General features: G+C 73.3%; 40 protein-coding genes. 15 read left to right on the forward strand and 25 right to left on the reverse strand.

Annotated features, from left to right (window positions below; genetic code table 11):
- Positions 1-207 precede the first annotated feature (207 nt).
- The gene (locus tag VH969_RS05690; RefSeq protein ID WP_331971447.1) at positions 208-2,133 is read right to left on the reverse strand and encodes an NPCBM/NEW2 domain-containing protein; all 1,926 of its coding nucleotides are present in this window, start codon (positions 2,131-2,133) and stop codon (positions 208-210) included.
- A 310-nt stretch (positions 2,134-2,443) separates the two neighbouring features.
- Between VH969_RS05690 and VH969_RS05695 the strand changes: the two genes are divergently transcribed.
- The 4 genes from VH969_RS05695 (at position 2,444) to VH969_RS05710 (ending at position 6,868) form a co-directional block, all read left to right on the forward strand.
- On the forward strand, positions 2,444-3,229 hold the full coding sequence (locus VH969_RS05695; RefSeq protein ID WP_331971450.1) for a DeoR/GlpR family DNA-binding transcription regulator: 786 nt from the start codon (positions 2,444-2,446) through the stop codon (positions 3,227-3,229).
- Entirely contained in the window at positions 3,226-4,308 is a 1,083-nt protein-coding gene (gene galT / locus VH969_RS05700) for a galactose-1-phosphate uridylyltransferase (protein WP_331971453.1), read from the forward strand. The genes VH969_RS05695 and galT overlap by 4 nt, the downstream gene beginning before the upstream one ends.
- A 372-nt stretch (positions 4,309-4,680) precedes the next feature.
- A complete protein-coding gene (locus VH969_RS05705) occupies positions 4,681-6,378 on the forward strand; it encodes a formate--tetrahydrofolate ligase (RefSeq protein WP_331971456.1) in 1,698 nt (565 codons plus the stop codon).
- Between the two features lie 7 nt (positions 6,379-6,385).
- Positions 6,386-6,868, forward strand: coding sequence for a cyclodeaminase/cyclohydrolase family protein (locus VH969_RS05710; protein WP_331971459.1), 483 nt, complete (start codon positions 6,386-6,388; stop codon positions 6,866-6,868).
- Here VH969_RS05710 and VH969_RS05715 read toward each other — a convergent pair.
- Positions 6,843-7,340, reverse strand: coding sequence for a GyrI-like domain-containing protein (locus VH969_RS05715; RefSeq protein ID WP_331971462.1), 498 nt, complete (start codon positions 7,338-7,340; stop codon positions 6,843-6,845). The genes VH969_RS05710 and VH969_RS05715 overlap by 26 nt on opposite strands.
- The gene (locus VH969_RS05720) at positions 7,337-8,293 is read right to left on the reverse strand and encodes an RNA polymerase subunit sigma-70 (protein ID WP_331971465.1); all 957 of its coding nucleotides are present in this window, start codon (positions 8,291-8,293) and stop codon (positions 7,337-7,339) included. The genes VH969_RS05715 and VH969_RS05720 overlap by 4 nt, the downstream gene beginning before the upstream one ends.
- Positions 8,294-8,316: 23 nt before the next feature.
- Between VH969_RS05720 and VH969_RS05725 the strand changes: the two genes are divergently transcribed.
- Together VH969_RS05725 and VH969_RS05730 are read left to right on the forward strand one after the other, a co-directional pair.
- A complete protein-coding gene (locus VH969_RS05725) occupies positions 8,317-8,718 on the forward strand; it encodes a TIGR03668 family PPOX class F420-dependent oxidoreductase (protein ID WP_331971468.1) in 402 nt (133 codons plus the stop codon).
- A gap of 145 nt (positions 8,719-8,863) precedes the next feature.
- The gene (locus VH969_RS05730; protein WP_331971471.1) at positions 8,864-9,652 is read left to right on the forward strand and encodes a putative protein N(5)-glutamine methyltransferase; all 789 of its coding nucleotides are present in this window, start codon (positions 8,864-8,866) and stop codon (positions 9,650-9,652) included.
- A 97-nt stretch (positions 9,653-9,749) separates the two neighbouring features.
- Here VH969_RS05730 and VH969_RS05735 read toward each other — a convergent pair whose 3' ends face one another.
- Together VH969_RS05735 and VH969_RS05740 are read right to left on the reverse strand one after the other, a co-directional pair.
- On the reverse strand, positions 9,750-10,853 hold the full coding sequence (locus tag VH969_RS05735; RefSeq protein ID WP_331971474.1) for an alpha-amylase family protein: 1,104 nt from the start codon (positions 10,851-10,853) through the stop codon (positions 9,750-9,752).
- Positions 10,850-11,626 (reverse strand): NAD-dependent epimerase/dehydratase family protein, encoded by a 777-nt coding sequence (locus tag VH969_RS05740; protein WP_331971477.1) that lies wholly within the window; start codon positions 11,624-11,626, stop codon positions 10,850-10,852. Before VH969_RS05740 ends, VH969_RS05735 begins: the two co-directional genes overlap by 4 nt.
- Positions 11,627-11,773: 147 nt before the next feature.
- Here VH969_RS05740 and VH969_RS05745 point away from each other — a divergent pair, with 147 nt between their 5' ends.
- A complete protein-coding gene (locus VH969_RS05745; RefSeq protein WP_331971480.1) occupies positions 11,774-12,169 on the forward strand; it encodes a YciI family protein in 396 nt (131 codons plus the stop codon).
- A 30-nt stretch (positions 12,170-12,199) separates the two neighbouring features.
- Positions 12,200-13,453: an RNA polymerase sigma factor gene (locus VH969_RS05750; RefSeq protein WP_331971483.1), complete on the forward strand. Its 1,254-nt coding sequence runs from the start codon at positions 12,200-12,202 to the stop codon at positions 13,451-13,453.
- Here VH969_RS05750 and VH969_RS05755 read toward each other — a convergent pair.
- The 6 genes from VH969_RS05755 to VH969_RS05780 all read right to left on the reverse strand — a co-directional run bounded on the left by VH969_RS05755 (position 13,405) and on the right by VH969_RS05780 (position 18,264).
- Entirely contained in the window at positions 13,405-14,775 is a 1,371-nt protein-coding gene (locus VH969_RS05755; protein WP_331971486.1) for a sigma-70 family RNA polymerase sigma factor, read from the reverse strand. The genes VH969_RS05750 and VH969_RS05755 overlap by 49 nt on opposite strands.
- Positions 14,776-14,889: 114 nt before the next feature.
- The gene (locus VH969_RS05760; RefSeq protein WP_331971489.1) at positions 14,890-15,579 is read right to left on the reverse strand and encodes a FadR/GntR family transcriptional regulator; all 690 of its coding nucleotides are present in this window, start codon (positions 15,577-15,579) and stop codon (positions 14,890-14,892) included.
- A 291-nt stretch (positions 15,580-15,870) separates the two neighbouring features.
- Positions 15,871-16,740, reverse strand: coding sequence for an alpha/beta fold hydrolase (locus tag VH969_RS05765; RefSeq protein WP_331971492.1), 870 nt, complete (start codon positions 16,738-16,740; stop codon positions 15,871-15,873).
- On the reverse strand, positions 16,740-17,048 hold the full coding sequence (locus VH969_RS05770) for a DUF202 domain-containing protein (protein WP_331971495.1): 309 nt from the start codon (positions 17,046-17,048) through the stop codon (positions 16,740-16,742). The genes VH969_RS05765 and VH969_RS05770 overlap by 1 nt, the downstream gene beginning before the upstream one ends.
- On the reverse strand, positions 17,045-17,407 hold the full coding sequence (locus tag VH969_RS05775; RefSeq protein WP_331971499.1) for a YidH family protein: 363 nt from the start codon (positions 17,405-17,407) through the stop codon (positions 17,045-17,047). The genes VH969_RS05770 and VH969_RS05775 overlap by 4 nt, the downstream gene beginning before the upstream one ends.
- A complete protein-coding gene (locus tag VH969_RS05780; RefSeq protein WP_331971502.1) occupies positions 17,404-18,264 on the reverse strand; it encodes an SMP-30/gluconolactonase/LRE family protein in 861 nt (286 codons plus the stop codon). Before VH969_RS05780 ends, VH969_RS05775 begins: the two co-directional genes overlap by 4 nt.
- Before the next feature lie 111 nt (positions 18,265-18,375).
- Here VH969_RS05780 and VH969_RS05785 point away from each other — a divergent pair, with 111 nt between their 5' ends.
- On the forward strand, positions 18,376-20,025 hold the full coding sequence (locus tag VH969_RS05785) for an AfsR/SARP family transcriptional regulator (protein ID WP_331971505.1): 1,650 nt from the start codon (positions 18,376-18,378) through the stop codon (positions 20,023-20,025).
- A 90-nt stretch (positions 20,026-20,115) separates the two neighbouring features.
- Here VH969_RS05785 and VH969_RS05790 read toward each other — a convergent pair whose 3' ends face one another.
- Both VH969_RS05790 and VH969_RS05795 read right to left on the reverse strand, forming a co-directional pair.
- A complete protein-coding gene (locus VH969_RS05790; RefSeq protein ID WP_331971508.1) occupies positions 20,116-20,781 on the reverse strand; it encodes a TetR family transcriptional regulator in 666 nt (221 codons plus the stop codon).
- Positions 20,778-21,155 (reverse strand): winged helix-turn-helix transcriptional regulator, encoded by a 378-nt coding sequence (locus VH969_RS05795; RefSeq protein ID WP_331971511.1) that lies wholly within the window; start codon positions 21,153-21,155, stop codon positions 20,778-20,780. Before VH969_RS05795 ends, VH969_RS05790 begins: the two co-directional genes overlap by 4 nt.
- Positions 21,156-21,247: 92 nt before the next feature.
- Between VH969_RS05795 and VH969_RS05800 the strand changes: the two genes are divergently transcribed.
- From VH969_RS05800 to VH969_RS05810, 3 genes are all read left to right on the forward strand, one after another.
- Positions 21,248-22,192 carry an NADP-dependent oxidoreductase gene (locus VH969_RS05800; RefSeq protein ID WP_331971565.1) on the forward strand — a complete coding sequence of 315 codons (945 nt, stop codon included), beginning with the start codon at positions 21,248-21,250 and terminating at the stop codon, positions 22,190-22,192.
- 16 nt (positions 22,193-22,208) lie between these two features.
- Positions 22,209-23,204, forward strand: coding sequence for a LacI family DNA-binding transcriptional regulator (locus tag VH969_RS05805; RefSeq protein ID WP_331971514.1), 996 nt, complete (start codon positions 22,209-22,211; stop codon positions 23,202-23,204).
- Between the two features lie 120 nt (positions 23,205-23,324).
- Entirely contained in the window at positions 23,325-25,526 is a 2,202-nt protein-coding gene (locus VH969_RS05810; protein ID WP_331971517.1) for a pectate lyase-like domain-containing protein, read from the forward strand.
- A gap of 52 nt (positions 25,527-25,578) precedes the next feature.
- On the opposite strand, the gene VH969_RS05815 is transcribed toward VH969_RS05810, so the two are convergent.
- From VH969_RS05815 to VH969_RS05825, 3 genes are read right to left on the reverse strand one after another with little or no spacing between them, the layout of a single operon-like run.
- A complete protein-coding gene (locus tag VH969_RS05815; RefSeq protein ID WP_331971520.1) occupies positions 25,579-26,127 on the reverse strand; it encodes a sugar O-acetyltransferase in 549 nt (182 codons plus the stop codon).
- A gap of 20 nt (positions 26,128-26,147) precedes the next feature.
- Entirely contained in the window at positions 26,148-28,565 is a 2,418-nt protein-coding gene (locus VH969_RS05820) for a glycoside hydrolase family 3 C-terminal domain-containing protein (RefSeq protein ID WP_331971523.1), read from the reverse strand.
- A complete protein-coding gene (locus tag VH969_RS05825; protein ID WP_331971526.1) occupies positions 28,499-28,831 on the reverse strand; it encodes a hypothetical protein in 333 nt (110 codons plus the stop codon). The genes VH969_RS05820 and VH969_RS05825 overlap by 67 nt, the downstream gene beginning before the upstream one ends.
- A 93-nt stretch (positions 28,832-28,924) precedes the next feature.
- On the opposite strand from VH969_RS05825, the gene VH969_RS05830 reads away from it, so the two are divergent.
- Positions 28,925-29,680, forward strand: a complete 756-nt coding sequence (locus VH969_RS05830) for a nucleotidyltransferase domain-containing protein (RefSeq protein WP_331971529.1) — start codon at positions 28,925-28,927, stop codon at positions 29,678-29,680.
- A gap of 2 nt (positions 29,681-29,682) precedes the next feature.
- Here the strand turns inward: VH969_RS05830 and VH969_RS05835 are convergent, their stop codons facing one another.
- From VH969_RS05835 to VH969_RS05875, 9 genes are all read right to left on the reverse strand, one after another.
- Complete coding sequence (locus tag VH969_RS05835; RefSeq protein WP_331971532.1) at positions 29,683-32,520, reverse strand: discoidin domain-containing protein; 2,838 nt, start codon at positions 32,518-32,520, stop codon at positions 29,683-29,685.
- 189 nt (positions 32,521-32,709) lie between these two features.
- Positions 32,710-34,992 (reverse strand): heavy metal translocating P-type ATPase, encoded by a 2,283-nt coding sequence (locus tag VH969_RS05840; RefSeq protein ID WP_331971535.1) that lies wholly within the window; start codon positions 34,990-34,992, stop codon positions 32,710-32,712.
- The gene (locus VH969_RS05845; protein WP_331971538.1) at positions 34,992-35,915 is read right to left on the reverse strand and encodes a DUF8832 domain-containing protein; all 924 of its coding nucleotides are present in this window, start codon (positions 35,913-35,915) and stop codon (positions 34,992-34,994) included. Before VH969_RS05845 ends, VH969_RS05840 begins: the two co-directional genes overlap by 1 nt.
- 1 nt (position 35,916) lies before the next feature.
- Positions 35,917-36,123: a heavy-metal-associated domain-containing protein gene (locus VH969_RS05850; protein WP_331971541.1), complete on the reverse strand. Its 207-nt coding sequence runs from the start codon at positions 36,121-36,123 to the stop codon at positions 35,917-35,919.
- 109 nt (positions 36,124-36,232) lie between these two features.
- On the reverse strand, positions 36,233-37,054 hold the full coding sequence (locus VH969_RS05855) for an endonuclease/exonuclease/phosphatase family protein (RefSeq protein WP_331971544.1): 822 nt from the start codon (positions 37,052-37,054) through the stop codon (positions 36,233-36,235).
- Between the two features lie 100 nt (positions 37,055-37,154).
- On the reverse strand, positions 37,155-37,679 hold the full coding sequence (locus VH969_RS05860) for a DUF1697 domain-containing protein (protein ID WP_331971547.1): 525 nt from the start codon (positions 37,677-37,679) through the stop codon (positions 37,155-37,157).
- Positions 37,680-37,901: 222 nt separating this feature from the next.
- Complete coding sequence (locus tag VH969_RS05865) at positions 37,902-38,987, reverse strand: calcium:cation antiporter (RefSeq protein ID WP_331971550.1); 1,086 nt, start codon at positions 38,985-38,987, stop codon at positions 37,902-37,904.
- A gap of 93 nt (positions 38,988-39,080) precedes the next feature.
- A complete protein-coding gene (locus tag VH969_RS05870; protein ID WP_331971553.1) occupies positions 39,081-40,013 on the reverse strand; it encodes a glycosyltransferase in 933 nt (310 codons plus the stop codon).
- A gap of 108 nt (positions 40,014-40,121) precedes the next feature.
- Complete coding sequence (locus tag VH969_RS05875; protein WP_331971556.1) at positions 40,122-40,859, reverse strand: ANTAR domain-containing protein; 738 nt, start codon at positions 40,857-40,859, stop codon at positions 40,122-40,124.
- 136 nt (positions 40,860-40,995) lie between these two features.
- Between VH969_RS05875 and VH969_RS05880 the strand changes: the two genes are divergently transcribed.
- Positions 40,996-41,712: an anti-sigma factor antagonist gene (locus VH969_RS05880; RefSeq protein ID WP_331971559.1), complete on the forward strand. Its 717-nt coding sequence runs from the start codon at positions 40,996-40,998 to the stop codon at positions 41,710-41,712.
- A 37-nt stretch (positions 41,713-41,749) separates the two neighbouring features.
- A partial coding sequence (locus VH969_RS05885; protein ID WP_331971562.1) for a DUF2252 domain-containing protein occupies positions 41,750-42,722 on the forward strand: 973 nt, incomplete at its 3' end.

Consider the following 42,722-nt stretch of genomic DNA (forward strand, 5'->3'; position numbering starts at 1 on the left):
TTGTCTAACTCTAGGTAGGCCTGTCAAGGGGTCGGACCTCATCCCGTGTCCAGATCGTGACACGTGCCGGACACTTCCCCGTTACCTGCGGCGTTCGGATGTCACGCTGGGTAGAGATCTGATCAATGCCGCCGAGGTGGCGTGGTGTTGAGAGTTGGGGGCTTTGTGTCGGTGGGGTGCGCCAGCCGGCGCACCCCACCCGGCGTCCTACGCGTCGGCGCAGGTCAACTTCGCGTCGGCCCACTCGGAGTGGTCGTAGTTCTTGTCGTTGTCCGGGCCGGTCCCGGTCAGCAGGACCAGCTCGGTGACGCCCGAGACGTCGACGTCGACCGGCACCGCCGGCTGGTTGCCGGTGACCACATCGGTCTGCGCGAGGGTCTTGCCGTCGCCGACGACGGTGAACGTGACCGCGCCGCGGCCGCCGGTCTCGTCGTCCACCCCCGCCAGCGACGTGAAGCGCGTGCAGCCGGCCCCGAGGTAGTACTTCAGCTCCGACGCGGCATGCGGGGCGATCCCGTGCTCGTAGGTCACCCCGGCGACGGTCAGCGGGTTGCCGTCCACGCTGCGGTCGACGCCGAGCGAGCCCCAGCCGACCTGCGCGCTCACCGGGCTCACCGCCGACAGCCACGGCGAGCCGGCGGGCGCGGTCGCGACGGTCACCGCGCCGTACCCGGTCAGCGTGCCGCCCTGGTGCCGGACGTCCGCGGTCAGCGGGGCGGCGCCGGTCGGGGCGTCCGGCGTGGACCGCACGGTGAAGCCGATCGTCGCGGTGCGGCCGGGCGGCAGCGCGGGCACGGTCGTCGGACCGGTGGGCGTCACCTGCCAGCCGGCCGGTGCGGACAGGCCGACGTGCACGTCGCGGACCGCACGCAGGCCGTCGTTGGCCACCGTCACCCGCGCGGTGAAGGACTCGCCGGGCTCGACGTAGCCGTCGGTGCCGGTGTCGACGTTCGCGGACACCGCGGGCGCGCCGTCCGGCCGAGCCGGGTGCACGGTGAACATCTTCGCGGCGTGGGCGGGCACCGACGCGCGCACGGCGCCGGAGGTCACGGTCGTCGTGTCGGCCCACAGGTCACGCATCGCGTACGCCGGCGCGCCGGGCAGGCCGAGCTCGGCGGCCGTGGTGGCGAGCTGCGCGCCCGTCGTGCCGCGGTTGAACAGCACCACCGCGGCGCCGCCGTCGGAGGTCGGCTTCGCCCAGACCTCCGCGTCACCGGCGTCGGCGATCTTGTGGCCCTGGCTGCCGGCCCAGTCCTGGTCGACCGCGAGCACGTCGGGGTCGGTGAGCAGCCCGAGTGTCGTCGCGTCCATCGAGCGCAGGTCGTTGCCCGCGATCAGCGGCGCGTTGAGCAGGCTCCACATGCTCATGTGCGCGCGGTACTCCTCGGTGGTCATGCCGCCGTTGCCGACCTCGAGCATGTCCGGGTCGTTCCACGCGTTCGGGCCGGAGAACTCCGCCAGCCCGACCTGCTGGTCCACAATGGACACCATGCTGCCCCAGCTGTCGGAGATGTCGCCGGTCGTGCGCCAGTAGTGGCCACCGACCTGTGCGGCCCACTCCCACGGCCGGTTCGTGCCCCACTCGCAGATCGAGTAGACGATGTCGCGGCCGGACGCGGCGAGCGCGTCGGCCATCGCCGTGTAGCGCTCGACCGCCGGGCGGCCCTGGTTGTTGCAGTTGTCGTACTTGAGCAGGTCGACGCCCCACGAGGCGAACGTCGCCGCGTCGGTCGTCTCGTGGTCCAGGCTCGCGGGCAGGCCCTGGCAGGTCCTGGTGCCCGCGGAGGAGTAGATGCCGAGCTTGAGTCCCTTCGCGTGGACGTAGTCGGCGATCGCCTTGATGCCGGCAGGGAAGCGCACCGGGTCGGGCTGGAGCCGGCCCGCCGCGTCGCGCTCGGGTGCCATCCAGCAGTCGTCGATGTTGACGTAGGTGTAGCCCGCGGCGGCCATCCCGGAGGACACCATCGCGTCCGCGGTCTCGCGGATGAGGTCCTCGTCGATGTCGCAGCCGAACTTGTTCCAGCTGTTCCAGCCCATCGGCGGGGTGGGGGCGAGCGGCGGCTTGGCGGCCGGCTGCGGTGGATCGGCGAGCGGCGCACCGCTCGCGGGGACGCCGCCGGCCAGGAGCGACACGGCGCCGAGTACGGCGAGCAGGGCGCAGCGCGCGCGGGCGCGCCGGCGCCGAGCACGTGAGGAGGGAAGACGGCGAGTAGCGAAGGAGCGAAGCGAGCCGACGAGCGCTCTCCGGTTCATTGTGGACACTCCTCTGGTTCCGCGCAGGGATCCGCCGGCGACCGCGGTCGTGACCGTCCGTCAGAAGCAGCGGACATAGCGTCAACTCTGGGGCCGGAAGTGTGGGGTGTCAACATCTGGATGTTCGATTGAGTTGGTTTATGATTGAATGTCGACGATTCGGGGTGTCCTCCATGGGTTGGGAGAGGCGATGCTGGCAGCGGAGAGGCAGGCCCGGATCGTGGAGGAGATCCACAAACGGGGCGCCGTGCGAGTCATCGAGTTCGCCCAGATGCTGGGGGTCTCCGACATGACGATCCGGCGGGACCTGGACGCGCTCGCGCAGCAGGGCCTGCTGGACAAGGTGCACGGCGGGGCCACGCGCCGCTCGGCGTCGACCGAGGAGCCCGGGTTCGAGGCGAAGTCGTTGCGCCAGCAGCCGGAGAAGGAGGCGATCGCGAAGGCCGCCGCCGAGCTGGTCTCCCCCGGCACCGCGGTCGGCCTGTCCGCCGGCACCACGACCTGGGCGCTCGCGCACGCGCTGCGCGGGGTGGACGGCCTGACGATCGTCACGAACTCGATGCGCATCGCCGACGTGCTGCACGCCCGGCCGTCGACCGACCAGAACGTCGTCGTGGTCGGCGGGGTGCGCACGCCCTCGGACGCGCTGGTCGGCCCGATCGCGGTCTCCGCGCTCGCCCAGCTGCACCTGGACCTCGTGTTCCTCGGCGTGCACGGGATGGCCGAGACCGCCGGGTTCACCACGCCCAACCTGCTCGAGGCCGACACCGACCGCGCGCTCGTCAAGGCCGGCAGGCGCCTCGTCGTGCTCGCCGACCACACGAAGTGGGGCACGGTCGGGCTGTCCACGATCGCGCGCCTGGCGGACGCCGACATCGTGATCTCCGACGACGGGCTGCCCGAGGAGGCCCGGATGACGCTCACCGAGCACGTCGAAGAGGTCCGGCTCGTCCCGGTCGGCGAGGCGTCCCGGTGAAACGCACGACGGCGCGGCTCGCGGATGGCCGGGAGATCATCTACTTCGACCACGACGACGCCCCGCCGCGCGAGCCGCACGACCCGCGCGAGCTCGACGAGGTGTCCACGGCCTCGCAGGTGCGCCACGACCCGGTGCTCGACGAGTGGGTCATCCTCGCCTCGCACCGGCAGAACCGGACCTACCAGCCGCCCGCCGACGAGTGCCCGCTCTGCCCGTCCCGCGGCGGCCGGCACACCGAGATCCCGTCGCCGGACTACGACGTCGTGGTGTTCGAGAACCGCTTCCCCAGCCTGTCGATGCAAGCCTCCGGCGGCGCGACGCCGGACCTGCCGCCGCTCGTGGACCACGCGCCCGCGATCGGCCGGTGCGAGGTCGTCTGCTTCACGAGCGACCACGAGGCGGCGTTCGCCACGTTGAAGCCCGAACACGCCCGGCTCGTGGTCGACGCGTGGGCGGACCGGACGGCCGAGCTGTCCGCGCTGCCGGGCGTGGTCCAGGTGTTCCCCTTCGAGAACCGCGGGGCGGCGATCGGCGTGACGCTCGCGCACCCGCACGGGCAGATCTACGCCTACCCGTTCGTGACCCCGCGGACCCGCCAGATGCTGGGCAACGCGGCGGCGTACGCGCGGCGCTGCGGACGCAACCTGTTCGCCGACGTGCTCGCGGGCGAGCGCGCGTCGGGCACGCGGGTGGTGGCGGCGACGGCGATGTGGACCGCGTTCGTGCCGGCGGCCGCCCGCTGGCCGGTCGAGGTGCACGTGTACCCGCACCGGCAGGTCCCGGACATCGCCGCGCTGTCCGGCGAGGAGCGCGACGACTTCGTGCACCTGTACCTGAACGTGCTCGGCCGGCTCGACGCCCTCTACGACCAGCCGCTGCCGTTCGTCGCCGCGTGGCACCAGGCGCCGCACGGGCCGGGGCGTGAGCACGCGTACCTGCACCTGCAGATCACGTCGATCCAGCGGTCGGCCGACAAGCTCAAGTACCTGGCCGGTTCGGAGGCCGCGATGGGCGCGTTCATCACCGACGTGCTCCCCGAGGACGTCGCCCGGCGGCTGCGCGATCTCGGTCGATAGGCAGCTCTTCTCGGGCCATCAGCAACAGTGCTGAGCCAGTGCGGGACGGTTCGCCGGTGGTGTGCACGCAGAATCGCCGAAGCCGCCCCGATCCGGGTCGCGGGGAGCTAAGTTGACGAGCGTGACGACCCTGCCCAGGTGCGGATGGCGAACGATCGCGATCCGGTTCGCGCACCTGCCGGCGGAGCGGGCGGGCGGGGCGGACCTCGATCCGCGCGCCGGCCGCGGGCGGGCGGCTGCGCCGGCCGGCCTAGCCACTGTTGCGCCATAAGGAACTTGCCGCGCTTCGTGCAACCGTGGAGTACCGTCTGGCTCGTCTGCACCGGTACGCGGCTGCGGCCACCCCGCGCCGCCCCCAGAAGGAGCCTGACCATGGCTTTTCCGTCCGACCTGGAGATCGCCCGCGGAGCGAAGCTCAAGCCGATCGAGGACATCGCGGGTGACATGGGCTTGCCGGCCCGGATGCTGGAGCCCTACGGGCGGGACGTCATGAAGATCGGCCTCGGCGCGGTCGACGAGCTCGCCGACGCGCCGAAGGCCAAGTACGTACTGGTCAGCGCCATCACGCCGACCCCGCTCGGCGAGGGCAAGACGACCACGACCGTCGGCCTCGGCCAGGGCTTCAGGCACCTGGGCAAGCAGGCGACCGTGGCGATCCGGCAGCCCTCGATGGGCCCGACGCTGGGCATCAAGGGCGGCGCGGCCGGCGGCGGGTACAGCCAGGTCGTGCCGATGGAGCTGCTGAACCTGCACCTGACCGGCGACATGCACGCGGTGACCGCGGCGCACAACCTGCTCGCCGCGATGGTCGACAACCACCTGCACCAGGGCAACGCGCTCGGGCTGGACCTGTCCGAGATCACCTGGCGGCGGGTGATCGACATGAACGACCGCTCGCTGCGCAACATCGTGGTCGGGCTCGGCGCGAAGGCCGACGGCGTGACCCGCCAGACCGGCTTCGACATCACCGCCGCCTCCGAGGTGATGGCCGCGCTCGCGCTGACCACCGGCGTCGAGGACCTGCGCGCGCGGCTCGGCCGGATCGTCGTCGGCTACACGCCCGCGGGCGAGCCCGTGACGGCCGAGGAGATCGAGGCGGCCGGCGCGATGACCGTGCTGCTGCGCGAGGCCATCAAGCCGAACCTGATGCAGACGCTGGAGAACACACCCGTTCTGGTCCACTGTGGACCATTCGGCAACATCGCCACCGGCAACTCGTCGGTCGTCGCCGACCTGATCGGCATCCGCTGCGGTGACTACCTGATCACCGAGGCCGGCTTCGGCGCGGACATGGGCGCGGAGCGGTTCTTCAACATCAAGTGCCGGGTGTCCGGCCAGTCCCCCGACGCGGCCGTGCTCGTCGCGACCGTGCGCGCGCTCAAGGCGCACTCGGGCAAGTTCAGGATCGTGGCCGGCAAGCCGCTGCCCGACGACCTGCTCGCGGAGAACCCCGAAGACGTGCACGCCGGCGCGGCGAACCTGCGCAAGCAGATCGAGAACATCCGCATGCACGGCGTCTCGCCCGTGGTGTGCGTCAACGCGTTCCCGACCGACCACCCCTCCGAGCACGCCGCGATCCGCGAGATCGCCGAGTCGATGGGCGCGCGCGTCGCGGTCAGCACGCACTTCGCCGACGGCGGCGCGGGTGCGGCCGAGCTCGCGGAGGCGGTCGCGGAGGCGGCGAACGAGCCGACCGAGTTCCAGTTCCTGTACCCGTCGTCGGCCCCGCTGCGAGAGAAGATCGAGACGATCGCAACACGCGTGTACGGCGCGGACGGCGTCAGCTACACCCCGGCGGCCCGCAAGCAGCTCGACAAGTACGAGCGCAACGGCTTCGGCGAGCTGCCCGTGTGCATGGCGAAGACGCACCTGTCGATCTCGTCGGACCCGAAGCTGCTGGGCGCGCCGACGGGCTGGACGCTGCCGGTGCGCGAGGTCCGCGCGTCGGTCGGGGCCGGCTTCGTGTACCCGATCTGCGGCGACATGCGGACGATGCCGGGCCTCGGCTCCTCGCCCGCGGCTACCCGGATCGACCTGGGCTCCGACGGGGAGATCGTCGGCCTATCCTGACCGCTTTGTGAGCAACAGCTTCCTGCACCTGTCGGTCGGTGGGTTCACCGAGCGCGTGGCCGCCCGCACGCCCGCCCCGGGTGGTGGCGCGGTCGCGGCGGTGACGGCCGCGTCCGCCGCCGCGCTCGTCGCGATGGCGGCCCGCTTCGCCGATGCGCCGGCCGGGCCCGCGGAGGCGCTGCGGGCCCGGCTCGAACCGCTGGCCGACGCGGACGCGGCCGCCTACACCGAGGTGCTCGCCGCGTACCGGCTGCCGAAGGACGACCCGACGCGGCCCAGCCGGGTCGCGGCGGCGCTGGCGGTGGCGACCGAGGTGCCGCGCGAGGTCGCCGCGGCCGCCCGCGAGGTGGCGCTCCTGGCCGACGACCTGGTCGAGCGGGGTAACAAGAACCTCGTCGGCGACGCCCGGGTCGCGGCGCTGCTGGCCCGGGCCGCCGCCGACGCGGCGACCGCGCTGGTCGAGATCAACGAGGCGGCGGCGCGGCGCTGACGAGGTAGGCGAGCTCGGTCTCCCACTTGTCCGGGTCCGGCTCGACCTCCGGGTCGCTGCGGTAGGACTCGAACATCCCGCCCCACACGTCCCCGTCCTTGGCGAGCGGCACGCCGTTGCGGCCCGCCCACTCGACGAGCGCCAGGTGGGACTTCGCGATGCCGTCCGGGTGGCCGTGGTGGACGTCGACGACGTACCGGCCGGCGGGCTTGGCGCCCGCGACCACGCGGCCGTCCCCCTCTACCGGTTCGGCGACCGGGACGCCGACCTCGACGGAGAACTTCTCGTCGAAGCCGCCGATCACGCGGTGCCGGTAGAACAGGGCGCCCGCGGGGCGGATCCCGCGCTCGCCCAGCCAGGCGTAGACCTCTGGCACGAGGGCGTTGACCTCGCCCCACTCGCGCAGGGTGGCCTCGATCGGGATGGCGACGTACGGCTGTTCGGTGCGCTCCCGCACCGTCGGTTCACTCATACCCGCTGATACGACGCCGGCCCGCGAAACTCATCGGTGGGCTGGTCCGGCAGCCCGTAGCGGGCGAACTCGCCGGCCAGGTCGAGGTGCGTGGTCAGCTCGGTGATCCCGGCCCGGCTCACCTCGAGCGTCACCAGCGCCATCGGCTCGTGGCGCGTGCCGGTCCACCGGTACTGACCGAACGCGGGCGTCCCGTTGACCGAGGTCGGCAGCAGGCGGGCGTGCTCGCAGGTGCCGTCCGCGTGTACGAGCGCGGCGGCGATGTCGGCGCGGCCGCGCAGCCACCAGGTGAACGGCGGCATCGAGGTCGTGGCGTCCTCGTGCAGCAGGGCGGTGAGCGCGGCGACGTCGTAGCGCTCGAACGCGTCGACGTAGCGGGCGAGCAGGTCGCGGTGCCCGGCATCGAGCGGCTGCGCCGGCGCCGGCGTCCGGATGGTCACGCGGGCCCGCTGCAGGGCGCTGTTCGCCGCCGCGACCGTGGTGCCGAGCAGGCGGGCGACCTCGGCGGCCGAGAACGCGAGGACGTCGCGCAGGATCAGCACCGCCCGCTGCCGCGGCGGCAGCTGCTGGAGGGCGGCGACGAACGCGAGCCGGATCGTGTCGCGCTGCGCGGCCACGTCGGCGGGGTCGCCGAGCAGCGCGTCGGGCAGCGGCTGGACCCACGCGGTCGGCGGCAGCGGCGCGCCGAGGTCGGGCCCGGGGGTGGCGGCGGGGGCGAGGTCCATCGCGCGGGCCCGGCGCTGGGCGCTGCGGAGCATGTCGAGGCAGACGTTGGTGGCGATCGCGTGGAGCCAGGCCCGCACCGGCGCGCGGGCCGGGTCGTAGCCGGCCTGCCAGGCGCGCACGAACGTCTCCTGCACGGCGTCCTCGGCCTCGGCGGCGGCGCCGAGCATGCGGTAGCAGTACCCGGTCAGCTCGCCGCGGTAGGCCTCGAACGTCTCGACCGCCGTCATGGCTCCACGTTAACGTCGCATCGATGGACGAGGCGCAGGCGCGGAGCCGGTTCGCGGCCGCGCGGGTGGCACGGCTCGCCACCGTCGCCGGGGACGGGACGCCGCACCTGGTGCCGGTCACGTTCGCCGTGCGCGGGGACACGGTGGTGATCGCGGTCGACCACAAACCCAAGCGCGGCACCGACCTCAAGCGCTTGCGCAACATCGCGGCCGACCCGCGGGTGAGCCTGCTCGCCGACCACTACGACGAGGCCTGGGACCGGCTGTGGTGGGTGCGCGCCGACGGCCGCGCCCGGGTCGCGCAGACCGGGCCGGTGGACCTGCTCGTCGCGAAGTACCCGCAGTACGCGGCACGCCCGCCGGCGGGTCCGGTGATCGTCGTCGAGATCGACCGCTGGCGTGGCTGGGCGGCGGCCGGCGGGTAAGGTGGCGGTTGACCACGCAGGAACTGCTGTGTCGACCGCGGGAGGTGAGCCCCATTTCCGCCATGTCAGGCCGGGTGCTCTCCTCGAGCGGCCACACCGACTAGGTGGCTGGGAGCGCCCAAGGGGACCCCGAAAGGCGCGCTCCATGGTTGCTTCCACATCCGACATCGTCGCCACCCTCCGGGCCGCCGGCTGCGTCTTCGCCGAGGACGAGGCCCGGCTCCTCACCGACGCCGCCGGCGACGCCGACCAGCTCGCGGACATGGTCGCGCGGCGGGCCGCCGGCCTGCCGCTCGAACACGTGCTCGGCTGGGCGTCGTTCTGCGGGCTGCGGATCGCCGTCGACCCCGGCGTGTTCGTGCCGCGACGGCGTACCGAGCTCCTCGCCTGGCAGGCGCTGAAGCTGGCCGAGCCGGGCGCGGTCGTGGTGGACCTGTGCTGCGGCTCCGGCGCGGTGGCGGCCGCGGTGGCCGCCACCGTGCCGGACGCCGAGCTGTACGCGGCGGACGTCGACCCGGCCGCGGTGCGCTGCGCCCGCCGCAACGTCCCGAGTGGACACGTGTACGAGGGCGACCTGTACGCGCCGCTGCCCGCGGCGTTGCGCGGCCGGGTCGACGTGCTGATCGCGAACGCGCCCTACGTGCCGACGCGCGCGATCGACCTCATGCCGCCCGAGGCCCGCCTCCACGAGCCCCGGGTGGCACTCGACGGCGGCGCCGACGGTCTCGACGTGCTGCGCCGGGTGATCGACGGCGCGCGGGAGTGGCTCGCCCCCGGCGGCCACCTGCTGGTCGAGACCAGCGAGGCGCAGGCCCCGGTGCTGCTGGGCGCCGCCGGCTTCGCCGGCCTGCGCCCCCGCCTGGCCCGAGACACCGGCCTGACCGCGACGATCGTCATCGCCCGCGCTCCACAAACGACACGCACACCTTCGTGACACAGCCGGGCCCTCCGCGCCTCCGCACGGCCTCCCACCCGCCGCCCAGGGGCGGCAACGCGCGCACGGACGCTGGAACCCTCCCGCCACGCCAGGTTCAAGCCCCGAGCCGGGCCATTTCGCGCAGCAGCGGGTGCCGCCAGCGCGGGGCCAGGCCCAGGTGGTACAGGTTCACGCCCGTGGCGCCCGCCTCGTGGAGGCGGCGGGCGTGGTCGGGCAGGTCGGTGGCCTCGGCCGGCGGCAGAACCGTCACGTAGGCGTCCACCTGGCCGCCGGCCCGGGCGGCGTGCACCACCAGGTCCGCCGTCTCCGGGGCGGTCGACCAGGCGGGCACGGTCAGCGACGCGACCGAGTCGGCCGCCGACGGGGTCAGGCCGGGCGACGAGCCCGTCTCCCACGGGTCGGGGTGCGCGTGCAGCCGGACCGGAACGTCCAGTTCGGACAGCACAGCCTCCCGCAGCAGGTCGGTCGCCGCGTGGCGGGTGGCCAGCAGCGCGTCGGCGAACGGGACGACGCCGGCCAGACCGGACGCCTCCGACCGGATCGCGTCGCGCAGCGTCGACACCACCCACGGCGGGTCCAGGCCGCGCGCCGACCAGCCCGCCTGGCAGGCCGCGCAGCAGCACACCGACAGCCACTGCCGGGCCGCCGACGTCCACGCGCCGTCCGACTTCTCGTGGTGCGACCCGTGCGTCACGCCCAGCTGCCCGCACGCCTCCAGCGACACCTCGTCCGCGTCCCGGGCCGCCTCGGCCGCGAGCAGCGCCGCGTACTCCCGCACCTCCGGCCATGACGGGCACAACGCGTACGCGTACCGCTCGCCGAAGCAGTTGACCACCGCCACGTCCGGGCACTCCCTGCCCAGCCGCGAGTTGTGCGTCAGCACGACCCAGGCCGCCACCCGCAACCCGGCCGCCCGCAGCTCGTCCGCCGCCGCGCCGAACGAGTCCTCTGTGGACATCCAGTCCGGCTCGATGGGACACAGCCGCCGCGACGACCACACCGACGCGCGCACCGGCCGGTAAAGCGCGGCGTGCCGGGCGTCGACGAGCTGGCGGCCGGGGTGCAGCGGGGTCGCGGCGCGCGTCGCGTGGTACGCCGCGGCAAGGGCCACGGTGGACACACCGAGCGCCGCCACGCGCCGCGCGAACGACGCGTCGCCCAGCACGTCCCACGGGTAGGCATGCCCGGTGACCCTCATGACGCATCCAGCTCCGGCGAGGTGAAGTCCCCGCCCAGGTACACCTTCTCCAGCTCGCCGGCGGGCGGCACCGAGTCCGCGTACACCTCGGCATCGTCCCCCGGCTCGTAGCCGAGCGCCCGCGCCTCGGCGAGCGACCACCGCCCCCGCGTGTTCGCCGAGATCCCCCACACCACCCGGAAACCCGGCGACGGGGCCGACAGGGCCGCCTCCATCAGCCGTCCGCAGTCGTCCGGCGACAGCCAGGTGGCGAGCGCCCGCTCGTTGATCGGCCGCTCGGCGCACGAACCGATCCGCAGGCAGACCACGTCGAGGCCGTACCGGTCGTGGTAGAGGCTGCCGAGCGCCTCGCCGGCCGCCTTGCTCACCCCGTAGTACGTGTCCGGGCGCGGGTACAGGTACTCCCCCGCCTCCTCGGCCACCGGCCGGAACCCGACCGCGTGGTTGCTGCTCGCGAACACCACCCGCGGCACGCCGGCCCGCCGCGCGGCCTCGAGCGCGGTGTACGTGCCGTTGATGTTGTGCTCGAGGATCTGCGCCCACGGCGCCTCCCGGGACAGCCCGCCCAGATGCACGACGGCGGCGACGTCCGCGCACGCGGCGACCATCGTGTCCATGTCGGACACCGAGCCGGGCACGACCTCCTCGTCCGGGCCGGCGGTCAGGGGTGCGACGTCGAGCAGCCGCAGCGTCCGGCCGGCACGGGCGAGGCGCGGGCGGAGCATCGTGCCGATGGCTCCGGCGGCCCCGGTGAGCAGGATCCGTTCGGTCATACCGTCACTAGTACCAGGTCCGCCGCGGGAGGGCGGGCGGCGAAGATTCCGGCTACATTTCTTGGGCTCGGTTGTCCTCTCGGGGCGGACGACTCCGACGTCTCGGCGAGATGTGCCACCGGGGCACGCGCATTCGAGGAGTGAGAGATGAAGTACCTGATGCTCGCCTACACCAACGCGGACGCCTGGCAGGACGCGGTCGCCGGCTTCGACCCCGGCGCGCCGCTGCCGCCCGAGGTGCAGGCGGCGTGCGACTTCTACGAGCAGCTGGGCAAGGAGCTGAGCGAGTCCGGCGAGTTCGTCACCACCGAGGGCCTCGCCGACCCGTCGCACACGAAGACGATCCGCAAGCGCCCGGCCGGCTCGCCGGAGGTGACCGACGGTCCGTATGCCGAGGTCAAGGAGGTTCTGGCGAGCTACGCGATCGTCGACTGCGAGAGCTACGACCGGGCCGTGGAGATCGGCGCCCGCATCGCGGACGCGGTCGGCGACACGATCGAGATCCGCCCGATCATGGACGCGTTCGGCGCGCCCGACCTGTGACCTCGTGAGCGGGAGCTTCGCGGAGCGAACATGAGCACGGTGCCCGAGGGCTTGCTGCGCGACCTCGCGCCGCAGGTCCTCGGCGCGCTCGTGCGGCGCTTCGGCGACTTCGACGCCGCCGAGGACGCGGTCCAGGAGGCCCTGCTCGACGCCGCCCTGCAGTGGCCGAGGGAGGGGCTGCCGGACAACCCGCGCGGCTGGCTGATCCGGGTCGCGCACCGCCGGATGACCGACCACCTGCGCAGCGAGATCGCGCGGCGGCGCCGGGAGGAGAGCGAGGGCACCCGGATCCCGCGCGAGGCGTTCCTCGCGCCGGCCGCGGACGCGCCGCGCGGGCCGGCGTCCGACGACACGCTGACCCTGCTGTTCCTGTGCTGCCACCCCGCGCTCTCGCCGGGCGCGCAGGTCCCGCTCACGCTGCGCGCCGTCGGCGGCCTCACCACCGCGGAGATCGCCCGCGCGTACCTGGTCCCCGAGGCCACGATGACCAAGCGGATCACCCGGGCGAAGCAGCGGATCAAGGCGTCCGGCATCGGGTTCCGCACGCCGCCGGCGGCCGAGCTCGCCGGCCGGCTCGCCAGCGTCCTGCAGGTGCTGTACCTGATCTTCAACGAGGGTTACGCGAGCACCGCCGGGCCGGAGCTGCAGCGCGTCGACCTGACCACCGAGGCCATCCGGCTGACCCGGGCCGTGCGGCGGCTGCGGCCCGGCGACACCGAGGTGGCCGGCCTGCTCGCGCTGATGCTGCTGACCGACGCGCGCCGCCCGGCCCGCACGGCGCCGGACGGCTCGCTCGTGCCGATGGCCGAGCAGGACCGCACCCGGTGGGACCGGGCGTCGATCGAGGAGGGGGTGGCGCTGGTCAGCGAGGCGCTGGCGGGCACCGAGCGGTTCGGGCCCTACCAGTTGCAGGCCGCGATCGCCGCCGTGCACGACGAGGCGGCCGGCGACGAGGAGACCGACTGGCGGCAGATCCTCGGGCTGTACGGGCTGCTGCGCGCGGTCGCGGACGGCCCGGTGGTCATGCTCAACCAGGCCGTGGCCGAGGCGAAGGTGCACGGCCCGGCCGCCGGGCTCGCGCTGCTGGACCGCGCGGCCGCCGACCCGCGGCTGGCCGGCAACCACCGTGTCGACGCGGTGCGCGCGCACCTGCTGGAGGAGTCGGGCGACGCCGCGGCCGCGCGGGCGAGCTACCTGACCGCCGCGCAGCGCACCACGAGCCTGCCGGAGCGGCGCTACCTCCTCGCCCGCGCGGAGCGGGTGGGCGCCGCCCGTCCGTCCTGAACGGACTCACCCCTCGACTTCTCGGCCTTCTCGGGTTTCCGCTGCCCTTCGGGTGCCGCCCGGTCGCTCGCGGTCTCGGCGGCCGGGACAGCGGACGGCGCCCGCGGCCGCGCCCCGGCGTCCGCTTTGGCCGCCTTCCCAGTGGCTTTCTGCCCGGTCTTCCACTCGGCTCTGGACACGGACTTGGACCCGGACTTGGACACAGACTTCGACACAGATTTGGACACGGATGGCGATCCGGGCCTCGGCGCGGCGACCGGTTCCGCAGCCGAGTCAGCAGCCGGCTCAGCTGCCGGCTCGGTCACCTGGCCGGACCGGTCCGCCGATGCGGTGGCGGGTGGTGCGGGGACGCTCGACGGCACCGCCGTCCTCGCCGGGACAGGTACCGGCGCCCGCACGGCCGCGACCGGCTGCCGGTCGTCGAAGCCGGGCGACATGACCGCGGACGAGGTCACCGACGCGGCGGTGGCCGTGACCGCGAACGCGGCGGCCACCTGGACCAGCGTCGTCTTGAGCGCGAGCATCCCGGAAGCCGTCGTCGTGGCCGCCTCGGACGCCACGGCCAGCGGCGCGCCCAGCATGATCGGCCCGAGCAGGGCACCCAGCTCGCTGTTGGCCCGGGAGACCGCCGCGGCACGGGCGCGGCAGTCGCCGCACACCTTCAGGTGCTTGCCGATCTTGCGGGACAAGGGAAGCGAGACGCCGTGCCGCACGTACCCGGCGAGCTTGTCCACTGTCAGGCGGCACTCGCGGCGCGGCTGCTCGGGCAGCAGCTGCTTGCGCAGGTACGCCTGGCGCAGCCCCTCCCGCGCCCGGTACGCGAGCGCGGCGACGCCGTTGGGCCGCATGCCGAGCAGCGGCGCCAACTTCGCGGGTGGCTCGTCCTCCACCTCGGTGTGCCACAGGACGGCCTGCCACCGCTCGGGCAGGCTCGCGAACGCGGCCGCGGCTACCGAGGCGAGCCAGCGGTCGATCACGGGGTCGGCGGCGCTCCCCGACGGCGTCACGTCCGGCACCTCCGCGTAGAGCGACACGGGTGCGCCGCGGCTCAATGCGTTGATCGCGGTGTTCCGCAGCGTCACGAGCAGGTACGGCCGGAACTCCTCGTCCGGGCCACGCCCCTCGCGCAGCATCCGCAGTACCCGGGTGAACGCCTCCGCCACGAGATCCTCGCGCTCGGCGGGCGTACTCGCCAGGCACGCCGCCGCGCGCTTGGCCGCCACCAGATGTCGTTGGTACAGCACGCCGAACGCGGCCGCGTCCCCGGCGCGCACCGCCGCGATCAACTGGGCGTCGGGTACCTGCTCATGAGCCTCGGTCACCAGGTTCCTCTCGTGCCGGCGCGCGCAGGCGCGCATCACGTTGCTGGCACTTCCCTGGTAGCGCCGCTCCCGTTGAAGATGAACGAGCGACGGCCGAGGACGATACGCCCGCGCTCAACGCCAGTCGACGACCTCCTGCATGAGGCCGGGGTGGCGCCGCTTCGCCTGCGCCACATAGTCCTCCATGTGCTCGCGCATCAGCCGCTCGGCGAGATCGGCGTCGCCGGCCGAGATGGCGCGGGCGATCTCGCCGTGCGTGCCGAGCACCTCGCGGCGGCGGACCTTCGGGTACAGCGACTCGGCTACCCGGTCGCGCACGACGTCCGCCAGTGACTGCCCGAAGAGGCTCATGATGCGGTTGCCGGACATGCTCGCGACGAGCTGGTGGAAGCCCGTCGCATGGAGCAGGTAGTCCTCGTCCGCGCGGGCGAGGGTCTCGTACCGGGCCAGCTCGGCGAGCAGCTCCGGTTCGCCCAGCTCGGCGGCACGCCGGGCCAGCACCGGCTCCATGGTCAACCGCGCCTCGATGAGCTCGCGGAAGGTGACCCCGTCCATCTGGAAGAACAACGATGCCATGCGCCCGAAGTTGCGCGTGTGGACCTGATCCACCGTCGGCCCGCCCCGCGGCCCCGGCTTGATCGAGATCAGCCCGTGCACCTCCAGGATGCGCAACGCCTCACGTAACGAGCCCCGCCCGACCCGGTACTCCTCCAGCATCTTCGCCTCTGGGGGCAGCTGCGTGCCGGGAGTGAGGCCTTCGGCCCCGATCCGGCGAACGATGTCTCGGGCGATCGCCTCCGACACCTTGTCCCCACGTCTGACAGGTCGCTGCGGCGTCGCCGCGCTTCCCGCGCCTATAGCTGCCACCAGGTCATGTTAGCGATGGGTGATCGCGGCTTCACCCTAGGCGTCCGTTATTCAACGGCATCCGAATGTGTACGTCCACTTCGGACTCACGGACGGTGAACACGTTTGCCGGCACATGATCCGTTCGGCCCAATCCGTTCGACGGGTCGCACTACAGCGCCCGTGGTCGCCGCCGTCTGCCCGGCGCCGGTACGGCCAACTGTGCCGGCCGGAAAGCACCCGGCAGGCCTAGTGACCCGCGCCGGGACACCAGCGTGACAGGAAGCCCGCTATCGCCTGCCACGTCTGCGCCGGGGACTCCTCCGGGGCGAAGTGGCCGGCGCCCGGGACGCGCGCGTGGGTGACATCGGTGAGGCCGGCCGCGCGGAAGCCCGTCAGGTACGGCTCCATGTCGCCGCGTTCGTGCTCGCCGCGCAGGTACAGCAGCGGGGTCGCGAGTGGACCGACGGTGGCGGCGTTCTCCTCGGCGTCGCGGGGAAACGCGCGGTACCAGGAGAAGCCGGCCGTCAGCGCGGCCCGGCTCGCGTACGCGGCCGCGTGAGCGGAGCGGGCCTCATCGGTGATCGTGGCCGGGTCGGCGGCCAGGACGTCGTAGAAGTGGTCGAAGTACTCGCGCTCGTGGCCGGCCACCAGCGTCTCCGGCAGGTTTTCTACCGCGTGGAACGCGAAGTGCCAGATGTAGGGGTTCGCGACCACCCGCGCCCACGGTTCGAGGCCCGGGATCACCACATCCATGATCACCGCGCGGGCGAGGTCGGGGTACGCGCGCAGGTACGCGTAGGCGATCATGCCGCCGACGTCGTGGCCGACGAGCGTCACGCCGGACAGGTCGAGCTCGCCGGCGAGCCGGTGCACGACCTGCGCGAGCGCGCGCTTCGTGCCGTCGGGCGGCGCGCCCGTCGAGCCGCCGACGCCGGGCAGGTCAACGGCGATCGCGCGAACGTCGGCCGCCGCGTGGGTCATGACCGCGCGCCAGGACAGCCAGCACTGCGGCCAGCCATGGAGGAACAGCACGGGCGCGGCGGCGGGATCGCCGGCCTCGACGACGTGCAGGTCGGCCGAATCGAGCGTGACCTGTCGATGCCTGAAGGAGTCCACTACAGCACGATAAGCAACAGCCCGAGTGTCCCGACCAGACACACCGCGAGCGTGACCAGCAGCGCCGGCATCGCCTGGTCCACCGGCCGGCGCTCGCGCACCGCCCGGGCGGCGCGGCGGTAGCGGTCGTGCGACCAGCCGAGCACGCCGAACGCCAGCACCGCGACGGCGATCGCGGCCACCACGGCCCACGGCGTGTCCCGGACCATCGCCAGGCGGCCGGCGAGCAGCGCGCAGCCGGCGAGGCCGAGCCCGGTGCGCACCCACGACAGCGAGGTGCGCTCGTTCTGGACCCCGGACGAGGTCACAGGTTCGCCACCACCACGAGCACGAACAGCGCGAGCGCGACCGCCGCCACGCCGTAGGACAGCCACGGCGCCACGGCCGGCGCCGGGAGCGCACGCCGCTCGCGCATCGCCTGCTCGCTGCGCAGCCACCGGCGGAAGGCCATCGCGCTCGTCCCGATGCCGGCCAGCACCAGCAACGCGGCCAGCACCTGGCGCACCCCGGGGATCGCGAGGTCCGGCGCGAACGCCTCCAGCCCGATCCCCGCCGCCACGAGCGCGAGCGCGGTGCGGATCCACGCCAGGAAAGTCCGCTCGTTCGCGAAGCTGAACCTGGGGTCCGGGTCCTCGCCGCTGTCCCGGAGCCGCGCGGTCCACCTCACCCGGCCCACTCCCCCGGCGCCTGCCCCGACACCTGCGCGTCGAGGGCGAACAGCGAGCCGGCGTGCGGCTGCCGGTCGAGCTCGTCGGCGGACAACCCCGTCCGCGCCGACGTCAGGTACAAAGTGGACAGATCGGTACCGCCGAAGGCGCAGCTCGTGATCCGCTGGGCCGGCAGCTCGACCGTGTCGACGAGCCGGCCGTCCGGCATGTACCGGCGCACCGCCCAGCCGTCCCACAGCGCCACCCACAGGTTGCCCTCGACGTCCACGGTCAGCCCGTCCGGCCACCCGCGCTCGACGTCGAAAAGGCGTCGCCGCCGGGAGATCGTGCCCGTCTCCGGGTCGTGGTCGAACGCGTCCACGCCGCCGGTCGGGGTGTCCGTGTAGTACATCGTCCGCCCGTCCGGCGACCAGCCGAGCCCGTTGGACACCGACACGTCCGTCAGCATCTCGTGCAGCGAGCCGTCCGGGTCGAGCCGGTAGAACGCGCCGGCGCGCCCCTTGCCCTCGTGCATCGTCCCGGCCCAGAACCGGCCCCACGGGTCGGCCTTGCCGTCGTTGAACCGGCCGCCCGGCGGGTCGGTCGACACCTCGTGCAGCCGGGTCAGCCCGGAGCCGTCCTCGGCGCACGTCGAGATCCCCGACGCGGTCGCCAGCACCAGCCCGCCGTCGCGGCGCACGGCCACCGCGCCGACGGGCTCGCCCGCCTCGAAGGAGGTGTCCTCGCTCGACTCGGGGTCGAACCGGTGCACCAGCCCCGGCTCGATGTCGACCCAGCGCAGCGCGGCGGCGCGCGGATCCCACAGCGGTCCCTCACCAAGGCGCGCCCCCGCCGCGAGCACCACGTCCACGATCACCTGCCGAACCTAGGCCGCCGGGTGGGCACGGATCAACGACACGCAGGATGACCGGTCGATCACGTTCGGGTCTGTTAGGGAGTTGTTAGCGCTTTCGCCCAGGCTTGGACCATGGAGACGTTCGAGGGCATCCGGTATCGCCTCCTCGGCCCGGTGGAGCTGTACCACGAGGGAGAGGCCGTCGACCTCTCGTCGACCAAGGTGCGGCTGATGCTCACGGCGCTTGCCCTCGCGCCGAACACCGTCGTGTCGTTCGAGGCGCTCGGCCGGGTGCTGTGGGAGCGCGGGGCGCCGCCGTCGGCCCGCTCCAACGTGCGCACCTACGCGACGACCCTGCGCCGCGTGCTGGACCGCGACTCGCGCAACCGCCTGGTCTCCCGCGGCGGCGGCTACCTGCTCTCGACCGACCCGGACGAGCTCGACGTCCAGGTGTTCCACCGGCTCGCCGAGATCGGCCGCCGGGCGCTCGCCGACGGGGAGCCGGCGAGCGCCCGTACCCACCTGCGCCAGGCGCTCGCGTTGTGGCGCGGCCATCCCGCCGAGGGCCTGCCGCCGCGCCGCGCCCTCGCCGGCCAGCTGGACGCGCTCGCCGAGCAGCGGCTGCTCGTCGAGGAGGACCTGCTGGAGGCCGAGCTGGCGGTCGGCGCGACGGCCGAGCTCGTCGGCTCCGCGCGCATGCTCGTCACCGAGCACCCGCTGCGGGAGCGGGGCTGGGCCGCGCTGATGCTCGCGCTGTACCGCGGCGGGGACGTCGCCGCCGCGCTCGAGGCGTTCGCCGAGGCCCGCCACCGGCTCGTCGAGGGGCTCGGGCTGGAGCCCGGGCCCCGGCTCCAGCAGCTCCACCAGGCCATGCTCAACCGCGACCCGGCCCTGCTGGAGCGGCCCGCCGTGAGCACGGCCGCGACCGTCGGTACCCGCTGCGAGCTGCCCCGCCAGGTGACCCTGGTGAGCCGTGCCGAGGAGGTGCGCACGGTCGTCGCCGCGCTGTGCAGCCCGGACGCCGAGGGCGCGCGCGTCGTCGTCGTGCACGGGCCGCCCGGTGCCGGCAAGTCCGCGGTGGCGCTGCGGGCCGCCCACCAGGCGGCGTGGTGCTACCCGGACGGCCAGCGCTACGTCGACCTCAACCACACGGCGGTCGACGGCGCGCACTGGCGCTCGGCGCTGGCCGGCCGCCGCGAGCTGGTGGTCGTCGACCACTGCTCGTCGGCCGCGCAGCTGCGCCCGTTGCTCGTCGCCGAGCCGGGCTGCGGCTTCCTGGTCACCGCCGACACGCCGCTCGCCGCCGTCGACGCCACCTGCCGGGTCGCCGTCGGGCGGCTGTCCACGCCGGCCGCCGTGGCGATGCTCGGCCGGCTCGTCGGCCGGGCGCGGATCACGCCGGAGTGGGCGGCCGCGGATGTCGTCGCGCGCTGCGACCACCTGCCGCTCGCGATCCGCGCGGCCGCGGCCGTGCTGATCGCCGACCCCCGGCTGAGCCTCGCGGGGCTCGCCGCGCGGCTGTCGGCCGGGGCCGTGCTGGACGAGCTGGCGGTCGACGACCTGGACCCGCGCGCCCGGCTCCTGGCCCGCTACCGCGAGATGTCCACTGTGGACCACGTGGCCGCGGCCGCGTTCCAGTACCTCGGCACCGAGGGCGTCGTGGCGGGCGAGCTCTCGCCCGCGGTCGTCCGCCGGCTCGCCGACCACGGATTGCTCGAGGACGGGCACCTCGCGCCGTTGACCCACCGGGTCGCGGTGGAGCTGGGGACCATGCCCGCCTGAGACCCCGCCCGGACTCGCGATGAGTACAAGTCATCGGCGGGCCATCCCGCCGAGCGATGTCATCATCGGGGAAGCGAGTCCGGGCGGGCTTTACGTCGCCGCGCGGGCGGCGAGCCCGACGAGCTGGTTGACCAGGCCCTCGGTCAGCCCCTCGGTGAACAGGCCGGCGCCGCATGGGAGGTCGAGCTCGGCGCACGCGGCGCGGACGGTGTCGGTCGGCGTGGCGTGCGGGGCGAGGCCGGCCACGATGACGACGACCGCGCCCGCGAAGTGCGTCGCCGCCGCGTCGTCGAGCACCGGGACGGCCGTGCGGACCATGGCGGCGAACCGGCCGGTGTTGACGGTGAAGCGGCGCTTGAAGTCGCGCGCCACGTCGAGGGAGATGTTGCGCTCCAGCACCGCGGCCATCGCGCTCCACAGATCGCACAGCAGCGGCTCGGCGATCAGCGAGCGTGCGACCTCGGTGGCCACCCGGGTCTCCCGTGCGTAGCGGGCCTTGGCGCGCCCGGGGTCGAGCTCGAGCCGGTCGAGCCATGCCGTCCACGTCCGGTCGAGCACCTCGAGGAAGATCGCCTCTCGGCTGTCGAAGTAGCGCAGCACGTTGGACTTCGCGAGCCCGACGCGGCAGGCGAGGTCGCGCAGCGAGACGTCCGCGACGCGCCGCTCCCGCAGCAGCTCCGCCGCGGCGGCCAGGATCGCCGCGCGGCGGGCGGCGACCTGTTCCGGCCTTCTGGCGCGCTGGAAGGTGGTGCTCATGCCGGTGCGACCCCGGCCCGGGCGGCGTACTCGGCGCGGGCCCGCTCGACGTGCGCGATGTTGTCCTCCGACCAGCGGCGGATCGCCGACAGCGGCTCCGACACGCTGCGGCCGAGTTCGGTCAGCTCGTAGTCCACCCGCAGCGGCACGACCGGGTACACGGTGCGCGTGACGAGGCCGTCGCGCTCGAGCTCGCGCAGCGTCTGGGTGAGCATCTTCTGGCTCACGCCGTCCAGCCGGCGGCGCAGCTCGCCGAACCGGCGCGGGCCGCCCTCCAGCGCGCCGATCGCGAGCGCGGTCCACTTGTTCGCGAGCAGATCGAGCACCCCGCGGCACGGGCAGTTGCGTAGGTACACGTCGCGGGTGGTTTCCATCAGGTACCTATAGCACGCGGCAGTGCCTGATTGCAAAGAGTAACCAACAGCGGAAGAGTGGTGCGCGAGCGACGAAAGGATCATCGATGGACATGCTCGCTATCACCCAGGACGGCTTCGGCGGCGCTGAGCTGCTCGCCCCGGCGAAGGTGCGGCGGCCGGAGCCGGTGCCGACCGAGGTGCTGGTGCGGGTGCACGCGACCTCGGTCAACCCGGTCGACTGGAAGACCCGCGCGGGCTCCGGCGTGGCCGGGATGCTCGGCGACGGGCCGGTGACCGTCGGCTGGGACGTCTCGGGCGTGGTCGAGGAGACCGGCCCGGGCGTCACCCGGTTCGCGCCCGGCGACGAGGTGTTCGGCATGCCCCGCTTCCCGTACCCGGCCCGCGCGTACGCCGAGTACGTCACCACGCCGACGCGCCAGATCGCGCGCAAGCCGGCCGGTCTCGACCACACGCACGCCGCGGCCCTGCCGCTCGCCGGGCTGACCGCGTGGCAGGCGCTTGTGGACACCGCCGACGTGCAAGCGGGACAACGGGTTCTGGTGCACGCGGCCGCGGGCGGGGTCGGCCACCTCGCGGTGCAGATCGCGAAGGCCCGCGGCGCGCACGTCATCGGCACGGCGAGCGCGGCCAAGCACGACTTCGTCCGCGAGCTCGGCGCGGACGAGGTGCTCGACTACCGCACCGTGGACTTCGCGACCGCGGTGTCCGGTGTGGACGTCGTGCTGGACTCGATCGGCGGCGACCACGTCACCCGCTCGGTCGCGGTGCTCGCGCCGGGCGGGACGGTCGTGTCCATCCGGGGCGGTGGGTCCGACTCGGCACACGAGGCCGCGGCCGCCGCGGGCGTACGGATCGTGGCGATGATGGTCGAGCCGGACCACACCGGACTCGAGCGGCTCGGCGCGCTCGTCGAGGCGGGCAGGCTGCGCGTCGAGGTCGACCGGGTCCTGCCGCTCGCCGAGGCCGCGGAGGCACACCGGCTGGGTGAGACGGGCCGGACTCGCGGCAAGATCGTGCTGACCGTGCAGGGCTGAACGTATCCTGACCCACGTGCGCGTCACGATCGCGGAAGTAGCCCGGCGGGCCCGGGTCAGCAAGACCACGGTCTCGCGCGTCCTCAACAACAAGGGCGACGTGGACGCGAGCACCGCGATCCGCGTCCGCGAGGTAATCGCGGCCACCGGCTACACGCCGAGCGCGCGGGCGGTCGGCCTGGCGCGCGGGCGCACGCAGACCGTCGGCATGCTCGTGCCGGGACTGACGTGGCCGTGGATGGGCGACGTGCTGCAGGGCGTCGCGGACGTGCTCGAGGCGCGCGGGTACGGCTTGCTGCTGAACACGATGAATCGCGGCGCGGACTCGCTCACGCAGTTCGCGCGGCACGTGTCGGCCAACGCGTTCGACGGGCTGCTGCTGGTCGAACCGCCGGACACGCTGTCCTACATCACGTCGCTGCACGAGGGCGGCCTGCCGGTCGTGATGATCGACGACCGGGGGCACCACCCCGGCTTCCCGTCGGTGGCGACCAGCAACCGCGACGGCGCCGCCGACGCCGCCGCACACCTGCTCGCCACCGGCCGGCGCCGGTTCGCGATGGTCACCGGCCCGGGCGAGTTCGGCTGCACCCGCGACCGGTCGGCGGGCCTGCGCGACCGGCTGGCCGAGGCCGGCGTCGAGCTGGACCCGCGCCTGGTCGTCGAGGGCGATTTCACCCGCGGCGGCGGCCAGGCGGCGGTGGCGGAGCTGCTCGCGGGCCCGGCGTTCGACGCGGTGTTCGCACACAACGACCTCATGGCGGTCGGCGTGCTGGACGGCCTGAGCGCCGCCGGCCGCACGGTGCCCGACGACGTGGCGGTGGTCGGCTTCGACGACATCTCCATCGCCGCGCACACCCGCCCCGCGCTGACCACGGTGCGCCAGCCCTCGAGGGAGATGGGCGAGGCGGCGGCGGCCATGCTGCTGGACAACCTCAACGGCACCGAGCTTCCCGCGGAACCACACGTCGTGCCGACGTCGCTGGTCATCCGCGACTCCGCGCCCGCCTGAGCCACTCGCTCCTTGACGGCCGCGCAGCGCCGGTTGTTAAATGCATCACATCATTCGGAACCGGTTCCGGTACCGGTTTCCGCCTGGCTGGATCGATCCACCCTGCCCTGTGAGGATCACATGAGACCACCCAGATCCACCATCCTGCTCGCGGTCGCGGCCACCGCGCTCGCGAGCGTGGCCGTCCTGGCCGCGCAGCCGCGGGCACATGCCGCCGCCTGCGGGACCACCGACATCGCCCAGGGCCGGCCGGCCACCGCGTCGTCCACCGAGAACGCCGGCACGCCCGCGAGCGCCGCGGTCGACGCCAACACCGGCACCCGCTGGTCCAGTGCGTTCGCCGACCCGCAGTGGCTCCGGGTCGACCTCGGCAGCTCGCAGCCCGTCTGCCGCATCGGCCTGAACTGGGAGGCCGCGTACGGCCGCGCGTTCCAGCTCCAGGTCTCCGACAACGGGACGAGCTGGACCACGGTCTACTCGACCACCACCGGCACCGGCGGCAACCAGTCGATCGACGTCACCGGCACCGGCCGCTACGTGCGGATGAACGGCACCGCGCGCGCCACGCAGTACGGCTACTCGCTGTGGGAGCTGCAGGTGTTCACCACCGACGGCGGCACGGGCGTGCCCGGCACCGACCCGTTCCACCCGAACCTCGGACCCAACACGTTCGTCTACGACCCGTCGACGCCGGCGAGCACCATCCAGAGCCGGCTGAACTCGATCGCGGCGCAGATGAAGACCAACCAGTTCGGCACCGAGCGCTACGCCGTGCTGTTCAAGCCCGGCACCTACAACGCCGACGTGAACCTGCGCTTCTACACCCAGGTCGCGGGCCTGGGCCTCTCGCCGGACGACGTGAACCTCAACGGCCACGTGCGCGTCGAGGCGGACTGGCTGCAGCAGGGCGACAACCCGAACAACCTCGGCAACGCCACGCAGAACTTCTGGCGCTCCGCGGAGAACCTGTCCGTGACGCTCCCCAGTGGACAGATCGAGCGCTGGGCGGTGTCGCAGGCGGCGCCCTACCGGCGGATGCACCTGCGCGGCCAGGTCCAGCTGTGGAACGGCGGCGACGGGTGGGCGTCCGGCGGGCTGATCGCCGACTCGCGCATCGACGGCGTCGTGGAGTCCGGCTCGCAGCAGCAGTTCTTCACCCGCAACAGCGAGCTGCGCGGCGGCTGGTCGGGCTCGGTGTGGAACATGGTGTTCACCGGCAGCACGGGCACGCCGCCGCAGCACTTCCCGAACCCCTCGCACACGGTCGTCGCGCAGACGCCGAAGATCCGCGAGAAGCCGTTCCTCTACATCACGCCGGCCGGCGAGTACCGGGTGTTCGTCCCGGCGCTGCGGCAGAACGTGTCCGGCACGTCGTGGGGCGCGGGCGCGCCGCAGGGCACGTCGGTGTCGCTCGCGGACTTCTACGTCGTGCAGACCGGCACCCCGGCCGCGACGATCAACGCCGCGCTGGCGCAGGGCAGGCATCTGCTGTTCACGCCCGGCGTGCACCACCTCGACCAGCCGCTGCGGGTGACCAACCCGAACACGATCGTGCTCGGCCTCGGGCTCGCCACGCTCACGCCGGACACCGGCCAGCCGGCCATCCTCGTGTCCGATGTGGACGGTGTGAAGCTGGCCGGGCTGCTGGTCGACGCCGGTGCCCAGAACTCGCCGGTGCTCGTGGAGATCGGCCCGGCCGGCTCGTCGGCGAACCACTCGGCGAACCCGACCTCGCTGCACGACGTGTTCTTCCGGGTCGGCGGCGCGCACGTCGGCAAGGCCACGGTCTCCTTGCGGGTCAACAGCAACGACGTCGTCGGTGACCACATGTGGCTCTGGCGCGGCGACCACGGCACCGGCGTCGGCTGGACGGCGAACACCGCGCAGAACGGCATGGTCGTCAACGGCGCGAACGTGACGATGTACGGCCTGTTCGTCGAGCACTACCAGCAGTACAACGTGATCTGGAACGGCAACGGCGGCCGCACGTACTTCTACCAGAACGAGATGCCCTACGACCCGCCGAACCAGGCCGCGTGGGGCAGCTCCGGCGGCGGTACGCAGGGCTGGGCGTCCTACAAGGTCGCCGACGCGGTGACGAGCCACGAGGCGTGGGGCGTCGGCGTGTACTGCTTCTTCAACGCGAACCAGTCCGTAGTGGCCAGTCGCGGGTTCGAGGTGCCCAACCGGTCCGGGGTGCGCTTCCACGACCTGGTCACGGTCTCACTGGGCGGCGTGGGCACGATCAACCACGTCATCAACGACACGGGAGAGGTGGCGAACCTGCCGCACCAGGTGAGCTACGTGGTCAACTTCCCGTAGTCGGCCCGGTGGGAACGAGGGGCGCCGCGGTCCTGCCCGCGGCGCCCCTTTCTCAGACGTGCTTGACGACACGAGCGGGGTTGCCGACCGCGACCACGTTGGGCGGCAGGTCCGCCGGGACGACCGCCCCCGCGCCGACGACCGTGTTCTCGCCGATCGTCACCCCGGGGCAGACGATCACGCCGCCGCCCAGCCACACGTTGTCGCCGATCGTGATCGGCTCGCCGCCCTCCCACCGCGCCCGCCGCGTCTCGGGGTCGATCGGATGCGTCGCCGTGAGCAGCTGGACGTTGGGTCCCATCTGGACGTCCGCGCCGATGGTGATCTTCGCGACGTCGAGGAACACCGCGCCGTTGTTGACGAACGTGCGTGGGCCGATGCGGGTCTGGTAGCCGTACTCGATGCGGAACGGCGGCCGGACGCTGACGCCCTCGCCCACCTCGTCCACCAGTTCGGCGAGGAGTGCGGCGTGCCGGGCACGGTCGATGGTCGCGTTGAACCGCGCCAGGATCCGCTCGCACCGGGCGTAGTCCTCGGCGAGGTCCGGGTCGTCGGCGATGTAGAGCTCGCCCGCGAGCATGCGTTCCTTCTGGATTCCCACGGTCTCCCCCTTGTCAGATGTCAGACGGCGATCGTGGCCGTCAGTGGCAGCTCGGCCGCGGAGCGGCCGGCGTGCACGGTGATCGTGCCGGGCTCGAGCGTCCAGCCCTGCGCCGACCAGCGCTGCACCAGCCGCACCGGCACGTCCACGACCGCGTCCACCACGTCCCCGGCCGGGGCGGTGACCGCGGCGAAGCCGGCGAGCCACCGGGTGGGGTAGCCGCCCGGACCGGATGGGCGGGATAGGTACACCTGCACGACCTCGCGGCCCGGGCGCGAACCCGTGTTGCGCAGCCGGATCCGTACCGAGCAGGCGTGGCCGTCCAGTTCGGACACCGAGATGTCCTCATACGACCAGGTCGTGTAGCCGAGGCCGTGGCCGAACCAGTATGCCGGCTCGGCGCCGGACGCGAGCCAGGCGCGGTAGCCGATGTCCAGGCCCTCGGCGTACTCCAGCACGCCGCCGGCCGGCCGCGTGTCGAGGACCGGCACGTCCGCGGTCGCGGCCGGCCACGTGGTCGGCAGCCGCCCGCCGGGCTCGGCCGCGCCGAACAGCACGTCGGCGAGACCGTGGCCGGCCTGCTCGCCGGGGAACCAGCTCAGCAGCACCGCCGGCACCTCGTCGCGCCACGGCAGCAGCACCGGCCCGCCGGAGTTCACGATCACCACGGTGTTCGGGTTCGCCCCGGCGACGGCGCGGACCAGCTCGTCCTGCCCGCCCGGCAGGGCGAGCGTGGTCCGGTCGAAGCCCTCGCTCTCGATCTCGTCGGTCGTGCCGACCACCACGACCGCCACGTCCGCGGACGCGGCCAGCTCGACCGCGGTCTCCAGCTCCTCGACCGCCCGCCGCCGCGGCGGGTCGGCGGCCAGCAGCGTCGCCACGCCGGTGCCGGCCACCAGCTCCCGGCGGGCCACCAGATGCACGTCCTCGCCCTCGGTCAGCGCCAGCATGCCGGACCGGTACGACGGCGAGAGGTGCACGGTCGCCGGGTCTTCCGTGTCGACGGCGATGTCCTCGTCGACGAGCTGCCGCCCGTCCGCGGTCAGCGACACCGGGCCCCACCCGCCGACGGTCAGCCGCCACTCGCCGCTCACGCCCGGCCGCAGCAGCGCCTGGATCTCGACGGTCCGCGCGCCGCTCGCGTGTGCCGGTTCGATGATGCGGCCGGACAGCCGGCGTTCGGCGTGCAGCTCGGTGCCCTCGGCGTCGAGCACCCGCACCAGGACGCCGGGCTCGCCGGAGCGCGGGTCGCGGGCGGTGGCCGGGTCGAGCGGGGTCGGCAGGTCGGCCGGGTAGGCGCCGACCGCGTGCACGACGTCCGCGGCGCCCGCGAGCGCGGCGCGGATCCCGTCCAGCGGCGAGACCGGCGCGACCGGGTACACGCCCGCGCTGCCGCCGCCCTGGATCCGCGCGGTGCCGGCGTTCCAGCCGAGCACCGCGACGCGGCGCAGCGATGCCGGGTCGAGCGGCAGCACGCCGGTGTTGCGCACCAGCACCGCGCTCGCCGCCACGGCCTCGCGCAGCAGCCCGCCGCCGTCCACAGTAGAGGCGGTGGAGCCCGTCGCGGGCGCGGCCGCCGGCGAGCCGAGCGCTCCCACCTCGGCGGCCAGGCGCAGCAGCCGCAGCACCTTGTCGTCGACGGCGGACTCGGCGACGGCTCCGGTTCGCACGGCTGCCACGAGCGCGTCACCCCACGCGCCGCGGGGGCCGGGCATCACGAGGTCCTGCGCGGCCCGGGCGGACTCCACGGTCCGGCGTACCGCGCCCCAGTCCGACACCACGGGCCCGGCGAAGCCCCACTCGTCCTTCAGCGGTGCGGACAGCAGCGGGCTCTCCGACATCGGCACGCCGTTCACCCCGTTGTAGGCCGACATCACCACCCGCACGCCCGCGTGCACGGCGGCCTCGAACGGCACCAGGTACAGCTCGCGCAGCGCCCTGCCGGACATCCGCGCGTCGAGCGTCATCCGCTCGGTCTCCGAGTCGTTGGCCACGTAGTGCTTCGCGGTCGCCGCCACCCCGCCGGCCTGCACGCCGCGGACGTAGGCCGCGCCCGTCCACGCGGTCAGCCACGGATCCTCGCTGTAGCACTCGAAATGCCGGCCGGCGACCGGCGAGCGGTGCAGGTTCAGCGTCGGCGCGAGCAGGACGTCCACGCCCTTGCGCCCGGCCTCCGCGGCGAGCAGCCGGCCGAGCCGCTCGACGAGCGGCGGCGACCACGTGGCGGCGAGCGCGGTCGGTGACGGCAGCACGAGCGAGGTGTCCCGCTCGTCCCAGTGCTCGCCGCGCACGCCGACCGGGCCGTCGGACATGACGATCGAGCGCAGGCCGATCGCGGGTTCGGCGGGCAGCCGCCACGGGGTGGCGCCGGTCAGCAGCCGGACCTTCTGCTCGAGGGACAGCTTGCCGACCAGCCGCCGCAGCTCGTCGATACCCAACGACGCCCCTCTCGGGTCATGGCCGGCCGGGCCGGCCGGCGCGTGTCCGCGCCGTGCTCGAGCAGTACCTCGACCGGCAGCGTGGCCGCGCCGACCGCCACCGCGTCCGGCCCGAGCTGGCACAGCTCGATCGAGGTCTGCTCGTAAGCATGCCGCAGCGCGTGGGCCGAGGTGGCCCGGCGGATCTCCGGCAGCAGCCGGGTACCCAGCGTGAGCCCGGCCCACCCGCCGAGCACGATCCGCTCCGCGCTGTGGTACCGCGACACGATCCGCCGCGTGCGCGGTCACTGACTCGCGTCCCGGCAGTGGCGCGGTCGCGGGACCGGGACGCTAACCGCGCGCGCGGTTAGGGTGCGGTAGTGGCTGAGTTCGTCGACGGCATCGCGGATCGGCTCGCCGGTCTGCCCGGCGTGTCGGCGGTGTCGCTCGGCGGTTCGCGCGCGCGGGGCACCCACCGGCCGGACAGCGACTGGGACCTCGCCGTCTACTACCGCGGCGCGTTCGACCCGCAGGACCTGCGCGACTGCCAGGTGAGCGCCGGCTGGGACGGCGAGATCTTCGAGCTCGGCGCGTGGGGTGGCGGCGTGTTCAACAGCGGCGCGTGGCTGCGGATCGAGGGCCACCGCGTCGACGTGCACTACCGCGACCTCGACGTGGTCGAGCACGAGCTCGCCGAGGCGGAGGCGGGCCGGTTCCGCATCGAGCCGCTGCCGTTCCACCTCGCCGGCATCCCGTCCTACCTGGTGGTCGCCGAGCTCGCGCTGAACCGGGTGCTGCGCGGCGAGCTGCCCCGGCCCGGGTACCCGGCCGCCCTGCGCGCCGAGGCGCCGAGGGTGTGGTGGCGCGCGGCGGAGCAGGTGTTCACCTACGCGCGCACCGGGCACGCCGAGCACGGCCGGCGGGCGCAGGCCATCGGGCTGGCCGTCCAGGCGGCGACCCAGTCCGCGCACGCCGTGCTGGCCGCGCGCGGCGAGTGGGTGACCAACGAGAAGGACCTGGTGACGCGGGCCGGGCTCGGCGACCTCGACAGGGTCGTCACCGAGCCCGACCCGCAGACCGCGGTGGAGAAGGCGCACGCCATGTGCGCCGACGCCGTCCGCGAGGCGCGGGCGTAGCCCTACGAACCGATCGACACCCGGTCGAGGTCCGGCGCGGAGTCCTCGTCGTTGCCGATCGTGATCGTGTTCTCGCCCGCCGCCAGCGTGACCCGGACCGGCGTCGTGTACGGCTTGTTGTTGCCGACCCCGCTGACCGGCACCTCGACCGACGGGCCGTCGCCCACGGTCACGAAGTACGACCGGTCGCCGTTCACCGTGTAGTCCAGGTAAAGCGTGTACTCCCCCGCCGCCGGCACGCGCACGCCGCCGAACACCACGCGCGCGTCCGCGCCGCCGCCGAGGTTGCGCACCTTCTGCCCACCCGAACAGGCCGAGCAGCTCGTGATGCCGGCGCTGCCGATCTGGTTGCGGGAGTCCTCGGCCTCGCGCATGAACACGCGGTCGGCCGGCCGCAGCCGGATGCCCAGCTTCTTCGTGACCGTCTTCGCGCGGCCAAGGACCTGGAACGACGCGGTGACCGGGATGTCCACACCGGACACGTCCGAGCCGGCCGGTGATGTGATCGTCCACGTCCCGGACAGCGTCTGGCCGAGCCGCAGGCTCGCCGCGGTCGCCGGGTCGCCGGTCACCGTCCAGCCGGCCGGCACCGCCGGCGCCAGCCGGACCTGGTCGAGCGCGTCGTCGACGTCGAGCCGCACGCTCGCGGACACCCGCATGGACTGCTGCCCGCCGCCGACCCACTGCAGGCCGGACGGCTCGACCTGCATCGTCGTGGTCGGCGTGTACGACTCGGGCGGCAGCGGGGCGACCGCGATCCGGTCCAGCGCCGGCTCGCCCGACACCGTGACGGTGTTCGCGCCGGCCCGCAGCGCGACCGCGACCGCCGTGCTCGCCGGGACGCCCGCGGCGCCGGCCGGAGCCGCGACGTGCACGGGGATTCCGTTCACCCGCACCGCGAGCGAGCCCGTGCCGGTGGCGTCGAGCTGCAGCCGGTAGGTGCCGTCCGCGGCGACCCGCACGTCGCGGTAGGCCACCGTGCCGCTGCCGGTGGCGGCCTGCCCGCCGGAGCACGCCGGGCAGCGCACCGGATGCGTGCCGCCGGACAGCCGCGCGTGCTCGGCCTCCAGTGGCAGCGAGCCGGCCGAGACCGGGTAGCCGTGCGCGACCTCGAGCTCGTCGATGCGCAGCTGGTTCGCGAAGTTCGGCGCCTGCGTGCCGGCCCACGTGTCGAGCACGTCGAGCCGGACGTAGCGGGCGCGCTGCTCGCCGAGGTCGATCGGCCGCACGCCACGGGCGCTGGGCAGCGCGCCGGCGCGGACCTCGTGCCAGCTGGTGGCGTCGTCGCTGACCGAGACGCGGAAGTCCTTGATGCGGGCGGAGTCCTCGGGCCGGCCGAACGACTCGCGCGCGTAGGTCGGCGACCACTCCCGCTGGTGCACGGCGAGGTAGCTCACGTCCCGGCGCCGGCCGAGGTCGAGCGTCACCGACACGGGCAGCGTGGCGTCGCTGTCCCAGTAGGTCTGGTAGTCGCCGTCGACGAGGTCGTCCGCCGGGTGGCCGTCGCGCGCGGCCGACGCGGTGGCGCGCAGGCCGCCGTAGTAGCCGGGCCGGCCCGCCGTCGCCACCCGGAACACGGTGTCGTACTCGTCCCAGCTCTCGACGTCCATGATGGACAGGTAGCCGCCGGACTGGTGGAACCGCATCCGCTCGCCGGTGCGCAGATCGGTCACGCTCGTCACCCGGTACCCGTTGTCCCGCAGGCGAACCAGGTCGGTGCGCGGTCGGGTGACGACGTGCACGTACTGGGTGGCACCGCGGATCGTTACCACGCCGTGCGCGCCGTCGTTCCAGAAGCCGGGCTGCATACCGCCGTACATGTAGCCGCCGCCTTCGGTTCCCTTCAGCGACTCCTCGATCGGCGGTACCCACTGCGCCATGAAGTCGTTGAACGCCTCCTGCGCGGGCGGGAAGCGGCCGTCGACCATGGCGGTCTCGGCCATCAGCGACTTCATCGACGAGCCGGCGTTGGTGACGTAGCGGCCGGTGGAGAGGCGGTAGTCGACCTCGTGGTCCTCGCCGTCGTACCACCAGTCGCCGGTGGTCGGCAGCTTGTAGTCGGCCTCGGTCAGCCGGGGCATCGGCGTGAACGCGGCCTGCGGGTAGTCGTAGGCCGGGGTCATGCCGGTCTTCTGCTCGTTGCTGACCGTGTCCATGATCGGGGTGTCCTCGTTGTTGTTGCTGAGCAGCCAGTCCGGGCGCCGTTCCCGGATCTGCTCGTAGAGGTCGTGGTCCTCCCAGTAGGCGTTGTCGTTGTCGATCCAGAAGCCGCCGAGATCCGGATAGCGGTCCATGACCTCGAAGAACAGGTCGTAGCTGTACCGCCCGAAGCCGTCGCGCGTGGTGAGGTCGACGTCCTGGCCCTTGTAGGCCGAGTAGGCCGCGGAGTCGAGGGTCTCGACGCCCGACTCGCCGTGCCACTGGGGATCGTCGGTCATGTAGAGGAGCACGCGCACACCCTTGGCCTGGCCGGCGCGGACGAGCTCGCCGAGGAAGTCGCGCTCGGTGCGGCAGCTGCCCGGGATGGCGGACGGCCACGGGCGCGCGTAACCGAGGCGGCTGTGGAAGGTGGCGAGGACGATGTAGGACGCGCCGAGCTTGCGGGCCTCGTCGACCCAGTAGTCGGCGGACCAGCCGCCGGCCGTGACGTCGTGTTCCCATTGCGCGCAGTCGGTGTGCGCGGGGGCGGTGAACATGCCCCAGTGCAGGAACAGCCCGGCGGTGGACTGGCGCAGCCATTCCTGGCGAGGATGCTGGACCTCGGCGACGGCGGCCGGGGCCGTGGTGAGCCCGGCGACGAGCGCCAGGACTGTCGCGACACAGGCGGAGCGCACGCGCATGCCGGTCGCCTCCGTTCGACATGGCAGGGACGAAGACATCCGATGATTGCCCGCTCGAGGGCGCTCGTCAAGACTTGACGGATCAGTTCCTTGGGGCGTGGAGGACTATCCATCGGATGACTGGTGGGTCCGTTCGACGCGCACGCGCCGACCTCCACGCATCTCGCCGGGACAGGCGGGTGGCGGTTCCTAGGCGGCGTCGGGTAGCGAGCGCGGGTGGGCCGGGCCGGCCGCTGCCGGTGTGGAGTCGTTGCCCGGCAGGACCTTGAAGCCGCGCAGACGGAGGCTGTTCGTCACCACGAAGACCGAGCTGAAGGCCATCACCGCGCCTGCCAGCATCGGGTTCAGCAGGCCCGCCGCCGCCAGCGGCACCGTCGCGACGTTGTACGCGAACGCCCAGAACAGGTTGCCCTTGATCGTGCCGAGGGTCCGGCGCGAGAGGCGGATCGCGTCGGCCGACGCGCGCAGGTCGCCGCGGACCAGCGTCAGGTCGCTCGACTCGATCGCCACGTCCGTGCCCGTGCCCATCGCCAGACCGAGATCCGCCTGCGCGAGCGCGGCCGCGTCGTTGACGCCGTCGCCGACCATGGCGACCACCCGGCCCGCGGACTGCAGCCGGCGGACCTCCTCGACCTTGCCGGACGGCAGCACGCCGGCGATGACCTCGTCGATGCCGACCTCCGCGGCCACCGCCCGGGCGGCGGCCTCGTTGTCGCCGGTCAGCATCACCGGCGTAAGGCCCAGCGCGCGCAGCTGGCGGACCGCCTCGGCACTGGTCGGCTTGACCGTGTCGGCCACCACCAGCAGGCCGCGTGCCGCGCCGTCCCAGGCCACGGTCACCACGGTCCGGCCGAGGCGCTCCGCATCGGCCTTCGCGTCGGCCAGCTCATTCGGCAACGCCGGCAGCCAGTCGGCGGACTCGTGCGCCCGGCCGGCGGCGACCGAACGACCCTCGACCGTGCCGCGCACGCCGAGCCCGTCGATCGACGAGAACCCGGTGACGGCCGGCAGGTCGCCGCCCCGCGAGCGGGCCGCGGACGCGACCGCGCGGGCGATCGGGTGCTCCGAGGCGTCCTCGAGCGCGCCCGCCAGCCGCAGCAGCTGCGTGGCGGCGACCCCGGCGGCGGGCACGACGTCCACGAGGGACATCCGGCCGGCGGTGACGGTACCGGTCTTGTCCAGCACGATCGTGTCGACCCGGCGCGTGGACTCGAGCACCTCCGGGCCCTTGATGAGCAGGCCGAGCTGCGCGCCCCGGCCCGTGCCCACGAGCAGCGCGGTCGGCGTCGCGAGGCCCAGCGCGCACGGGCAGGCGATGATCAGCACGGCCACCGCCGCGGTGAAGGCCGCCGACGGGGACGCGCCGGCACCGAGCCAGAACCCCAGCGCCGCGAGCGAAAGCGCGATCACGACCGGGACGAACACCGCCGAGACCCGGTCGGCCAGCCGCTGCACCGGCGCCTTGCCCGTCTGCGCCTGCTCGACCAGCTTGGCCATCTGCGCGAGCTGCGTGTCCGCACCGACGCGGGTCGCCCGCACGACGAGCCGGCCGCCCGTGTTCACGGTCGCACCGACGACCCGCGCCGACGGACCGACCTCGACCGGCACCGGCTCGCCGGTCAGCATGCTCTCGTCGACGGCCGAGGAGCCTTCCTCGACCACGCCGTCGGTGGCGACCTTCTCCCCCGGCCGCACCACGAACAGGTCGCCGACGGCCAGGCGCTCGATCGGCACCCGCGTCTCCAGCCCGCCGCGCAGTACCGCGACGTCCTTTGCGCCCAGCGACAGCAGCGCGCGCAGCGCCGAGCCCGCCCGGTGCTTGGCCCGCGCCTCGAAGTACCGACCGGCGAGGATGAACGTCGTCACGCCCGCCGCGACCTCGAGGTAGATGTCACCGGCGCCACCGGACCGCTCGATCGTCAGGCGGAACGGGTGTTCCATGCCCGGCGTGCCGGCCGTGCCGAGGAACAGCGCGTACAGCGACCAGCCGAACGCGGCCAGCGTGCCGAGCGAGATCAGCGTGTCCATCGTGGCCGAGCCGTGGCGCAGGTTCAGCCACGCCGCCCGGTGGAACGGCAGCGCGCCCCACACGACGACCGGCGCGGCGAGCGCGAGCGACGCCCACTGCCAGTACTCGAACTGCAGCCACGACGACATCGCCATCGCGACCACGGGGATCGACAGCGCGAGGCTCACCAGCAGCCGCGTGCGCAGCGCCCGCACCTCGCGGTCCTCGGGCGCGGCCTCCTCGGGCGCGGGGGCGGCGGGCAGCGCGGCCGTGTAGCCCATCTTCTCGACCACGCCGATCAGCACGTCGGCCGTCACCGCGTCCGGCGCGGTGACCAGCGCCTTCTCGGTCGCGTAGTTGACGCTGGCCGCGACGCCGTCCAGCCGGTTCAGCTTCTTCTCGATGCGGGCCGCGCACGACGCGCACGTCATGCCGCCGATCTCGAGCTCGAGGTTGGCCGACATCACTTCTCCTCGTGCGGCTCGGCGACCGCGGTGAACCCGGCCGTGCGGACGACGCCGCCGTGCTGGAAGTCCAGGTACAGCCGGTAGGTACCCGCCGACGGTACCTCCGCGAAGAACGTGATCGCCGGGCCCGGCTTCGTGCGGCCGTCGCCCGGCTCGCCGTCCGGGTGGACGTGCAGGTAGGCGAGGTCGCCCTGGCGCAGCGCGATCAGGTGGCCGTACGCGGCGAGGTAGGGCTGCAGGTCAGTGACCGGCTCGCCACCCCGGTCGACGGTCAGCGTCAGCCTGCTGGTCGTGCCCGGCACGAGCGTGCCGGCGAGCGTCACGCGGTAACCGGCCACCGTCGCGGTACGCGACGGCGCGGGCAGGGGCTCGGGCCGGTACGCACCGGCCACCGCGACGTCCGCGCCGAGCGTGGTGCCCTCGTCGTGGCCGGCGGCCTGGAAGTCCGCGAACACCCGGTAGTCGCCGGCCGCCGCGAAGGTCAGCGGGATCCGCCAGGTGCCGTCGGCGGCCATCGCCGGGTGCACGTGCCGGAAGCCGGACAGGTCACGCCGGGCGACGACCAGGTGCATCAGCTTGTCGTGGGTCGGCGCGAAGCGGGTGACGGGCACGCCACGCTCGTCGAGGACGCGGAACGCGAAGTCGCCGCGCTCGCCGGCCCGCAGGCCGCCGCCGCGCACGTCGAGCGTCAGGCCGTCCGCCGAGACCTGCAGGCCCTTGGGCACCTCGGTGCCGTGCGCCGTGCCGTGCGTGGCGCTGCCGCCGGACGCCCCGCTCATGCCCTCGTGCCCGGCGGCCGCGGGCTCCGGCTCGGCCGCGACCGGCCCGACCGCCTGGCCGACGCCGTACGCGGCGGCGAACGCCACCACCAGGGCGAGCCCGAAGCCGCCGAGCTTGCTTGCCGTGCCGGAGATGGCCATGTCAGCTCGCCAGCTCGTAGCCGGCCTCGTCCACCATCGCGCGCACGTCCTCGGTGTCGACGGGCCGCTCGCTCGTGATGGTGACCAGGCCGGATGCCAGGTCGACGGCGACGTCGGTGACGCCCGGAATCCGGCCGACCTCCTCCCGCACCGCGCCGACGCAGTGCGCGCAGGTCATTCCGGTCACCGTGTAGGTCGAGGTGGTCACGACGTCTCCCGTGGCTCGTGCTGGGTCGTTCGAGTGCCACTGTACTATACCCCAGCAGGGTATCGGAAGACCCTCGCCGGACTGCCCCGGCGCAACCGTCTACACAGGACTAGAACAGCGTCGGCGGGGACGCGGCCTCGAAGGGGTCGATGGTGTTCAGCTCGCTCGTCGGCAGGCAGGTGAACGTCACCGACAGGGCCGAGTGGTCCGACAGCCGCGTGGTACGCGGCTCGTGCACGTACTCGCACTCCTCGATCTCCGCGGCGAGCTTCTTCGTGCAGTGGGCGTGGTCGTAGCGGTAGCCGTCGCCGGTGCGGCCGATCCAGCTGTACTCGGCCCGTTCGGGCTCCAGGTGCCGGAACGCGTCGACGAGGCCGTGCTTGTCGGTCAGGCCGCGGTAGAAGTCGTACTCGAACCAGCGGAACGTCGTGTAGCTCGGCTCGTGGTCCGGCTCGATCACGTTGAGGTCGCCGAGCAGGACGGTCTCCGCGCCGGAGTCGGACAGCCCGTTCGCGCCGAGGGCCTGGGACAGCTCCGAGAGCCAGCGGCGCTTGCGCTCGGTGCGTCCGGCCGTGGCGTCCCGGGTGGGCGCGTACGCGCCGAGCACGCGGACGAGCCCCATGCCGGTGGAGACCAGCACGCCCGCCACCCGTTCGGGCAGGAAGGACAGATGTGCCCCGATCGGGTCAACCTGGATCGGCAGCCTGCTGACGATCATCACGCCGTACTCGGCCGGCCCGGGCTTCGGGTAGACCACGGCCCAGCCGGCCGTGCGGAACGCGTCGGCCAGGTGGCGGCAGCCGTCGGAGGCCCTGGTCTCGGTCAGCACGAAGACGTCCTCGTGCCGCGTGGCGAGCCAGGCGAGCTGGCGGTGGGCACGCTCCTCCGAAGGGCTGCCGATATTGAAGGTCATCAGGCTGAGGCCGGACATGCGGCCGATGTTAGAGGTGGCCCTCGGGCGTCCCGATCACCGGTCGGCCACCCGACGCACCCGAGTGGACACTCAGCGCAGCACGGGGTTCAGCGCGGCGTCATTCCTCGGCCATGGCCAGCAGCTTGGTGACCGTGTTCCAGTTCCGCATGGTCGCCACCTCGCCCTTGCGGACCGGGAAAGCGGCGAGCACCTTCGAGTTCATCACGCCGTCCGGGGTCCAGAAGTAGATCTCGCGCTTGCCCACGTGGAACAGCTCGGGCGCGAAGCTGTCCGCGGCGAAGTCCGGCCGTACCGGCGCGACCCGCAGGAACGACACGTGGTAGCGGGAGCCGTTGTCGGCCACCGAGCCCAGCGGGTCGGCCTCGACCACGGCCCGCAGCTCGTCCGCGGTCAGCACCACGCAGTCGATCGAGAAACCGGAACGTTCCGCGAGGTGCGCCTCCAGCTCGCGCTGGACGGTGGCCGGGCGCTTCGCCGAGCGGAACACGGCGTTGCCGCTCTGCAACAGCGTCCGCGCGTTCTCGTAGCCGAGCTCGGCGAGCCAGGCACGCAGGTCGGCCATCGCCACCCGCCGCTTGCCGGCCAGGTTGATCCCGCGCAGCAGCGCAACATACGTCGGCACGAACGGGAGACTAGCGCCGCGCGGGGCCACAGGCGAGCACGCGGAACCCGTGTACCGACAGGCGATCCACGACCGGGGCGACAGCGGCACGTTCTGGCGACCGCGGTGCCGCCGGGCAGCGGCACCGGCGCGAGGTGCCCGGCGAGCAGCTTCGCGCCGGCGCCGTCCACGTCGCACAGTCCGACGTGCGACGTCCACATCGGACACGAGGACGGCGAACTGTCAGGGGTTGATGGCGAGGAAGATGAACGCCGCCAGCAGGACCAGGTGCACGCCGCCCTGCAGCCGGGTGGCGCGGCCGGGGACCACGGTCAGCACGCTCACCACGACGGTCAGCGCCAGCAGCACCATCTGCGTCGCGCCGAGGCCGAGCACCAGCGGGCCCTCCAGCCACACCGACGCCAGCGCGATCGTCGGGATGGTCAGGCCGATGCTCGCCATCGCGGAGCCGTACGCGAGGTTGAGGCTGATCTGGATCCGGCCGCGGCGGGCCGCGCGGACCGCGGCGAGCGTCTCCGGCAGCAGCACCAGCATCGCGATCACGACGCCGACGAACGACTGCGGGAAGCCGGCCAGCGCGACCCCGTCCTCGATCGCCGGGGACTCGACCTTCGCCAGGCCCACGACCGCGACGAGCGCGAGCATGAGCAGGCCGAGGCTCGTCAGCGCCGCGCGCGTGGTCGGCGGGACGGCGTGCTCCCCGGCTTCCTCGGGGGCGCCGTGCTGCGTCACCGGCAGGAAGAAGTCCCGGTGGCGGACCGTCTGCGTCAGCACGAACGTCGCGTACAGCGCGAGCGACGCGAGGGCCGCGAACGACAGCTGTGCCGTGGAGAACTCCGGCCCGGGCTCGCTGGTGGTGAACGTCGGCAGCACCAGGCTCATCGTGGACAGGGTGGCCACGGTCGCGAGCGCGGCGCCGCTGCCCTCCGCGTTGAACAGCGTGACCCCGAACCGCCGCGCGCCGAGCAGCAGGGAGAGCCCGACGATCCCGGTGGTGGTCAGCATGACCGCGGCGAACACCGTGTCCCGCGCGAGCGTGGCCGAATCCGGCCCGCCGGAGACCATCAGCGTGACGATCAGCGCCACCTCGATGACGGTGACCGCGACCGCGAGCACCAGCGAGCCGAACGGCTCCCCGACCCGGTGCGCGACGACCTCCGCGTGGTGCACGGCCGCGAGCACCGACCCGGCGAGGAGCAACGCCACGGCGCCGACGAGCACGGCCCCGGGCGCGCTTCCCCAGGTCAGCGCCAACGCGACGATCGCGAGTGCGGGTACGAGCACCGTCCATTCCAGCAACCGCCGCATACGCCGACCTTAAGGCGTGCCCGGCGGGTCACCGTGGATCACCGGCCCGCGACTCGCGGGCCGCCGGGCCCGCTCTCCCGGCGAACGCGCCGGTCAGGCCGCCTTCGGCTGCTCCCCGTCCAGGCGCTCCTCGATGGTGTCCGACGCGCGCTCCGGCGTACCGGCCGCGCGGGCCAGCGTGCGCACCCGGCGCGCGGCGGCGCGGGCCGGCTCGTCGACCGCGAGCCGCGAGACCGTGCGGCGCAGCGTGGCGGGGTCGAGGTCGGCGAGGCGTACCAGCACGCCCAGCCCGAGCGCGGACAGCCGCTGCGCGTGCCGGTGCTGCGCCGCCGTGCGCGGCGCGAGGACGATCGGCGTGGCGTGGCGCAGCGCGGCCGCGATGCCGGGCAGGTCACCGTTCGCGAGCACGACGTCCGCGTGGTCGAGCACGGCGAAGCGGCCCGGTAGCGGCGTGAAGTTGACCGGCAGGTCGTCCGCGGCCAGGTCGCTCGCCAGCACCAGCACCTGCCAGTCCTGCTCGCCGAACGCCTCCGCGAGCAGTTCGACGGGTACGTCGTCGAGCGAGACCACGAGCACCTGGCGTGGGTCTTCGGGAGTCCAGTCGCCGAACACCGTGCCGCGGCCGGCCGGGTGCACGTACAGGTAGTCCTCGCCGAACGAGCGCTCGGCGGGCCAGTCCACCACCTCGCCGGTCGCCAGGTTGGTGTCCGCGACCACGACGCGGACGCCCCACTCGAGCCCGAACGCGACGGCGTCGTCGTAGGTCCGCGGGTCGCACACGATCAGGTCGACCGGCTTGGCACCCAGCCGCTCGGTGAACGCCGGCAGCCCGCGCAGGCTCTGGACGTCCCGGCCGAAGCGCAGCAGGAGCACGCCCGCCTCGGCGTCCTCCTCGGCGAACGGGTCGCCGGTCGCGAACGTCACGAGGTGCCCGCGCCGGCCGAGCTCCTCGGCGACACCGAGCGTCAGGTACTGGTGGTTCTCGTCGGGACGGCTGAGGAACAGCACGTGCCGGGTCGATCCCATGGTGGCCTCCGTGGACGGCGTGTCCTCCGAACGTATGGCCGTCCCCTCGCGCAAACCTCCAGTTCCGCTGGAGGCCCCTGGCCCGCGTGCCGCCGATGCGGTAGGGCGTCAGCCGGAGTTCGCCGCGAACAGCGCGAGCTTGTCCACCTCCTGGTCGAACCGGCCGTCGTCGTGTGCGTTCACGATCAGCTCGGCGAGGTCGCGCAGCTTCGTGTTGCTGTTCTGCGACGCGCGGCGCAGCGTGTCGAACGCCTGCTCGGAGTCGTACTCGAAGTGGCGCATCAGCAGGCCCTGCGCGCGCCCCACCAGCGACCGGGTCCGCAAGGCCGCCTGCAGCTGGCCGACCAGCTGCTGGCTGTCGTGGTAGAGCGTCGCGTTGTCGAAGGCCACGCCCGCGTTCAACGTGAGCAACAGCACGACGTCGTACGCGAGGTCGTCGAACTGCCCGGCCTTGCGGGAGAACAACGTCAGCACGGCGTGCTCCTCCCCGTGCGTGGCGAGCGGCAGCGCGAGGCAGCCGTGGAAGCCGCCGTTGATGAGCTGCGTGCTGAACGCGGGCCAGCGCTGGTCGGTGTTCGCGTCGTCGAGCCGGCGCGGTTCGGTGAACGTCACCGCTTCGATGACCGGGCCGGGCGAGAGCGGGTCGAAGCCGAGGTCCGCGCCGCCGACCACGGTCTCCACCGACTCGGTCGACCGCACGGTGATGGTGGCCGCGTCGCAACCGGGGATCGTGCGCACGATCCGCGCGACGAAGCGGTCGAGCGTGGCGCCGAAGTCGTCGGCGTCGACGAGTCTGGTGACCTCGACGAGCTCCTTGGCGATGGTGAGAATGTCGTCGTCGGGCATTGCCCGAGTCTTCCCCGGAACAGCCGCGAGAGCTAGGGTGATCGCGACCTCACGGTTACGCAGTCAGCCGTGTGCCTCGAACCTCCCGGAGGCCCGAATGGCTGAACCTATCCGCACGCGGCGTCTGAGGTCCCGCGTGACTCGCCACCACTCCCCCATCACCGAACCGCTGCTGAAGCTGCACGGATACTCGCCACGCGCCGGCGTGGCCGTGGTGTCCGCGGACGGCGAGATCGACCTCGCCAACCGCGAACAGCTCGCCGCCCAACTGTCCTTACCGACCGACGACCCGGCCGTCCGGTTACTGGTCTGCGACCTCTCGGCCACCACGTTCCTCGCCTGCTCCGGGCTGTCCGTCCTGCTGGACGCGAAGGCCCGGCTCGCGGCGCGTGGCGCGAAGCTGCGCGTGGTGTCGGCCGACTCCGCCGTGCTCCGCATGCTGGACGCCACCGGGCAACTCGCCGTGCTGGACGTCGCGCCGGAGCTCGCCGCGGCCGTCCCGCACGCCGACGAGGACCTCGACGACCTCGACGACACCGGGAAGCCGCCCTCGGCAGAACCGCGGACCCGCGACGCCGACGGCCTGCTGGAGCTCAAGACCGCGCTCGCCCGCGCGGTGGCGCAGACCACCCGGCTCGCGGTGACGTGGGGCCGGCTCGCCGAGCAGGTCGCCGCCCTGGACGCCGACCGGCTCGTGGACGGCCGCGGCGGGCACTGGCAGCCTCGCGAGACGCTCGCCGAGATGGCCGAGGACCTGCGCGTACTCCAGAACCATCTCGCCACCGGCGCGCTGCTCGCGGCGCCGACCGTCGAGGACCTCGGCCACCTGCGAACCTTGGGCGGAGACTCCTGACCGCGCCGAACGTCCGGTTTGGTGGCAGTGTTGAGGAATGGGTGGCTGCGTCGAACGGATCCGGGACCGGGGTGACGAGGAGCGTGCGAAGGAGATAGTCGACGTTCTCGTGGAGGCGTTCGACGAGCTCATGCGCGCGGACCCGGTGGCCTTCCGGCGCAAGTTCCGCAAGATGGCGGCGGCACCGTTCGCCTTCTACCGCGGCACCGCCTGCCTCTTCTACGCCGACATGGTCCACGAGCCGGATCCGTGGGCGGACGAGCGGACGAGCCGGGTGTGGATCCAGGGTGACCTGCACGCCGAGAACTTCGGCACGTACATGGACGGCTCGGGCACGCTGGTGTTCGACGTCAACGACTTCGACGAGGCCTACCTCGGCAGCTTCACCTGGGACCTGCGCCGCCTGGTCGCGAGCCTCGCGCTGATGGCGTGGAGCAAGGCGATCTCCGACGACGACATCGCCGCGCTCGTCGGCACCTACCTGCGCGCGTACGTGCGCCAGGTGCGTGACTTCGCCGCGAACCCCGGCGACGAGCTGGTGCGGCTGCAGCTCGACAGCACCGAGGGCGTGGTGCACGACGTGCTGCTCCGGGCCCGCGTGCGGACCCGGATCGAGCTGCTCGACACGCTGACCACGGTCACCGACTACGAGCGGGAGTTCACCCGGCGGCTCGGCGTGCGCGAGCTCGACGACGGCGAGCGGGAGACCGTGCTGCGCGCGTTCGAGTCCTATTTGGACACAATTCCGCAGGCCAAGCGGCTCAAGGGACACAGCTACCACGTCAAGGACGTCGTCGGCCGCTCCGGCTTCGGCATCGGGTCGGCCGGGCTGCCCGCCTACAACGTGCTCGTCGAGGGCCACACCCAGGCGCTCGAGAACGACGTGGTGCTGTCGATGAAGCAGGGCAACGTGCCGGCGCCGAGCCGGATCGTCGGTGAGCAACGGATTCGGGGGTACTTCGAGAACGAAGGCCACCGCACGGCCGTCTCGCAGCTGGCGCTGCAGGCCT

It is taken from the genome of Actinophytocola sp., assembly GCF_036555685.1.
Classification (GTDB): domain Bacteria; phylum Actinomycetota; class Actinomycetes; order Mycobacteriales; family Pseudonocardiaceae; genus Actinophytocola.

Coding starts and splice junctions, on each gene's coding strand:
- VH969_RS05695 (WP_331971450.1), top strand. CDS start 2,444: ATGCTGGCAGCGGAGAGGCAGGCCCGGATCGTGGAGGAGATCCACAAA.
- VH969_RS05705 (WP_331971456.1), top strand. CDS start 4,681: ATGGCTTTTCCGTCCGACCTGGAGATCGCCCGCGGAGCGAAGCTCAAG.
- VH969_RS05715 (WP_331971462.1), bottom strand. CDS start 7,340: ATGAGTGAACCGACGGTGCGGGAGCGCACCGAACAGCCGTACGTCGCC.
- VH969_RS05720 (WP_331971465.1), bottom strand. CDS start 8,293: ATGACGGCGGTCGAGACGTTCGAGGCCTACCGCGGCGAGCTGACCGGG.
- VH969_RS05725 (WP_331971468.1), top strand. CDS start 8,317: ATGGACGAGGCGCAGGCGCGGAGCCGGTTCGCGGCCGCGCGGGTGGCA.
- VH969_RS05730 (WP_331971471.1), top strand. CDS start 8,864: ATGGTTGCTTCCACATCCGACATCGTCGCCACCCTCCGGGCCGCCGGC.
- VH969_RS05735 (WP_331971474.1), bottom strand. CDS start 10,853: ATGAGGGTCACCGGGCATGCCTACCCGTGGGACGTGCTGGGCGACGCG.
- VH969_RS05740 (WP_331971477.1), bottom strand. CDS start 11,626: ATGACCGAACGGATCCTGCTCACCGGGGCCGCCGGAGCCATCGGCACG.
- VH969_RS05745 (WP_331971480.1), top strand. CDS start 11,774: ATGAAGTACCTGATGCTCGCCTACACCAACGCGGACGCCTGGCAGGAC.
- VH969_RS05750 (WP_331971483.1), top strand. CDS start 12,200: ATGAGCACGGTGCCCGAGGGCTTGCTGCGCGACCTCGCGCCGCAGGTC.
- VH969_RS05785 (WP_331971505.1), top strand. CDS start 18,376: ATGGAGACGTTCGAGGGCATCCGGTATCGCCTCCTCGGCCCGGTGGAG.
- VH969_RS05790 (WP_331971508.1), bottom strand. CDS start 20,781: ATGAGCACCACCTTCCAGCGCGCCAGAAGGCCGGAACAGGTCGCCGCC.
- VH969_RS05795 (WP_331971511.1), bottom strand. CDS start 21,155: ATGGAAACCACCCGCGACGTGTACCTACGCAACTGCCCGTGCCGCGGG.
- VH969_RS05800 (WP_331971565.1), top strand. CDS start 21,248: ATGCTCGCTATCACCCAGGACGGCTTCGGCGGCGCTGAGCTGCTCGCC.
- VH969_RS05810 (WP_331971517.1), top strand. CDS start 23,325: ATGAGACCACCCAGATCCACCATCCTGCTCGCGGTCGCGGCCACCGCG.
- VH969_RS05835 (WP_331971532.1), bottom strand. CDS start 32,520: ATGCGCGTGCGCTCCGCCTGTGTCGCGACAGTCCTGGCGCTCGTCGCC.
- VH969_RS05840 (WP_331971535.1), bottom strand. CDS start 34,992: ATGTCGGCCAACCTCGAGCTCGAGATCGGCGGCATGACGTGCGCGTCG.
- VH969_RS05845 (WP_331971538.1), bottom strand. CDS start 35,915: ATGGCCATCTCCGGCACGGCAAGCAAGCTCGGCGGCTTCGGGCTCGCC.
- VH969_RS05855 (WP_331971544.1), bottom strand. CDS start 37,054: ATGTCCGGCCTCAGCCTGATGACCTTCAATATCGGCAGCCCTTCGGAG.
- VH969_RS05865 (WP_331971550.1), bottom strand. CDS start 38,987: ATGCGGCGGTTGCTGGAATGGACGGTGCTCGTACCCGCACTCGCGATC.
- VH969_RS05870 (WP_331971553.1), bottom strand. CDS start 40,013: ATGGGATCGACCCGGCACGTGCTGTTCCTCAGCCGTCCCGACGAGAAC.
- VH969_RS05875 (WP_331971556.1), bottom strand. CDS start 40,859: ATGCCCGACGACGACATTCTCACCATCGCCAAGGAGCTCGTCGAGGTC.